We start from the raw sequence: 57,671 nt of genomic DNA, 5'->3' as shown, positions 1-57,671 counted from the left end.
CTGGCGTAGGTAGTGCAAGTATGATGGCTGCTGCTACAGCACCAATTGTTGCCGTTTATCCTGCTTATGAACAACAAATTATGGCTCTAGCTGGAGCTGCTAATTTGTTGACTACTGTATTAGGTGTATATTTTGGTTTATTTATTTCCTTGCCAATTATGGAAAAGTCTTACAACTTCTTTACTGGTCGTACACGGGAGCAAGATTTAGCAGAGGAGGTAGCGCATCATGAGTAGAAGTGAAAAATTAACACAATTTGTTATAGTTGTTTGTATTTCTGCCATCCTTACTGCTATTGGAAATATAATGGACGGTAAACATGTATTTAGTGATAGTTTGTTGGGCGTAGCAATTTTAGCAGGTATTGCTACAATTGGTGCCGTAATTTCTAGTTTACCTTATGCTAATAAATTTCCTATGGTATTCTGGGTGTCTTTAGTTGGGGTTCTAATCTCTTTACCTGGAATGCCAGGACAACCTTGGGTTATCGAAAAAACTAGTCATATTACATTCTTAGCTACTACGACACCGGTGCTTGCCTATGCAGGTTTATCATTAGGTAAAGACCTTGGTGCATTCCGCCGTTTATCTTGGCGTATTATTCCTGTTGCACTTGCTGTAACAGCAGGGACTTTCATATGTGCAACCGCATTAGCACAAATTGTACTTCATTTAGAAGGTTTAATTTAATATGATACATAGTTTACTGAACAATGTTTAGCATATTTCTGTGTGATTAAAGAATCGACCGTATTTCGATACGGTCGATTTTACAAAGGAGATTATATGAGTCGTATGACAAAAGAAGAATTAAAACAACGCGTATGTGATGCTATTATTGATGCACAACCGCGTTTGCGTGAAATAGCTGAATCCATTATGGATGAGCCAGAACTGGGATATAAAGAAGTAAAAACATCTAAAAAAGTACGTGATATGTTTGATGAACTTGGGATTCCTTATACTTCTAATCATGCACTAACAGGTGTCAAAGGTCGCTTAAAAGGTAGTGACAGTAAATATACGGTTGCCATGATTGGTGAACTAGATGCCATTCTTTGTCCTCGCCACCCTCGTGCTGATGATTTAACGGGTGCGGCTCATTGCTGTGGTCATAACATTCAAATTGCCAATATGTTTGCTGTTGCAATAGGTTTACAATCTATTATGCATGAATTGGCTGGAGATGTAGTTTTATTTGCTGTACCGGCAGAGGAAATGGTTGAGGTCGACTATCGTAATAAATTGCGTGAACAAGGCAAAATTAAATATTTAGGTGGTAAACAACAACTAATTTATGAAGGTGCTTTTGACGATATTGATATGGCTATGCAAATGCATGTGGAAACAGCAAGGTCTTCAGTAGGGGAAATGGGACTTGGCAGCACATCTAATGGCTTTGTTGCCAAGCTAATTGAATATCATGGTAAAGTAGCTCATGCAGCTGCAGCCCCTCATGAGGGAATCAATGCTCTTAATGCAGCTTTACTAGGTGTTATGGGGGTAAACTCTATTCGTGAAACTTTCAAAGAAAGCGATTGTTTTAGATTTCATCCTATCATTAATCAAGGCGGTACATTGGTAAACTGTGTACCTGATTATGTTCAAGTTGAAAGTTTTGTACGAGCTGCTAATATTGATGCCATTGTTGATTGTAATAATCGTGTAAATAGAGCTTTAAAAGCTGGTGGAGATGCTGTAGGTGCTACTTGTGTAATAAAAGATTTGCCAGGTTATTTACCAATGCGTAATGATGAGCATATGAATGAATTATTACGTAATAATTCTAATCAAATATTTGGTGAAGAAAATGTATACCAAGGAGAACATATGACAGCAAGTACTGACATGGGTGATGTGTCTCATTTGATGCCTGTTATCCATCCATGGGTTGGTTGTATTAATGGTGTACTACATAGTGCAGAATATGAAATCACTGTTCCTGAGGTGGCGTACATAAAAACGGCACAAGCTTTGGCTATAACTATTGTAGACTTACTATATGATGACGCAGCTGGTGCTAAAGATGTATTAGATAAATTTATACCAGTATTAAACAAACAAAGCTATATTGAATTCTTAGATCGTATTGCTAAGGGTAATAAAATATAACTATAGATTGACATTCATCCCCCTATATTGCTACAATATCGTATATAATATATGCGATGAAGCAGAGTAGTAAACCTCTCTAGCGAGTGAGGATGGTGTAAGCTCACATTTGGTTGAAGGCGCTGTAGAGCATTGGCAGGAACGCAGGCATCTGTTAGTAAAGGCCAACATAGAAAAAAGAGGGCGCAAGCCAAATAGGGTGGAACCGCGGGTATACTCGTCCCTGTAACGTTTTTCGTTACAGGGACTTTTTTGTTTGTAACGAAATGGTTGATTTTATGTCGGTTGTGTAAAGTGGAGGCAGCAATGACATTTCAAGAGATTATTTTAAATCTACAAAAATTCTGGAGCGATCAAGGTTGTATCGTTCAAAATCCATATGACATCGAAAAGGGCGCAGGTACAATGAACCCTGCTACATTCTTACATGCAATTGGTCCTGAACCATGGGCTGTATGTTATGTAGAGCCTTCTCGTCGTCCAGCAGACGGTCGTTATGGTGATAACCCTAACCGTTTGTTCCAACATCATCAATTCCAAGTTATCGTGAAACCATCTCCAGATAACATCCAAGAATTGTACTTACAATCTTTGGCTGCATTAGGCATTCACGCTGAAGATCATGATATCCGTTTCGTAGAGGATAACTGGGAGTCTCCAACATTGGGCGCTTGGGGCCTTGGTTGGGAAGTATGGCTCGACGGTATGGAAGTAACGCAGTTCACATATTTCCAACAAGTTGGTTCCATTGACTGTAAACCAGTTTCCGTAGAAATTACATACGGTTTAGAACGTTTAGCTATGTACATTCAAGGCGTAGAAAACGTATATGACCTTAAATGGAATGAACATGTTACATATGGTGACGTTTGGCATGCCAACGAAGTGGAACAATCCGTTTACAATTTTGAATTAGCTGATACAGATATGCTTTTCAAATTATTTGATATGTATGAAGCAGAAGCAAAACGCGTTTGCGAAGCGGGCTATGTATTACCAGCTTACGACTATGTATTGAAATGTTCCCACACATTTAACTTACTTGATTCCCGTGGTGCTATTTCTATCAGCGAACGTACAGCTTTCATCGGCCGCGTACGTGCATTAGCTCGTATTTGTGCACAACAATACCTTGCTAAACGCGAAGAATTAGGTTTCCCACTTTTGAAAGGAGATAAATAAGATGGCAAAAGATTTATTATTTGAAATCGGTGCAGAAGAAATTCCTGCCGGCTTTATGCCAAATATCTTAGGTCAATTGAAACAATTGGCTGAAACAAAATTAAATGATGCCCATCTTCCTTTTGAAAGCATCGAAACATATGGTACACCACGTCGTTTGGCTCTTATCGTGAAAGGTCTTGCTGACGCATCTGCTGAAATTAACGAACGTCATAAAGGTCCTTCTGCATCCATCGCATACGATGCTGACGGTAATGCTACAAAAGCGGCTATCGGTTTTGCTCGTGGTAAAGGTCTTGATGTAACTGATCTCGTTGTAGAAGACGGCTATATCTACGCTGAAACTAAAACTGCAGGCGTACCTGCAAAAGATATCGTAAGTGAAATGTTGCCTCAATTGATTACAGGCCTTAACTTCCCTAAATCCATGCATTGGGGCGATTTGGATGCTAAGTTTGTACGTCCAGTACGTTGGCTTGTAGCATTACTTGATGATGAAGTAATTCCTGTAGAATTTGCTACTGTTAAATCTGGTAATGTAACACGTGGTCATCGCTTCTTAGGTGCTGATGAAATCACTATCAAAAATGCAGCATCCTATGTAGACACATTAAAAGAAAACTTTGTTATGGTTGATCAAGACGCACGTCGTGAATTGATCTCCAAACAATTACATGATATGGCAGCTTCTAAAAATGCATCTATCGTTTGGGATGATGATTTGTTAGAAGAAATTAACTATCTTGTTGAATGGCCTACAGCATTGTGTGGCGGCTTTGAAGAGTCCTACTTGGCACTTCCTGATGCAGCTATCATTACACCAATGAAAGACCATCAACGCTACTTCCCATTGGTTGACCAAGACGGCAAATTATTGCCAATGTTCTTAACAGTGCGCAATGGCTCCGATCATTCCATCGAAGTAGTTCAAGCTGGTAACGAACGTGTATTGCGCGCACGTCTTGATGATGCTAAATTCTTCTTCAACGAAGACCGCAAGAAACCTCTTATCGACCGTCAAGATGGTTTGACTAAAATCGTATTCCAAGAAGGTCTTGGTAACTTAGCAGATAAAACTGAACGTTTACTTAAATTAGGCCGTGTATTTGGTGAAGAATGTGGCTTGCACGAAGATGCAACTGTTGTATTGGAACGCGCTACAGAGCTTGCTAAAACTGACCTTACAACTGGTATGGTTACAGAGTTCACTGAATTACAAGGTGTAATGGGTAAAGAGTACGCTTTACTTGATGGTGAATCTCCTGAAGTAGCAGAAGCTATTTTCGAACAATATTTACCACGCTTTGCAGGCGATGTATTGCCTCAAACAGAAGCAGGTAAAGTATTGTCCATCATCGATAAAGTAGATAACATTGTTGCTACTTTCAGCCGTGGCTTAATCCCTACAGGCTCTCAAGATCCATATGCATTGCGCCGCCAAACAATTGGTATTTTGAACATCTTGCTTGGTAGCGAATGGAATATCAGCTTGCGTCCAATCTTCAAAGCATCTATGGAGTTATTGAATGTAGCTGCTGATAAACAAGAGGAATTGATTAACCAAGTTGAAGAGTTCTTCACACTTCGTTTGAAAAATATCTTCCTTGATCGCGAAGTTCCTCATCATGTGATCGACTTGTTGCTATCTAACAACGAATTGTCCGTTGCTGATGCTGAAGGTCTTGTGAACGCATTACTTGTAAACCGCATCGATGAAAATGTTGAGCTTGTTCAAGCCTATACTCGTATGTACAATCTTGTAAAAGATGTAGAATATACAGGTGTTAATAGCGACTTGTTGAAAGAAGATGCTGAAAAAGCATTGTTCGAAGCCGCTTCTAAAGCATCTGAAGCAAGTATCGATGCATGGGATAAAAATGATTATGATGCTGTTGTGGCGGTACCTGCTACATTGGTTCCTACTATCAATACATTCTTTGAAGATGTAATGGTTATGGATAAAGACGAAGCTATTAAAGCTAACCGTTTACAACTGGTTCGCTTAGCGTACAGTGTAATGGCTATTATCGGCGATATTAGTGCATTAAAATAACATATAATTTTATATAGTTAGACAATTAAATGTCTCTAAATTCGATATAATTATATGAACATAGTGAAAGGCAGCTTAGGCTGCCTTTTACTATATGCAGGATTTCTACTGTGTATGTCGAATATATAATAGTATACAAGGTTGTAAGGAGATGCCATTATGATTACAAATGTTGAATTATTCAATGCCCTCCGTAATGTGACGGCTAAGCGTGAAGGTTCACGTTATCGAATTCTCATGGAACTATATACTATTGGTAAAGGAACAAGTCAACGCGTATTAGTTGATACTTTACATATCAGACCGGCTACCGTATCAGAGCAACTTGATGTACTCATACAATTAGGGTTTGTAGAAAAAAACATAGATACTATGGATAAACGTACAACTGTTGTGACATTAACTGATACAGGTAGAGCAGAGGCTCAAGGTTTAGTTGAGCATAGAGAAAAACAGTTAGCCCATCGTTTTAGGCACCTATCTACGGAAGATAGACAAGACCTGTATGATTTATTATGTCGCATAGATTAATGCTATATTGTCCTGCATATACCTACAGTAAATTAAGTATATAAATCTATACAAGATATAGTGTACAACCTCTTGCATTGTACATTGACTTGTGATAATATATTACTGTTAATTTGAGACAGTCCGCTGCCTATAAGGTGTAGGTATTGAATGTCTGCAAACAGGAGGAAACAATGAACATTATTAACGTACTTGAACAAGAACAACTTCGTACAGACATCCCTACATTCCGCGCTGGTGACACAGTTCGTGTACACGTAAAAGTTGTGGAAGGTACTCGCGAACGTATCCAAGTGTTCGAAGGTTTGGTAATTAAACGTCAAAACGGTGGCGTACGTGAAACTTTCACAGTTCGTCGTATTGCATCCGGTGTAGGTGTAGAACGTACATTCCCACTTCACAGCCCACGCTTAGCTAAAATCGAAGTTATGCGCCGTGGTGTTGTTCGTCGTGCTAAATTGTACTACTTACGTAACCTTACTGGTAAAGCTGCTCGTATTCGCGAAAAACGCTAATGTTCTTAAAAGGCTGCCGTTGGCAGCCTTTTATTTTTGCTAAAATATAGATATAAAATATATACATATGAAAGATATATAGAAAGGAGACATTATGGCAGATTCACCTATCGTACATTGGTTCCCAGGGCATATGGCGAAAGCCACGCGCATGATTACGGAGTATATTAAAAAGGTTGATGTAGTTATTGAGCTATTAGATGCGCGTATTCCACGTTCTAGTGCGAACCCTGTAATCATTGATCTTATTGGTCAAAAACCACACATTGTGCTGTTAAATAAGGTCGATTTAGCAGATCCTAAAGCCACAAAGGAATGGACTGAATTCTTTACTAAAAAAGGCATTACTGTTCTTGCTATCGATTCTAAATCTGGTAAGGGCAATAAAAAGCTTTTATCCACAGTAGAACGCCTCAGTAAACCAATTATTGACCGTTGGGTAGCCAAAGGCATTCGCAGTCGTTCTGTACGTACTATTATTTTAGGGATTCCTAATGTGGGTAAATCTACATTGATTAACTCCTTAGCAGGCTCTGCAGCAACGCGTACAGCTAACAAGGCTGGTCATACACGTGGCCAACAATGGGTTAAGATCGGTAAAAATCTTGAATTGCTTGATACACCAGGCGTATTATGGCCTAAATTAGAGGACCAACGCGCAGCGGCTCGCCTTGCTATGACTGGTGCTATTTCTGATGATGTATATGACTTAGAGCACGTAATTAAGCAATTGTTAAACCATCTATTGACGAATACACCTAATATCTTGATTGAACGCTACAAATTAAAAGAAGAAGAGATGGCCGATGTGGATACAATTCTTGTAAGCATTGGTCGTCGTCGAGGCTGCCTTGTAAGCGGTGGTGTTGTTGACCTTGATAAGGCGCGCCGCATTATTTTGCAAGACTATCGCAATACAAAGCTTGGTACAATTACACTAGATCAAGTTGATGAAGAACCGTATTATCCAGAAGATGGTGAGGAAACATGTCATGGATAAGGATATCTTCGCTAAGTTAAAGGTAGCTGATATTAAGGCCCTTTTTGAAACGGAACAAGCTTTGGAAATTTTGCCATTAGCACAAGAGGATACTCGTAGTTCCGTTCAAAAGTTAGCAGCCTCTTATATTAAACGTCAAGAAAAAGAGCTAAAAGAACAACAACGCTTGATGGGTATGTACGACTATGAAGGCATGTTCTATGATGAAGGGCTATATCATGTGGCTGGCGTCGATGAGGTAGGGCGTGGTCCCATTGCAGGTCCTGTTACGGTGGCTGCCGTTATTTTACCGCCTATGACATTAATTCCAGGTCTAAATGACTCTAAAAAGCTAACTGAAGAGAAACGTGAAGCATTGTATGATATCATTATGCAAGAGGCTGTAGCGGTAAGTTGTATTTCCTATGGTCCAGAAAAAATTGATGAACTCAATATTTACGAAGCAACACGTCAAGCTATGTACGAAGCTATTCGTACTCTCGATGTACCAGCAGAGGCGGTTGTAGCAGATGCAATGAAGTTACCAGATTTAATGATTCCTGTAGAATCTATTGTTAAAGGGGATAGTAAAAGCGCTAATATTGCAGCTGCATCAATCATTGCCAAGGTTACACGAGATCGATATATGAAAAGTCTCGATGAAGAGTATCCTGGCTATGGATTTGGCATACATAAGGGATATTATACAGAACTCCACAGAGAGGCTGTTGAGCAGCAAGGTGTGACACCATTGCATAGAAAGAGTTTTGAACCGATTAAGTCAATTGTTGGATGGTATCGAGAAGAGAATTAAATATATAGATTACTCTATTGTGAAATAAAAGTGAAAAATCTATTAAAAAGAGGTTCCTATTGGTCACTTAGGTGACTATTAGGAACCTCTTTTCTATTTACATTAGGGTAGTTACCTTTTTATTCTGTATATATAAGTATTCGAAAGCATCTATATACACAAGGAGGTAACTATGAATACGATTAATTGTGAAGAAAATTGTAACCTATTAGATGCAAAGGCCCTTGGTAATTGGGGGGAAGACATTGCTCGTCATTATATTGAGAAACAAGGACTGAAAATCGTGACGACCAATTACAAAACTAAGGTAGGTGAAATTGACATCATTGCGAAAAATGGGTTGACCTATCACTTCATTGAGATTAAAGCCCGTCGTGGTGTTACACACGGTCTGCCTCGTGAGGCTGTTTCTAAACGAAAACAGAAGCATATCAAACAGGCTGCAATGTATTTTATACGCGATTTGCGTGCTCAAAACCGCAAATGGAAAGAATTGTCCTTTGATGTAGTTGAGGTATATGTCCATGAAGATCTTAAAGCAACTATACACTATATGCCTCAATGTTTTTTGTAGGAGGCTAAATTATGTATGCAAAGGTCTATGGTGCTACTATAGATGGATTAGATGGCGTCATTGTTACCGTTGAGGTAGATATATCGCAGGGCTTGCCCGTCTTTGATATAGTTGGTCTACCAAATCAAGCTGTAAAAGAATCTAGAGAACGGGTTAGGGCCGCTATTAAAAATAGTGGGTTTGAATTTCCTATGCGTCGTATTGTCGTCAATTTAGGCCCTGCAGAGGTACGAAAAAGTAGTTCTGGTCTTGATTTACCAATAGCTATAGGTGTATTGGCCGCATCAGGTCAAATTAAGATGAGAAAACGTAAATTAATGAGCTTATTGCAGTCAACTTTGTTTATCGGTGAACTGTCCTTGGATGGAGGGCTTAAAAAGACACAGGGTATTCTTAGTATGGCTATGAAGGCATTAGATGAAAAGCTAGTAACTGTATTTACAAGTTCTGAGAATATAGCCTTACTTCATTATATCGATACCATTGCATCCTATGGGGCTCGTACATTAGAAGATATTGTACAAGTTCTAATAAAGCCTGATAGTTATACGGTTGAAGATATAAGTACTAATAGAGAGGATAAAACGTATAGTAGTATCGATTATAAGGATGTACATGGCCAAGAGTTAGGTAAACGAGCCATGATTATTGTGGCTACAGGTTTGCACCACGTAATGATGACAGGACCTCCTGGGGCCGGGAAAACGATGCTGGCAGAACGATTACCGACTATATTGCCGGATATGAGTTGGGATGAACGGTTTGAAACAACACGTATTCATGATGTGGCTGGACTATTAGAGAAAAATACACTTATCAGTAGACGCCCCTTTAGAGGTCCGCATCATACGGCAACCTTGGCGAGCATAATAGGAGGCGGCAGTAATGCAAAGCCCGGAGAAATTACATTAGCCCATAATGGGGTGCTATTTATTGATGAAGCACCAGAGTTTCCACGATTTATCTTAGATGCTCTAAGACAACCTTTAGAGTCGCATACGATTACGGTAAATCGATTGCAAAATAGCTATGAATATCCTGCTAAATTTATATGTGTATTAGCCGCTAATCCATGCCCTTGTGGGTATTACGGAGATCCTCATAAAGAATGTGTTTGTTCTTCCACAGAACTTATGAAATACCAAAATAAAATTTCTGGGCCTATACTAGACCGCATTGATTTATATATTTCTGTTGAACGGCCTAGTTTTAATGATATGCTTTTGACCAATGAGGATTCTTTAAGTAGCTCTGATATGAAAGACTTGGTTGAGCGGGGACGAAATATACAGTTAGAACGATTTAAAGATTGTACATTTAAAACAAATGGCTCTATGCCACATCGCGCCATCCGTGAACTTTGTAATATTCAGGATGATTGTTGGAATCTACTTAGTGATGTGTATGAAAGATTTCATTTTACAGGGCGTAGCTTTGATAGATTACTCAAGGTGAGTCGAACCATTGCAGATATGGATGGTTCATTATATGTAGAAAAGAAACATATTTCAGAAGCGATGTTATATCGGCATACACCATTTCATGTGTCGAGAATAGGAGATCATGATGGAACAACAGTATGAAAGTAATTTCTATATTGCTGCAATGCAGAGTATTACTGCACTAGGTGCGGCTAATATACGTGATTTGGTCAATAATTTCGGCGGTCCCTATGAGGCTTGGTGTGCTTTACGAGATCGTAAGAATTTAAAATGTATATTAGGCATACCCTCTACTAAGTATAAGCAGATAGAAAAAGAGGCTACCAATGAACGACTACAAACTATTTATAAGGCTCTTAAAAACTGGCGTATAGAATATATTACATATCTAGATGTATTATTTCCAGGACACTTACAGGAGATATATAATCCACCTGCAGTCATATTTGTGCGTGGAAATACATCTCTGTTAGATGACGAAACTATGAAAATTGCCATGGTAGGAGCCCGTAAGTGCTCAGATTACGGCCGAAATGTAGCCTTGCGGATAGGAAAAGAATTAGCTGCTTACAATGTGGCAATAGTTAGTGGTGGTGCAAGAGGTATAGATAGCCATAGTCATGAAGGTGCCTTGGCAGCTAATGGTCAAGTGATAGTAGTTATGGGATGTGGTTTAGATATAGTGTATCCTCCAGAAAATAAACGATTGTTTGATACGGTACTTAAACATAATGGCCTTTTATTATCGGAATATCCTCCTGGTACACCACCATCTAGCGTACATTTCCCTGCAAGAAATCGCATCATAAGCGGACTTTCACAAATCATCATCGTAGTAGAAGCAAAGGCAAGTAGCGGTTCACTTATAACAGCAGATATGGCGGCCAATGAAGGACGTGAGATTTATGTCGTGCCAGGTAGTATTTTGAGTAATGTAGCCGAAGGGAATCACTGGCTCATGCGTCAAGGCGCTAATGTTTTGACCAAAGCACAAGATATCATAGATGATTATGAGCTAAAACCGCGTGCAGTTGATACGCAAGGGTCCGATGTGTTAAGCTTTAAGTTAGAATGGGAGGTTGTTTTGAGTAAAATTCCTACAGATCAATGTATTAGTGTAGGGGATTTGATTAAAGAAACACATATTCCATTGCAACGATTACAAAGCATTTTATTAGACCTTGAAATGAAACATATGATAGAAAAGGTTCATTCTAAGGGCTATATTAACCTTATCGGGAGTGATATACTTGTCCATTAAACGATCTATCGTTATTGGGGAACCTAAAGAACCAAAACAAGAAACAAAAAAGAAAAAGGCTACGGTTAAGAAAAAGGTAGCCAAAGAAGCGTTAACCCCTGTTGGGATTGTACGCGATAAATCTATCGTGGCCACATCGATGCCACCAGAGCAAAGACAACCACGGGTATATAATCCTGATGGCAAAGTACTTGTCATCGTGGAATCACCAGCTAAATCTAAAACAATAGAAAAATTTCTAGGTCCTAATTACATTGTAAAAGCTAGTATGGGCCATCTTCGTGATTTGCCAAAATCTCAAATGGGCATCGATATTGATCATGATTTTACGCCAAGATATAGTAATCTTGTAGCGCGTAAAAAGGTTATCGATGATTTAGTCGCCCATGCTGATGAAAGTAGTGCTGTATTGCTCGCAACTGACCCGGACCGCGAAGGGGAAGCGATTTCTTGGCATTTAGCATATATTCTTAATGTAGATACTACGTCCAATTGTCGTATTACATTTAATGAGATTACTAAAACTGCTGTAGCGGAGGCCTTACAACATCCACGTACAGTAGATATGAACATGGTTGACGCACAACAAGCTCGTCGTGTGTTAGACCGTATTGTAGGTTACAAATTAAGTCCCTTATTATGGAAAAAGGTTTGTAAAGGCCTGAGTGCCGGACGTGTTCAATCCGTAGCTGTGCGTCTCATCTGTGAACGTGAACGTGAAATAGATGCCTTTGTACCACAAGAATATTGGTCTATTGAAGGTCGATTTAAAACGAAAGGCAATGAAGAATTTTCCGCTGAATTAACACATGTAAAAGGGGATAAGCTCGATATTACTTGTGAAGCAGATGCATTGGCTATAAAAAAGGCAATTGCAGATCAAGAGTCTACGGTTACCACCGTTAAGAAAAGTAAACGAAGCCGTAAAGCAGCACCGCCTTTCACAACGTCCACCTTGCAACAAGATGGTGTTCGAAAACTCAATTTTGGTGCAAAACGGACGATGATGATTGCTCAACATTTATACGAAGGTTTGGAAATTGGTTCTTATGGCCATGTAGGTCTTATTACTTATATGCGTACAGACTCTACGCGTATCTCTAAAGATATGCAGGAACAAGCAAGAGACTATATTAAAAGAACCTATGGTGATGATTATTGCCCTGCTAAACCGAATGTATATGGTAAAAAGGATTCTGCTCAAGATGCTCATGAAGCCATTCGTCCAACATCTCTGGAATTGACACCTAAGATGGTAGAACCCTTTGTAAGTCGTGATGAATTAAAGCTCTATACACTGATTTGGAATCGTTTTATGGCTAGCCAAATGGCACCACAACAAAATGAGTCCACTACCATTGAACTAGATATTGATGATACTTACACCTTTAAGGCAATTGGTTCTCGTGTGTTATTCCCTGGATTTAGTGCAGTCTATGAAGATAGTAAGAAAGAAGATACGCCACAATTACCAACGTTGAAGAAATCTGATGTGGTGGAAACTGTGCTCATTGATCCAGAGCAACATTTTACGCAACCACCTGCTAGATATTCTGAGGCAAGTCTAATCAAGACATTAGAAGAATTAGGTATTGGTCGCCCTAGTACATATGCGCCAATTCTAGATACCATTGTTAGTCGCAACTATGTTGAAATGAATAATAAACAATTCATTCCTACAGAATTAGGGTTTGTAGTTGTCGATTTCTTGGTAAACTATTTTGAAAAAATCATCAATACTGGTTTTACAGCAGAGCTAGAAGAAGAACTTGATGCCATTGCCAATGGTAAAGATACATATGTGAAGGTACTATCTAATTTCTATGATATCTTTAAACAAGAGTTAGATGATGCTAGCGATGTAGACAAAATTCAAATCGCATCCATGGAAAGTGATGAAACCTGTGAATTATGCGGTCATCCGATGGTCTATAAATTCGGTCGCTATGGAAAATTCTTAGCATGTTCTAACTTCCCAGAATGCAAGAACACTAAACCGATTACGGTTGGTACCGGTGTTGCTTGTCCTAAATGCGGTGAAGGGGAAATCGTAGAACGGAAATCTAAGCGCGGTCGTATCTTTTATGGTTGTAATCGTTATCCACAATGCGATTTTACATTATGGGATAAGCCAACCCATGAGTTCTGCGACACCTGTGGTAGCATTATCGTCGAAAAAACCTATAAAAATGGATCAACGAAAAAATTCTGCTCTAATGAAACTTGTCCGACTAGACCGCCTAAAAAAACGAGAAAGAAAAAGACCGATGATGCAGTAAAGAAAGAAGAGGATACAAAGAGTGAGTGAAAATAGAGTTACTGTTATAGGGGCTGGATTAGCTGGTTCTGAAGCAGCGTGGCAACTTGCCAATCGTGGTGTTGCTGTCGATTTATATGAAATGCGTCCTGTAAAGAGTTCTCCGGCCCATCAAACGGATCAATTTGCTGAACTAGTTTGTAGCAATTCCTTGCGCGCTGGTAATATAGAGAATGCTGTTGGTCTACTAAAGGAAGAAATGCGTCGATTAGGCTCGTTAATTATGGAATGTGCAGATGCAACAGCTGTACCAGCTGGTGGTGCCTTAGCAGTTGACCGTCATCTATTTAGTACTATGGTAACTGAAAAGATTAAGAGTCATCCTAATATTACTGTCCATTATGAAGAGGTGACTACGATTCCTACGGAGGGAACAGTCATCTTTGCATCTGGACCACTAACTTCAGAGGCTCTTGGTGATGCAATTAGAGAGTTAACAGGTAATACAGGCTTTTACTTCTATGATGCAGCAGCTCCGATTGTAACGGCAGAATCTCTTAATTATGATAAGGTATTTGCAGCGTCTCGCTATGATAAAGGTGATGCAGATTATCTTAACTGCCCTATGAGTGAAGTGGAATATAAGCAATTTTGGCACGAATTGACCCATGCTGAGGCGGTAGAGCCGAAGGATTTTGAAAAAGAAATCTATTTTGAAGGTTGTATGCCTGTGGAAATTATGGCCTCTCGCGGAGAAGATACATTGCGTTATGGTCCACTAAAGCCAGTAGGCCTTGTAGATAAACGGACTAATGAAGAGTCTTACGCAGTTGTCCAATTGCGTAAGGAAAATAAAGAGGGCACCATGTTCAACCTCGTGGGTTTCCAAACCCATTTAAAATGGGGCGAGCAAAAACGCGTATTCGGTCTAATTCCTGGCCTTGAAAATGCTGAATTTATTCGGTATGGTGTGATGCATCGTAATACGTATATCAATTCCCCTGAGTTGTTAAATCATGCATTTCAATTGAAGTCAGATACTCGTTTATTCTTTGCAGGTCAGATGACTGGCGTAGAAGGGTATCTTGAATCAGCCGCATCAGGTCTCATGGTAGGCTTACAGGTAACACGATATCTTAAGGAAAAAGAATTTATTAACTTCCCTAAGACTACAGCTATTGGTTCACTAAGCCACTATATTTCTGGTTATGAAGGTTCAAATTTCCAACCAATGAATGTCAACTTTGGTATCATGGAATCTTGGCCACAACGGATTCGTAAGAAAAAAGAGAAGAATGCTCTTATTGCTAATCGTGCCTTAGAAGAGCTTGAAGTATTAAAGGTTCAAGAACAATTATAATCGCTTGTTTTTGATTTTAGGTTATACACTTTTGATGAATATATAACTATATACATATAAAAAATCCTTCATTCATGGAAAACCGTGAATGAAGGATTTTATTATTTTCGTTTTTTTTGTTTTGTTGGTGATTCGATAGCTGCTTCATTAGCCTCAGTTAAGGCTTGTTGTTTTTTGTCGAGATAGCCAAAGTAGATAAATACGCACATACCTACAATCATAACGATGAGGCTAGTCATTTGTGCAGATTTTAATCCCATCGTAAGATTGACATAGTCACCGCGTAAGAATTCTAAGAAGAAACGTGCTGCGGAATATAAAATAGCGTATAGAACGAATACTTGTCCCTTAGCATGTTTAAAAGAGCTAAACAGTAATAAGGCTACAAAGATAAGAATATCGATTTGACCCTCCCAAATTTCTGCAGGCCATAATGGTTGATTACCATAGGTGCGGTACGCAAGGGTACTTTCAGGATAGAGAATCCCAAAATTACCGCCTGTAGGATGACCAAAGGCGTCGCCATTAAATAGATTGGCCATACGCCCTACCGATTGGGCTAAGATAAGGGCAGGTGCAAATACATCGGCAAAGGCCCAAGCATCGATATTGTGTTTTTTTACAAACCAAAAACCGGCCAGTGTACCGAATACAACACCGCCTTGAATGGCCATACCACCTTGCCATACATAAGGTATCTCTAGGAGATGATTAGAATAGTAATGCCAGTCAAAGAAAAATACATCCCATAAACGGGCTCCAATAAGTCCTGCAATGGCAACGGTAATAGAAAAATCGATGATATGTTCATGCCAACCGCGACCATCCTTTTTGAGTAGAAAATACGCAACAGAAGCACCGCTAATAATTGCCAGTGCAAGCATAACACCATAGGCTCTAATCGGAAAATCCCCTATAAAAAATAAATATTGATGCATAATAACTCCTTTATGTTTTATGAATTATGCTTTCAAAGAGCACAAATTTATATTACTCAATATATGTATGATATAATATAGAAATTGTTATGTAAACAGGAGCAATTAAGTATATATAATAGGAGATATCCATGCTACGTAAATTTGCTATGGTTACTACCTTGGCGGCAGCAGTATTATCTAGTATTTCAGGTAATACGGTGAAAGCAGAGGTGCTAGTACCATTACAACAATATTTGAATACGACGAATCGAAATTATGAGGCGAATCAATATAAGACGTCTTATACAATCTACGTACCACAATTAGAACTCAATGGTACGACCATTACAATGAATCCTAAAGCAGTTGGGGAGCCTGTAAAATTACCCATTACAAAACGAAATGGTATGGAGTACGTCGATTTAGAGGGAACAACACCACTGATAGGTGTAACCTATACTAAAAATGATGGTCAACTACAAGTTTCTCCGGCACCAGAAACCATGCAGGTATTACAGAATAAACCTGTTCAAGGGCCATTGTCTTGGGCTTTTGACCCATGGCCTAATCAAGGGGCACCATATGCAGAAAAACTAAATGCTAGTGGAGATAATATTATTTCTCCTAGTTGGTTTAAATTGCATAGTTTAGGATTGGAATCGAGTCCTAATATTGATATTGATTATGTGAAAGTTTATAAAACTAATGGTTATCACGTGTGGCCTCTCATTACCAATCGTTTTGATCCAGGCTTTACGAGCGGTATTTTAGCAGATGAAGCATTGTGGAAAAAATATGCTCAAAATTTAATTCATTATGCCTATATTTATGGTTTTAGTGGTTATAATTTTGATTTTGAAAATGTAGACTATGCTGATAGAGATAGATTGACGAAGTTCGTAGCTTATTTAGCAGATGAATTACACAAGTATAATATTCAATCTTCCGTTGATGTAACTGGGTATTCCAATAGTCCTAATTGGTCTCTTGTATATGATCGTAAGTCCTTTGCAGATAGTGTAGATTACGTTGTATTGATGGCCTACGATGAAACTTGGACTAAAAGTACTATTGCAGGACCTGTAGCGAGTTATCCTTGGGTACGCGATCATGCTGAGAAGATGTTGCAAGAGGTACCAAGTCAAAAGCTTGTTCTTGGCATTCCATTCTACACTAGAATTTGGCATGAATCAGGCGGTGTGGCACGGGGTGAAACATTGGCCATTAAAAATGAACCGACTTATTTTAGTAACTATGCATCTAATATTATTTGGAATGATACATTAAAGTCCTATTATGCAGCTATTCCAACAACTAGTGGTACCGATAAGATTTGGTTTGAAGATAATAAATCCTTAGGATATAAATTAAACCTAGTAAAAGAATTACAATTGGCCGGCTTTGCTGCATGGCGTAAAGGCTTTGAAGATGATAATACGATTACAATGATTCAAGGCATTGATTTAGGTAAAGGTACACCTAATACAGCACCAGTTGCTGAAGCTCCTAAGCCTGTTGTTGAAAAACCATTAACAAAGGCTGAACGTAAGGCTCTTGAAAAAGCAGCTAAAGAAAAGGCGAAAGCAGAGGCAAAGGCAGCGAAGGAAAAGGCTAAGGCAGAGACTAAGGCTGCTAAAGAAAAGGCGAAAGCCGAAGCTAAAGCATCTAAAGAACGTACAAAAGCGAATGCTAAGACTGTGAATGAAAAGCAAAAGGTTGATAATGATATAGCGTCTATCGTTCCCGCTGTTCAAGTAGTAAAAAAGTAGATAAATTGACGGTTTATAGTACTAAGTAGTACAATAATACTATTGATTAGGAATCACATACAGATTTGAGGAGGCACCTACATGAACGAAAAATATGTAGCCCAAGATATTGAAACTAAGTGGCAAAAGTACTGGGATGAAAACCATACTTTTAAAACTGAATACGATGAAAGCAAAGAGAAATATTATACCTTAGAAATGTTCCCATACCCATCTGGCAATTTGCATATGGGCCATGTGCGCAACTATTCCATCGGCGACGTAGTAGCACGTTTTAAGAAAATGAATGGTTTTAACGTATTGCATCCAATGGGCTGGGATTCCTTTGGTATGCCTGCAGAAAATGCAGCTATTAAACATGGTATTGCACCTAAAACATGGACTCTTGATAATATTGAGAACATGAAAAAGCAACAAAAAGCATTGGGCCTTTCCTATGATTGGGACCGTGAAGTTGCAACATGTAAAGAAGATTACTATAAATGGACACAATGGTTCTTCGAACAATTCTATAAAAAAGGTTTAGCTTATAAAAAAGAAGCCAAAGTAAACTGGTGTGAAACTTGCCACACTGTATTAGCTAACGAACAAGTTATTGATGGTCTTTGCTGGCGTTGTGATAATCCTGTAGAGAAAAAGGATTTATCCCAATGGTTCCTCCGCATCACTGAATATGCAGATCGCTTATTGGATGATCTCGATACCCTTGATGGCTGGCCTCAACGCGTTAAATTGATGCAAAAAAACTGGATTGGTCGCTCTGAAGGTACAGAATTCTCCTTTGATGTACCTTCTATTAATGAGCGCGTATCCGTTTATACTACACGGGTAGATACAATCTATGGAGTAAGCTATGTTGTATTGGCACCTGAACATCCTTATGTGGAACGCCTTATCGATAATGCGCCTAATAAAGCTGAACTTGAAGCTTTTATTACTCGTATGCGTAATATGAGTGATATTGACCGCACCTCTACTGAGGTTCCTAAGGAAGGCATGTTTACCGGTTCCTATGCGGTAAATCCTATGTCTGGTGAACAAGTGCCTATTTGGATTGCTAACTATGTTCTCGTAGATTATGGTACTGGTGCCGTTATGGGTTCTCCTGCTCATGACGAACGGGACTGGGAATTTGCTCATAAATACGATTTGCCTATTAAACCTGTTGTTTCTCACAATGGTGAAAGCTACAATTTCGATACATGGGAAGAATCTGACCACGAAGATGGCGTGTTGATTAATTCTGGCGAATTTGATGGTCAAACATCTGCAGAGGCTCGTAAAAATATTACAGCTGCACTTCACGAACGCGGTATCGGTGAAGGTAAAACTAATTTCCGTCTTCGCGATTGGCTTATCTCTCGCCAACGTTATTGGGGTGTGCCAATTCCTGTTGTATATTGCGATAAATGTGGTGAACAACTCGTACCAGAAGAAGAATTGCCTGTACGTCTTCCTGAAGATGTTCAATTCGAATCTGGTGCCGTTTCTCCATTGGCTACATCTGAAAGCTTTATGCATGCTACATGCCCTAAATGTGGTGGCCCTGCACATCGTGAAACAGATACTATGGATACATTTATCGATTCCTCTTGGTACTTCTTGCGTTACACTGACGCATTGAACGATAAAGCACCATTCGATTCCAAAATTGCTAACTACTGGATGAATGTTGACCAATACATCGGTGGTATTGAACATGCTATCTTGCACTTGTTATACTCTCGTTTCTTTGTGAAAGTTATCCATGATTTAGGCCTCATCGAAGCTAACGAACCATTCCGCGGCCTTTTGACTCAAGGTATGGTACTTAAAGAAGGCAGCAAGATGTCTAAATCTAAAGGCAATGTGGTTTCTCCAGAAGAAATCATCAATAAGTACGGTGCTGATACAGCTCGTCTATTCATCTTGTTCGCAGCACCAGTTGACCGCGATCTTGATTGGAGTGACCAAGGTGTTGAAGGTTCCTATCGTTTCTTAGGTCGCGTATGGCGTATTGTTGATGCGTATGACCAAGTAGCAAAAGAAAGTCATACGAGTGACCTTACAAAAGACGAAGTGGCATTACGCCGTGAATTACACCGTGTTATCAAAAAGGTTACAGAAGACTTAGACAATAGCTTTAACTTTAATACGGCTATTAGTGCTATCATGGAACTTGTAAATGCTATGTATGCACACAAGGATAAAGTTGAAGCTGTAAATGCAGATCTTGCTAATGAATTAACACATAATCTCGTGTTGTTATTAGCTCCATTCGTGCCACATATTACAGAAGAATTGTGGCATGAACTTGGCGAAACTGAATCTGTTCATACTATGAACTGGCCAACATATGAAGAATCTGCTCTTAAAGTAGACGAAGTAGAAGTGGTTCTTCAAGTTAATGGTAAGGTTCGCGATAAATTAACTGTTTCTGTGAATATTACGAAAGAAGAATTGGAAGCATTGGCTAAAGAATCTAGCCGTGTCCAAGAATTTACAGAAGATAAACAAATCGTTAAGGTTATCTACGTACCAGGTAAACTTGTGAATATCGTTGTAAAATAATATTTCTATATATGATTTGTTAATATAATGAAAGCCCCCAACTACATAGGTAGAAGGGGGCTTTATTGTCTAGAGAGGTTATTATGGCAAAACGTAGCGATTATATTTCTTGGGATGAATACTTTATGGGCGTTGCTATTTTGGCTGCGCAACGATCCAAAGATCCTAATACACAAGTGGGGGCCTGTATCGTCAGCAATGATAATAAAATCTTATCCATCGGTTATAATGGCATGCCCTTAAATTGTAGTGATGATGATTTCACATGGGAACGTGATACGGCAGATGATAATAAATATTTCTATACCGTTCATAGTGAATTAAATGCGATTTTAAACTATCGCGGTGGTTCTTTAGAAGGGTCTAAGATTTATGTAACACTATTCCCTTGTAATGAATGTGCAAAGGCTATCATCCAAAGTGGCATAAAGGCCGTTATTTATCGAGATGATTTGTACAAAGATACTAAAGAGGTTAAGGCTTCAAAACGTATGCTAAAGACGGCCGGTGTAGATATTATTGAATATCAATCGACGGGTCGCGTACTGGAAATAACACTGTAATATTGAATGGGATAGCACATCCTCCGCAAGCTCCACCGGCCAGGTCTGACTCCGGCCTTCGGCCTCCGCAGGGCCAAAGTCGCTTCGTAGGACATGCTATCCCATTTTATTTAAGCTGTTATACCAATAAGCGACCGTCAATCATGATATCTACTTGTTGGCCGTCTTTTGTAATGCCTTTAATATTCATGTTTTCGTGACCAATCATAAAGTCCACATGAGCGAGGGAGTGATTGAGACCACGTGCTTTGAGCTCTTCTTCCGATAAATCATCGCTATTTTTTAAACATGTTGGATAGGCTGCACCGATTGCTAAATGGCAGGATGCATTTTCGTCAAATAATGTTTCATAGTAAATTCTATTGGATTGGCTAATAGGGCTATAGTGGTCCACGAGGGCTACTTCACCAAGATATTGAGATCCTTCGTCAGTTTCGATGAGTTCTTTAAGAATATCTAACCCTTCTTCAGCTGTGTAATCAACAATTTTACCGTTTTCAAAGGTAAGGGAGAAGTTAGAAATAGGATTGCCTTGGTAGATAAGTGGTTTTGTACTGACTACTTTACCATTTACACCATTCCATTGAGGTGCACAGAACACCTCTTCTGTAGGTATATTGGCATTAAATTTGATACCCTCTTTGGAGAACTCTTCCCCACCTTGCCAAATATGGTCTTCTGGTAATTCGAGAAGTAAATCTGTACCATTTTCGCATGTGTATTGCAATGCTTTTAAATCAAGAGCATTTAATGCTTCACGACGATGGCGTAGCTTAGCCATGTGATGCGCATATGTTTCTTTTGCCTCTACATCATTGAGACGACATAACTTTAGTAATGTAAGCCAGAGTTGGTTGAGTTTTTCTTCATCTGAACCTTCATATCCAAGAAGTTCAGCCCAAAGCACTGTTGGTACAGCGGCTACACACCATGTTACGGATGAGTTCATGATGGCTGTATGGTAAAAGGATAGGACCTTGTTGAGATTGCGTGAGTTTAGGCTAATGCGCTCTGTAGGAATTCCTGCTAACGCTTTTGGATTGGCACTGATAAGAGATAAGAAGGCTGCCTTTTCCTCTACATATTGTTCGTAATAAACAGGAATCCATTTAGCAGGTGTTTCTAATACAGAAGAGTCAGCATGTAATAAGCGTTGTCGTGTAATTGGGGTATGGCGCCAATTGATGATAACCTCTTTGGCACCCAATTGATAGGCTTCTTCTGTAACGATGACAGCAAAATCTTTATTGTCTACATCAACAGATACGATGAGTGTTTGTTTTTCTTGTAAATTGACGCCTGATTGTAACAGTGTGCGGGCGTACTTGTGTAATAATACTTGATTCATTATATACTCCTTAACATTAGGTATAGGGCAATACTGTGAAAGTATGCCCTTATATTCGACATAGGTTTAAAAACTCCTGCTTATGTGACTAATAGAGTCACAAGTAGGAGTTATTTTTCTTATATGGAAACTCTTACAGTAGGAGGTGACTATATGAGACAAATGATTATGTCACATAAGTGGATTGTAATAATACTGTGTATTTTGGTAGGAATTTATTTCCTATGGCCTATTATAACAGAAGAAAGCACCATAATGCCAGATTCATCTGTATTAGCGGCAGATATGTCAAAAGAAAATACTGAAAAAGAGGTAGATTCTAATTTTGAGTTGAGTGACGGTAAAATAACGTCTAATACTGATGAAAAAGATATCATCGTATATGTAACAGGTGCCATTCAGTCACCTGGACTGTATAAGGTATCATCAGTTTCTACAGTTGGAGATGTTATAAAAGGGGCTGGTGGAGCACTGCCTTACGCAGATGTAGAAGCCATTAATTTAGCAGAAACTGTTCAAGGAGGGCAACATGTTCATATCAAATTTAACTTTCACGGAAATCCTGAAGCATTATTAAGAAATCAGAAAATAAATATCAATACGGCTAGTGTAAAGGAATTGGATGCGTTACCAGGAATTGGTCCTACCATGGCTAAGCGTATTGAAGAATATCGTCAAAGCAAGGGTGCTTTTACATCCATAGAGGATATTAAGCATGTAAAGGGTATCGGTGATGGATTATTTAAGAAGATACGGGACAGAATTACGGTCTAAATTGCCTATATATTTGACCTTGAATATGCTAATTACCTATTCCGAGATGGCTCATTGTATATTGAGTGGTATTATTCTTAGCAGTTTATATGCCTATAGTACGCACTATGTATTACTCGATACAAGTTGGTACTGCATTTTGGGAGCAATTGTATATTTACTATATACCTTTATAAAATCTATCATACGGTATAGATTATATACATCTTTGTCGTGTACATATATCCTAGTAACTATTTTAGTATCCTGTGGCTTAGGTATTGCAACTTATATACATGTTAATCGTGAAATTAATCATTATGTGGGGCATACAAAATTTTATATATCACAAGAAGGAGAGTATGCTTTACTCGTGGATTCTCCTGTAGAGACAACGGTAATTGAAGAAAAGAAATATAAAACCTTCAGTGCGATGTTGCTTGGATTAGAGCCACATAAGGATACGGCAAAAGGCCTTCATATTAAGGCGGATGGTCATATTAAGGTAACCATTGAAGAGAAATCCTCGCCTATTCATATGGGGGACACCATCATCGTCAATGGCACACCTAAGAAATTGTATTTAACAGAAGAACGGGGCACCATTGATAGAAGAAATAAGGCCATCCGCAACGGAGAAATGGCATCTATATTTGAGGGGACGTATAAGATAGTAGATATACATACGTTACAGCCGTATAAGTTGGCCTCTTATGTAGGATACTATCAACAGTATCTTCACATAATTGGACATATACGCAGTACTGTTGAAACGTTGATGCAGAGATACCTATCTGATAAGACTAAATGGCTTGGTGTTTCTTTAGTTCTAGGCGGCCATTATGGCGAATTGGGCGAAGATGTATTGCGGCAATTTGGATATACAGGTATTATTCATATTCTATCTATTTCGGGATCTCATATTGCGCTATTATTTTCAATTGTATATGGAATTTGTAGATTATGTACCATCAAAAAACGGTATGCCATGATTGGTGGTATTGTATTGTCAGTTTTCTATTGTATTCTAGTTGGACTTAGTGCGCCTGTGGTGCGTTCAACCATCATGGGAATATGGCTCGCTTTAGCGTATATAAAGGGGCGCATGTATACGGCAAAACAAGGTTTAGCAATTACAGCTATACTATTTTTACTGTATGACCCACTACTGTTATTAGATGTGAGCTTTCAACTATCCTTTGGAGCTACCTATGGGCTCTTATTATTTGGCATGCCATTATATCGATGGATTACAGTATTGCCACCGATTGTGAAAGCTCCACTAGTACTCTGCATCAGTGCACAGCTTTTATTGATACCGTTCCAGCTCTATTATTTTCACTATTTGAGTTTAACCAGTCTTTTTGCAGCTATTATTATTACACCTTTACTTGATATAGCCATTGTTATGTTATTTGGTTGTACCATAATATCCTTACTTATACCAATAGGTATGGTGTGGAACGTAATCGACTGGATATTAACTATCTGTTTATATGTAAATGCGCATCTCGCTAACAGTTCTATATGTCTATGGTGGATAGGTACCATTTCTGCCACATTAGGGGTGTTATACTATGGATGTGTGGGATTACTATATATTAACCTAGTCTCATTAAAGCTTAAATTTAGAACTTTCACAAAAGGAATTGTACTTATGGGAATTGGCATAATTGCTATAGCTTATAGTGGCATCTTATATAGGAATGAAACAATTTTGCATATTATACCTATGAAACAGTCAAATGCATTTCTTATTGTTAAGCCTTATGAAAAAATTGCTATGGTATATATTGATACGCCTGATGCTATTCCTATAAAAGCTAGTGAAATTCGCGTAAGAAATGGACTCCAAAGTTTTGGTATTCCATTAAAAAATGCTCATGTTCAACGATTTCAATCGACGGGCAAAAATACTGTTTTATACAAAAATGATATATCGTCTGTGATGGTCTATAATAGACAAAATGGTGAAAAAAAACTACAATTAAATGATATGAGGAACACTATTTTGATTACCTCTCAGTCGTATATGGTGAATCAAATTGTAGCATTACATTTGAATCATCCCGTGCTTGTTAGCATGCCTCGCGGAGCGATGCGAGACCTTGATCCCGATGCAGAACATGTTCATTTATGGGGCTATCAATATATTCCGGACTATCGATTATGAAAGGAGGACTGGCGATGAATCAAGTATATCTAATTTATGGTAATGAACCACAACTTATAGAAGAAGAGAAACAAAAGTTTTTCTTATCTCATAAAAATCTAGATGTGCGCGTGTTGCATGATGAAGCAGGTCCTTCTAAAATATCAGAACAATTGATGGAGGATTCATTATTTGGCGATGCTAAGGTATTTTGTCTCATCAATTTACCTATCTTGAAAAAAGCAGGCCAAAAAGAGAGTCAAGAATGGGATGCACTGGCCGATTTACTGATGAATTATACCGGTGATAATCCAGTACTTATTATCTATCACGATATGGTGGATAAACGATTAAAACAAAATAAAAAGATATTAGATTCTATTCCACATAAGGAGTGTAAACGGTTAGAGGGGGATGATTTATTAATGTGGATCCGTCATTATTGCACTTCTAATGGATTTACATTGACGCCTGACGGATATGATTATTTATCACAGCTATTACAGTTATGGCAAGATGTTCCTGTAGCATTTATGCGTACCGAGTTTGATAGATATTTTCTGTTATTAGGTAATCATAAGAAAATAGATAAATCCTTTTTAATGGAACATAGCAGTAATTATGGAGCTAAAAATATCTTTACCTTTAAAGAAGCTTTATTAAAACAAGATGTGAATACCTTATTAGAATTATTTCCGTTTATGTTTAGCTATAAAGAAATCGATCGTGCTATGGGCTATATCGAAGGACAGTTGCGGCTCCAATTATTGGTAAGCGAATGTCGTGCTGCAGGTATGACAGCTAAACAGGTAGAAAATTTTTGTAAAGAAAATGGGTCAACCTTAAAACCATATCCTATAAAATTAGCTTACGAAGCTAGTTCTCGTATATCTATTACAGCATTGAAAGTACTCTTAAAAGGATTATATGAGGTAATATTAGATAGTCGCACAAGCAAAGGGGATATGTGGCGTTTTAGGGATTTATGTTTGACCTATTGTGGGTATAAGGGATAAAAATGAAAGTACGTTATCGAGTAGTACCAAAACAGAATAGTAAACCTGCTTTCTATGTGAATTGTGATGATAAACAGGTAACCATACAAGCAGCAGATTCAGCATTTAAAACATTAGTATCATTACAAGAACGATTAGCTGCTTGGTATAAAGAAAAAAATATTTCCTTTGATACTATTCCTACCAATGCAACTACATCTTGCTGCTTTGCATGGAAGGTAGTTGACGATGATGAAGAATTTGCACCATACTACTATGCCGGTGGTTGTGGTGTAGGTGAATTTATTGAAGATATAGAAGCACGTCGTCAAAAATTAGAAGAAGAGAATATGCCAGAACGGGGAAAATCTTTTGCTGGCAACAATGATGACGAAATTGATTATGCAGATGAGTTTGTACCATTTATGGATGCGGTAGAATTGGACTATTTTAATCCAGACCCCACATCGTATGAGTCTGTAACTACAAGAAATCCATCTGTATCTAGTAGCTCATCATCTACATCTTCAGCTAATAGCGGACATCAACACAAAGGTGGTAAGAAATATCCACAACGCGCACCTAAGGATGCACCTACTGATGAGGGTATGATTTTAGGTCCACGCATTGAGGGTACGACTTCGAGCATTATGGGCACTGTAGAAACACCAAGTGTTATTTTTGAAGGTGTGTTCGTTGGCCTTGATAAACGCGATACTAGGACTGGTAAAAGTATCGTAAATGGTAGCATCGTAGATGATACGAACAGTATGAAGTTTATCAAATTTACGAATAGTCCAGAAGAAGGGGATGCCTTATTAAAGCAATTAAAGAAATTGCAAAAGGTTCGTGTTCAAGGTAGTGTCAACTTTGATGATCGATTTGATAAGGACTATATTTTATCTATACGTAGTATCGAAGCTATCGAAGAAGACAATACAAATGAACGGACAGAAGACAGACCAGATTCTCGTGTTGAGCTTCATCTCCATACTAAGATGAGTGATAAAGATGCACTCGTATCGATTAAGGATTTATTTAAAACTGTCAAAAAGTGGGGCCATCCTGCGGTTGCTATTACGGACCATGGTGTTGTACAAGCCTTTCCTGAAGCACAAGCACTTGGTAAAGAACTTGGTGTTAAGGTTATTTATGGCGTTGAAGGCTATCTCGTTGATGATGCGGATTTAGAAAAAGAATTATCCTTAGACGTTGTAAAACGAAAAGATGAGGCGCCTCGTTATCACATTATTTTGTTAGCTCAAAATATGGTGGGCTTACGTAATCTGTATAAAATGATTTCCATATCCCATTTGGAATACTATAAACGGAGACCTCGATTGCCTCGTTCTATCATTGAAGAGCATCGTGAAGGTATTCTTATAGGGTCTGCCTGTGAAGCAGGTGAATTGATGCAGGCTATTGTTAAGGGGGCTTCTAAAGAAGAGCTATTAACGATTGCATCATTCTATGATTACCTTGAAATTCAACCACATACCAACAATACATTCTTAATTCGCAAGGGTATCGTACCAGATGAACAAGCTCTGATCGATATGAATAAGACGGTTATTGAATTGGGCGAAGCCCTCAATAAACGTGTATGTGCTACCTGTGACGTTCATTATTTAACACCAGAGGAAAAGATATATCGTGAGATTATGTTGACAGCTTGTGGGTTCCCTGATGCGGATGAACAACCAGATTTACATTTGCGTACTACTGATGAAATGTTAGCTTCATTCCCATATTTGAGTGAAGAAAAGGCCTATGAGGTTGTTGTTGCGAATACACGTGCCATAAACGATAGTATTGAAGACATTAAACCAGTGCCAGATGGCACATATTCACCTAAAATCGAAGGGGCCGATGAAGCTTTCACAGAAATGTGTTATGTAAATGCGAAGAAGATTTATGGTGATCCATTGCCTCGTGTTGTACAAGAACGCCTAGATTATGAGCTCGACTGTATCATCAGCAATGGTTATGGCGTGCTTTACTATATCGCTCATAAGCTGGTAAAAAAATCGCTAGATGATGGCTATCTCGTAGGTTCTCGTGGTTCTGTAGGTTCGTCCTTTGCTGCTACCATGTCGGAGATTACAGAGGTTAATCCATTGCCACCGCATTATATTTGCCCTGAATGTAAGTGGTCGGAATTTTATGAAAATGGTGAATACGCCGGTGGATTCGATTTACCGCGTCGTGACTGTCCTAATTGCGGTCATCCATTACAAACGAATGGTCATGACATTCCGTTTGCTATCTTCCTTGGTTTCGAAGGCGATAAGGTTCCAGATATCGATTTGAATTTCTCTGGTGACTACCAAGCGAAGGCTCATAAGTACACAGAAGAATTGTTCGGTCGTGATAATGTATTTAAAGCCGGTACTATTGGTACCATTGCAGATAAGACTGCATTTGGGTATGTAAAGAAATATGCAGAGCTAAGAAATATTCAGGCTCGCAGTGGATTCCTTGAGCACCTCGCAAAAGGTTTTACAAATGTAAAAAATACGACAGGCCAACATCCAGGTGGCATTATGGTTTGTCCTCGTGATATGGATGTGCACCATTTTACACCGATTCAACATCCGGCCAACAAAAAAGAGAGTGGCGTATTGACCACTCACTTTGATTATCACTCTATTGAAGGGCGTATGACAAAACTCGATATTCTGGGCCATGATGATCCTACCATTATCCGTATGTTAGAGGATTTGACAGGTATCGATGCAAAAACAATTCCCTTTGATGATCCTAGAACGCTCAGTTTATTCTCATCAACTGAGGGTATTGGATTGACTCCTGAACAGTTACAAGGTGACCAAGTAGCCAGCCTTGCTGTACCGGAATGTGGTACGAAATTTGTACGGGGCATGTTAGAAGATTCTAGACCTCAAACATTCTCTGATTTAGTTCGTATTTCCGGTTTCTCCCACGGTACGAATGTATGGCTCGATAATGCACAGGAACTCATTAAAAATGGTACTTGTAAATTGAACGAAGCTATTTCTACTCGTGATGACGTAATGAACTTTTTGATTCATCGTGGCATGAATAAGAAAAACAGTTTCTTCGTCATGGAAAATGTTCGTAAAGGGAAGGGCATTGAAAAGAGAAATAAACAAGGCCAAGCGACTACGGAATTTGAAAAAGAAATGCGAGAAAATAATATTCCTGAATGGTTTATTGAGTCTTGTAAAAAGATATCCTATCTATTCCCACGTGCCCATGCCGTTGCTTATGTTATGATGGCCTTCCGTATTGCGTGGTTTAAGGTATATCATCCGTTGGCATTCTATGCAGCGTATTTCTCAATTCGTGCTAAAGCCTTTGATTTACGGATCATGACCGGTGATTTGAATACACAATTGAAAGAATTTAATCGAATTAAAGCTCTTGACCGTGGTGCCAGCCCTAAGGAAAAGGATTTGATGTCCGCCTTAGAGGTATCCATGGAAATGTATCAACGGGGTTATCGTTTTATAAACGTAGATATTCAACATTCCGGTGCTCGCCGATTTAGCATTAAGGACGGCGCATTGTTGCCGCCATTCTTGGCCATTGACTCCCTTGGTGAAACCGTTGCTGATGCGATTGTAGAAGAACGAGAAGCAAAACCATTTACATCGTTAAAAGACTTACAACGTCGTTGTAAGGTATCTGCTACCATCATTGAAACGATGAAAGAACTAAAATGCTGTGGAGATTTGCCAGAAGACGAACAAATGTCGCTGTTTGGCTAATAAATTTAAAAGGTGTCATCGTTTGATGACACCTTTTTTTTGAGAGTTTTGCAGTTTAATTATTTTGGCAGATTTTAGTATAAGGATTTATATTTCATCCAGTTAGTTTTAGCCATTTCTTTTAGTTCTGTACCACGGCCATCAAGGATGGCGTTGATCAGGTATTTACTAAATCCTTTTGCTTGTTGGTATGCAATTTTTGGAGGCATAGCAAGTTCTTGTTTATCTACACGAACATTGATAATAACAGGACCTTCATTATAGTTTAGAGCTTCCTTGATTTTTTCATCTACTTCGCTAGAGTTTGTAATGCTAATACCTTTGATGCCAGCTGCCTCAGCAAGTTTACCAAAATCAGGATTTACGAAGTCTGTAGCATAATCAAGGTAACCAGAAGCTTTCATTTCCATGGCGATAAAGCTAAGTTCTTCATTGTTAAATACGAATACTTTCACAGGAAGATTTAATTGTTTTAATGACAACATTTCACCCATCATCATTGTAAAACCGCCGTCTCCAGAAAGGGAGATAACTTGGCGATTTGGACATGCATTTTGAGCGCCTATTGCATGCATCATTGCATTGGCCATGGAACCGTGGTTGTAGGAGCCAATGATACGACGTTTACCATTCGTTTTGATATGGCGTGCTGTCCAGATAACAGGGGTGCCCACATCGAATGTAAAGATGGCATCATCAGCAGCCAATTTATTAAGGCGATTTACGAAATATTGAGGGTGAATTGCTACGCCATCAGGTTCAGCAGCGGCATAGCTGTCCAAATCATTGCGGAATTTAGTGTATGTTTTACGAACGGTATCGATGAATTCTGTATCATCTCGTTGTGTAAGGTGAGGGAGTAGTTCGTGTAATGTATCTTTTACAGAACCGATGATACCTTGTGTTAGTGGAACGCGTGCCCCAAGAGCGGATGGATTAATATCTACTTGAATTACCTTAGCATTTTCAGGATAGAATGGACGATAAGGGAAATCGGTACCTAGCATGATTAGTGTATCGCATTGCTCAATAGCACGGTAACCGGATGTATAACCAAGCAAACCTGTCATGCCCACATCATAAGGATTATCCCACTCAACCCATTCTTTGCCTCTGAAAGCATGTACAACAGGGGCTTGTAATTTAGTAGCAAGTTCAACCACTTCGTCATGAGCACCGGCACAACCAGCACCACAGAAAAGTGTAATGCGTTTGCCATTGTTTATATGTTGGACCATTTCAAGAATATCCTCTGATTGAGGAATTACGCGTGGCAATTTAGGCGCATGCCATGTAGGTAATTCATCAATTTCTGTTTCCATAACGGCCACATCACCAGGTAGAACGATTACGGCTACATCGCGATTGCCAACTGCGGCATTCATGGCGCGGAATAGGATTTCAGGCATTTGCTTTGGATTAGAAACGAGTTCACAGAAACAAGAGCACTCTTTAAATAAATTTTCTGGATGTGTTTCTTGGAAATAGTTGAGACCGACTTCAGATAGTGGAATATGAGAGGCAATAGCGAGCACTGGTACACGATTACGATGACAATCAAATAGACCATTGATCAAATGGAGATTACCAGGGCCAGAACTACCAGCACATACGGTTAATTTACCTGTTAATAGAGCCTCTGCACCAGCAGCGAATGCTGCAGATTCTTCGTGGCGCACGTGTTCAAATTGAATTTTCCCATTACGACGTAAACTATCGTTTACCGAGTTTAAACTATCCCCAGTAATACCATATATTCTTTCAATACCTGCGTTAGCTAATACCTCTATGAGTACATCTGATATACGTTTTTTTGCCATATTATCACCTCTATATGATAATCAATGTTATTAAAAAATTATAATTCATTGTATACTATAAATAGTAGTATCTTATGATTGCATATTATGTGACTTTTATCACAATATATTGTATACATCACAAAATTAATTCAATTTCTAAATGTGCTATATAATTGAGATGTATATTAATAAGTTTTCTCATATACAAATGTATAATCTTGCGAAAGTATCATAAAAGTGGTACTATAAACATATAAATTAATATGATAAGTCTTTGGGGATGGGTGAAATTCCTTACCGGCGGTTATAGTCCGCGAGCTATATGGCATGAATCGGTGCAATTCCGATACCGACAGTAGAGTCTGGATGAGAAAAGACAATAGCACATATATTTTGTATGTGTATATATGATGACCCAAGGACTATGTATGTAGTCCTTTTTTTATTGAGGTATTATGATGAACGACGAATTATATATGAAGCGTGCCATTTCTCTAGCGAAAATGGCAACTGGACATACATCGCCAAATCCTTTGGTTGGTGCCGTCGTAGTTAAAAATAATACAATAGTGGGCGAAGGGTATCACCATAAGGCTGGTGAGGCCCATGCGGAAGTGCATGCTTTAGATGTTGCGGGAGACAATGCTAGGGGAGCTACCTTATATGTAACCCTTGAGCCCTGTGCTCATTATGGAAAGACTCCGCCATGTGCTAAGCGTGTCGTAGAATCTGGTATTGCTCGCGTTGTGATTGGTAGTACCGATCCAAATCCACTAGTGGCTGGTAAGGGCATTCAAATTCTTACTGAGGCAGGTATAGAGGTAACTACAGATGTATGTGTGGATGAATGTATTCAGTTGAATGAACATTTCTTTACATTTATTCAAACACATAAACCGTTTGTAACCATAAAAAGTGCTATGTCCCTAGATGGTAAAATTGCTACTTTCACAGGTCAATCTCAATGGATTACGAATGAAAGTTCCCGTAAGGACGGACATATATTGCGAGCGTCTCATGATGCGATGCTTGTTGGTATTGGTACCATCTTGGATGATGATCCATTGCTTAATTGTAGGCTCACTAGAGATGAATTATATGAAGCCCTTATCAACAGACACGATGTCTCGATAGATAATACATTAGAGGTGCATCAGCCAGATATTATTATTCTGGATAGTCAGGGGCGTACGCCAACGGATGCAAAGGTATTTACGATACCAAATCGTAAGGTTATCATTTATGTAGCGAAAGGTTGTCCAGAGCAGCGTAGAATTGCTTTGGCTAATGTTGGAGCGATTGTAGAGGAACTCCCAACAAAATCGGTGCGTCAAGGACGTACCACCGATGTAGCTATAGATATTAAGAAGATAGATATTCAAGCGTGTTTGGAACATCTTGGGGAACAAGAATACACATCAGTGCTTGTTGAAGGTGGTTCCACTATTATCAGTTCCTTTGTTGAATCGTTGGCCTTTGATAAAATTGTTACCTATATAGGCAATCTTGTCATAGGAGGCGCGAATAGTACAGCTGCTGTAGGTGGTACCGGTTTTGCTACATTACATGAGGCGCCTACACTCGAATTTGCTAGTTCGCGAATACTAGATAATAATATTCGTATAGAATCCTATCGTTTAGGAAGGGAGGGCTCCTATGTTTACAGGCATCGTTGAAGAAGTTGGCAAAATTCTAAGCGTTAAAAAGGGTGCCCAATCCTTATTATTGACGATCGGTGGCAATACAATTTTTGACGATTTAAAAATTGGCGATTCTGTAGCGGTTAATGGCGTTTGTTTAACTGCTACAACGATTGGAAATTATCAATTTACAGCCGATGTTATGCCTGAATCCATTAGTATGACTACTTTCACAAATTTAAAGGTGAATCAGCCAGTTAATCTAGAACGTGCTATGGCTGCTAATGGCAGATTTGGCGGACATATTGTAGCTGGTCATGTGGATGGTACAGGCCGCATCGTCAATATGAAACGAACAGATAATGCCATTGTTTTCACTATTTCTGCTCCAAAATCGATTATGGATTACGTTATTTATAAGGGATCCATTACAATCGATGGTATTAGCTTAACGATTATGGAGAGAACGGAATCGACCTTTTCTGTATCTATTATTCCGCATACATTGAGTGAAACAGTGCTAGGCCATGCGTCGATTGGCACAGAGGTAAATTTAGAAACAGATATTACAGGCCGTTATATTCGTCATTTTATGACATTAGATGCGCCTACACATACAAGTAAGTCCCAAAAATCCATGGAATCTCTATTAGTAGAGAATGGATTTATGTAAAAGGAGGAGTTGTCTCCATGAATTATACATTAAACACCATTGAAGAAGTTCTTCAAGATATGAAAATTGGCAAACCTGTTATCATTGTTGATGATGAAAGTCGCGAAAACGAAGGTGATTTAATCATTGCTGCAGAATTTGCTAATCAAGAAAACATTAATTTCTTTGTTAAATATGCTCGTGGTATCGTATGTACACCGATGAAACGTGAGGATTTAGAGCGTCTTGGCATCCCTGTAATGGTTACTAAGAATACGGATAACCATGAAACAGCCTTTACTGTTACCGTTGACCATGTAGATACCACAACAGGTGTATCCCCAGCAGAACGAGCTTACACAATTCAACAATTATTGGATCCAAATGCAAAACCTGTAGATTTCCGCCGCCCTGGTCACGTATTCCCATTAGTATATAAAGAAGGTGGCGTTCTTGTGCGCCAAGGTCATACAGAGGCATCCGTAGATCTCTGTCGTCTTGCAGGTCTGAAAGAGGCTGCTGTTATTTGTGAAATTACTAAAGATGATGGCGACATGGCACGTTTACCGGATTTGGTAGAATTCGCCAAGGAACATGATTTAAAAATCGCTTCTGTTGCGGAACTTATTGAATATCGTAAACAGCATGAAGATATGGTTGAATTAGGGGCTTGTTCTAAATTGCCTACTAAATTTGGTGACTTTAATATTTTCGTATTTAAAAATGACTTAGATTATAAAGAACATTTAGCTATTGTTAAAGGCGATGTACAAGATTGTGATGATGTACTTGTACGTATCCACTCTGAATGTTTAACTGGTGATGTGTTTGGATCTAAACGCTGCGATTGTGGTGAACAATTAGATCATGCATTGCGGGCCATCGAAAAAGAAGGAAAAGGCGTTGTAGTCTATATGCGTCAAGAAGGTCGTGGTATTGGCTTAACCAATAAAATTAAAGCCTATGCATTACAAGAACAAGGTCTTGATACCGTAGAAGCTAATGAACAACTAGGTTTCCCTGCAGATATGCGCGAATATTCATTAGCAGCTCAAATTATTCGATTCTTAGGCATCAAGAGTATTCGTTTATTAACGAATAATCCTGAAAAACGTCACGGTTTAGAGCATTGGGGTGTTGATGTACACAATCGTGTACCCCTCATTATTGCGGCTAATAAATTTAATGCAGGTTATTTAAAAACAAAAGAAGAAAAAATGGGTCATATGTTAGAAGACTAAATTTTCTTTCCTGATTTAATATATACACAGTAAACTTTCATAGGAGGCTATAACATGATGGTTCAAGAAGGTAATTTGGTTGGTACTGGTAAGAAATTTGCTATTATTGGTTCTCGTTTTAATGAGTTCATTACATCTAAATTGATTGGTGGCGCAGAAGATTGTTTGTTGCGTCATGATGTTAAACAAGAGGATATCACAGTAATTTGGGTTCCTGGTGCATATGAAATTCCTTTAATTGCTAAAAAAGTAGCTTTATCAGGTCGTTATGATGCAGTAATCTGCGTAGGTGCAGTTATTCGCGGTGCCACTACACATTATGATTATGTTTGTAATGAAGTAGCTAAAGGTATTGCTCATGTTTCTTTAGAAACAGGTATTCCCGTTATGTTTGGTGTAGTAACAACTGAAAATATTGAACAAGCTATTGAACGTGCTGGCACTAAAGCGGGTAATAAAGGTTACGATTGTGCTATGGGTGCAATCGAAATGGTTAACCTTATTGATCAAATCTAACAGTTGCATAATAAACACTCAGTATCTTATGGTACTGAGTGTTTTTATTACATCGAAAATATGTTCTTTTGATATAACAAATAGCTAGACGAACATATATTCTCTATAATTGAAAAATGTAAATATATCATGATATACTATATACCAGTATTGAAAGTATGATTTTAATTAAATAAGTATAAATAAGGAATGATAGCATGGATTATATAAAACGTTTTACTACCCGAGAAGGTGTACGTATGTCTATTGCTGTTACAACAGATACAGTTGAAACAGCGCGTGTACGTCATGATTTATGGCCTGTAGCAACAGCTGCATTAGGTCGTGCTATGACAGGTGCTATATTACTAGCAGGTGATTTTAAAAACCATGAAAATGTAAGTCTTCGTATTAAAGGTGATGGTCCACTAGGTGTTGTACATGTAGATGCATTTTCCGATAATACAGTTCGTGGCTATGTAGATGAGCCACATGTGGATGTACCTTTAAAGCATGCTGGCAAACTTGATGTGGGCGCTGCCGTTGGTCATAATGGTGAAGTACAAGTTACGCGTTTTACCCAATTGGCACAAGATTATACATCTACAAGTCCAATTCAAAGTGGTGAAGTAGCAGAGGATTTAGCGTATTATCTCTACACATCTGAACAGGTGCCATCTACTATTAGTTTAGGTGTTCTTGTATATCCTGATTATCATACTGTTGTAGCTGGTGGATTTATCGTACAAGCATTACCAGATGCTACCGATGAAGCCTTAGCTATGGTGGAAACGAACATCAATGAGTTGGGTCCTGTTACAGAATATTTAAAGGCTTATCCAGATGGTAAGGGCCTAGTAGAAAAGGTGTTAGATGGCCTTACCGTTAATGAAGTGTATAATGAGCCTATATCTTTCAAATGTCGATGTAGCCGTGATCGCTTTGCAGGTGTGCTTATGACATTACGTGAAGACGATAAAAAAGCACTTCTTGAGGATGAAACGACAGAGCTCGTATGTCATTATTGCAATGAGAAATATCATTTTTCAAGAGAAGAATTAGAAGATATGTTTGCGCCTAAAGGTTTAATTCAATAAGATTTATCTAAATATTTATGATTGATAGATAAAATGACTATAATTAGTTAATTATCTATAAAATATACAGGTTATAGGCTTTTTCCTATAGCCTGTTTTCTTATTATATGAGAAAATATATTAATAGAGTATTTTTAATAGGAGGCAACTATGAGTGCAATCGGTGTTATTGGTGGAACTGGTGTATATGATCCGTCCATCTTTGAAAACATTCATGAAGAATCTTTGATGACTCCTTATGGAGAAATTGATTATGTACAAGGTACATATAAAGGTAAAACTGTAATTTTCGTGGCTCGTCATGGTAAAGACCATACGATTCCTCCACATAAAATTAATTATCGTGCCAATATTTGGGGATTAAAAAAACTAGGTGTTAAATTTATTATTTCTACAACTGCTGTAGGATCTTTAAATAAGAAATTCGAGCCTAGTCATTTTGTATTGACCGACCAATTTCTTGATTTTACAAAAAATCGCATTACTACATTCTATGAAGGTGGCGATCGTCCAGTAGCACATTTGGACGTAACAAATCCATATTGTCCTGAACTTCGAGAAATCATCGAAACTGTTGGTAAAGAACATAATTTATCCATTCATAATGGTGGTACTTATGTATGTACGGAAGGCCCTCGTTTTGAAACACCTGCAGAAATTAAGATGTTCCATATGCTCGGTGGGGATACTGTGGGGATGACGAATGTACCGGAGGTTAATCTTGCCAACGAAGCAGAGATGGCGTATACCACAATTTCAATGATTACTAATTACGCTGCTGGCATTTCTGAAAACGCTCTTACTCATGGTGAAGTGGTAGAAATGATGGGAGAAATGGCATCTCAATTGAAAGCTCTCATTTTAGGAACCATAGAAGCTATTGATATAGCTGCTGACTATGCAGCACATCATCGTATGGCTGAGTATGGTGGGTTTAAATTGTAAGAGATTCTATCAATTTTGATATGACAATATTGAGGGAGGTCTCATGAAAAATATTGAATGGTGTAATGATGCACTCGTTTTATTAGATCAAACAAAACTGCCCACACAGGTTGAATATATTCATTGCACCGATTGGCGACAAGTTGCAGAGGCTATCAAGATGCTTCGCGTACGTGGGGCGCCTGCCATCGGTGTAGCTGCTGGTTATGGTCTCATTTTAGCTGCTAATGAAGCGAATAGGTTAGAAGCTCCTTTTTCTGAACAAATTTCAGCTTTCTATGAGTGGAGTGAAGAGTTAAAAGAAACTCGTCCAACAGCTATTAATTTGGCCTGGGCTGTTAATCGCGTTATGGCTATTGTCAAAGCCGGTCAATTTGACGCTATGAATGAAGTGGTGGACCGCATCACAAAAGAGGCTATCGCTATTCATAAAGAGGATGTAGAACTCAATACACGAATGGCAATTAATGGAGCAACGTTGTTTGTAGGTAAGAAACATTTACGCATTTTAACACATTGTAATGCTGGTGCATTGGCAACAGGTGGATTAGGTACTGCACTAGGTGTGATTCGTAAATTACATGAACAAGGCCAATTGGAAATGGTTTACGCCGATGAAACACGTCCATTATTGCAAGGTGCTCGTTTGACAGCCTTTGAACTTCATGAGGATGGAATTCCTGTTACCTTAGAAACGGACAATATGGCCGCTTATGCGATGCAACAAGGCTTAATCGATGCCATTATTGTCGGTGCGGACCGCATCACAACACAGGGTGATGTAGCTAATAAAATTGGTACCTATGGATTAGCAGTGCTTGCAAAATTCCATAATATTCCATTTTATGTAGCTGCGCCTTACAGTACATTTGATTTTACTCTTAAACATGGTAAGGATATACCTATTGAAATGCGTACTGATGATGAAGTATTAGCTTTCCAAGGCGTGCCATCTGCACCTACAGGCATTCATGTATTAAATCCTGCTTTTGATATAACACCTCATGATTTGGTTACGGCCATCATTACGGAGGAGGGTGTATTGACACCTGATTATCAAGAGTCCATTGCTCGTTTACAATCTGTTGTTGAAGCTAAATAGCTTTCATAATGGATTTATATAGAACTTAATGATTTTGAAAGAAAGTTCTTTCATCAACATGTATATAATCTATTAATTTATAAATGAAGGAGTACGTATGCAATCCTTAATTAAAGATATTAATCTAGCTGCGGAAGGTCGCAAAAAAATTGACTGGGTTTCTAATTTTATGCCTACATTGAATGGCCTAGGTGACCGTTTTGAAAAAGAACAAACTTTCAAAGGTCAAACCATCGTTGTATCTGTTCACTTAGAAGCAAAAACAGCCTATCTAGCAACTGTATTACAACGAGGCGGTGCTGATGTTATTGTTACAGGTTCTAATCCGCTTTCCACACAAGATGATGTGGCGGCTGGCTTAGTAGATATGGGTATTACTGTATATGCATGGTATGATTGTACAGATGAAGAATACTTTATGTTCCTCCATAAAGCATTAGATCATAAACCTCATATCATCATTGATGATGGTGGGGACCTTGTAAACTTACTACACACTACACGACAAGATGCTAAAGAACGTTTATTAGGTGGTAGCGAAGAAACCACAACAGGTGTACATCGACTTTATGCATTAGAACATGCAAATCAATTGACATTCCCTATGATTGCTGTTAATGATTCCAACTGTAAATACTTATTTGATAATCGCTATGGCACTGGTCAATCTGTATGGGATGGCATCATGCGTACTACTAACCTTACTGTCACAGGTAAAAATGTCGTAGTTGCTGGTTATGGTTGGTGTGGTAAAGGCGTTGCTATGCGTGCAAAAGGCCTTGGTGCACATGTATATGTAACAGAGGTGGATCCTATTAAAGCTATCGAAGCTGTATTTGATGGTTTCAAAGTATTACCAATGGTAGAGGCTGCTAAAATTGGTGATATCTTCTGTACAGTAACAGGTTGTAAAGATGTTATCGTGAAAGAACATTACGAAGTAATGAAAGATAAAGCTGTCCTTTGTAATGCAGGTCATTTCGATTGTGAAGTTAACGTACAGGATTTAGAAAACTTAGCAGTAAGCCATGAGCGTGTGCGTCAAAATATTGAAGGTTATACAATGGCTGATGGCCGTAAATTGTATGTATTGGCTGAAGGACGCCTTGTAAACTTAGCAGCAGGCGATGGTCATCCTGCTGAAATTATGGACTTGTCCTTTGCTATGCAAGCATTGGCTGCAGAACATATTTTACATAATGGTAAAAATATGGAGCCAAAGGTATTCGTATTACCTCAAGAATTAGATGCAGAGATTGCAAAGCTTAAATTAAACTCCATGGGGTATGATCTTGATGCGTTAACACAAGATCAAATCGATTACTTAACTAAGGTAAACTAATATAATCTTGAATACTAAGTGTTTTAGCCGAGTCCAGTAGGATTCGGTTATATCTATGCAAGGAGGCATAATGTCTGATTTATTAATTACCAATGTAGATGTTCTTACTGATAAAGGAACATTAACAAATCATGCTATTGAAATTGAAAATGGGTACATTACGTCCATTCTAACTGCAGAAGAAGTAAAAACTGTACAAGCTAAGGAAACGCTAGATGGAAAAGGTCAACTAGCCGCCCCTGGTCTTGTAAATACACACACTCATATTGCGATGGGCTTGTTCCGTAATTATGCAGATGATTTAGAGCTTATGGACTGGCTGGAAACTGCAATTTGGCCGACAGAGGCTAAACTAAATGATGACCTTATTAAATGGGGCACACAGCTAGGCATTGCCGAAATGCTACGTTCTGGTACGACTACATTTAGTGATATGTATTTCTTTATGGATACAACTGCTGGCGTAGTGAAAGAAACTGGTATTCGTGCCGTATTATCTCGTGGCCTTGCCGGTGTATCTCCTACAGCTGATCAAGCTCTTGTGGAAAATGCAGATTTGTTCCGTACTTATAATGGATTTGATAACGATCGTATCAAAGTTCTTTTAGGACCACACGCACCTTATACATGTCCAGATGCATATATGGAAAAGGTGATTGCTTTATCTCATGAACTAAATTGCGGTATTCATATGCACTTATCCGAAACAAAAGGAGAAGTGGAGAATGTTATTAAAGCAACAGGTAAAACACCAATTGCTCATATGCATGATTTAGGTTTGTTCTGGAATACTACCTTGGCTGCACACTGTGTGCATGTTACAGAAGAAGATATGGCAATTATGGCTGAAAATCATGTAGCCGTAGCTCATAATCCACAATCTAATTTAAAGTTAGCCAGTGGTATTGCGCCTGTTCCTGAAATGATAGCTAAAGGCATCACCGTAGGTCTAGGTACTGATGGTTCCGCATCAAACAATAATGCAGATATGCTTGAAGAAGTACGTTTGGCTGCTACACTACACAAGGCTCGACTATACAATCCTAAGGCGATTCCTGCACAAGCTGCATGGGATATGGGTACTGTAGAAGGCGCAAAAGCGCTTGGATATAAGGACTTAGGTAAAATTGCGGTAGGCCAAAGAGCAGATATCGTATTATATGATGTATCTGGTATGCATTGGATGCCTCGTTATAACGATATAGCTGCACTTGTATATTCAGCTAATAGTTCTGATGCGAATACAGTGATTGTAGCCGGCAAGGTTCTTATGAAAAATAAAGAATTATTGACTATTGATGAAGAAAAATTGCGTAGTGAAATCGGTAAGGCTCAAGCGTATTTCAGTAATTAATATATTAGTAATAACTATATCTGCAATTGATTAGCTTTTGTTGTGCGACAAATCCTAAAACAAAGTTTATAACAACCTATAACTTTGATGATTCTATTATCAAGGATAATAAGAAATAAAAGAAAACCCACTCGTGCTTTTGAGATATTTCTTTTCTTAACAACTAGTTAAGGGGAATACATCATTATTATCGAGTGGGTTTATTTTATAATGTTTTACTATAAATACTATTTTATTACTTTCACCAAGAACATAGGTACAGGAATATAAAATTCATCTTCTTCGCTGTAAATACGAGGACCTACTGTAGGATCAATTGATACAGAGCTAGCACCTAATTTAGTGAGTAATTCTTTATCCCATTGAGGGCGTGTAAAGGATGAAATTTTAAGCATATGATAAATAGTATGGCATCGTTCTTTTAAATCATCGCTTACATATTCATGAGCATGGTGAACAGATTTAGGCAACTCATGGTGATTGCGAGCGTGTTCCGCATCATAGTTGAGGATTAATCCGCCTGGACGGATGACGCGTAACCATTCAGCATAGGCCTTATCTGGATGAGGTAAATTCCAGGTTACATTGCGTGCTACAACGATATCAAAGGTATTAGCATCAAAGCTGAGATTTTCTGCATCCATAACGGAGAATGTAGCCTCACAATTAAGGGCGTCTGCCAGTTGATTTGCTTCATCAATCATATTAGGCGTAATATCGATACCATGTACAGTATGGCCAAGTTGAGAGAGAATAGTACTAAAGAAGCCCGCACCACATCCGATGTCTAAAATTCTTAAAGAGCGATCAGAATCAAAGATATGACTCGTTAATTCATCTCTCCATAATTTAAGTTTAGTGCTCTTTAATTCTTTAGCTCGTAAGGCTCCAAAATCGTGAGCCCGATCTGACCAATAGGATGTAATAAATGTTTTCTCATCCTCTTTAGGATGAATGATATGATTAAATGTATCGTTCATAGTAACTCCTTATATTTTACTGTACTTATAGTATCATACCTATAGTGGTATTCCTGTGAAATGTTTAACAAATTGGCAGTTTTAGATATAATATAATGGAATTATACAAAGAAAAGGATTTATCATGATTTTACAAACTGGACAACGTACAGACATACCTGCCTTTTATGGTCAATGGCTAATTAATCGTATAAATGAAGGTTTTGTAGATGTACGTAACCCTTATAATCCCAATCTAATTACACGGTATATGATTAATCATAATACTGTTGATGGGATAGCCTTTTGTACGAAGAATCCTCTGCCATTTATACAATATTTACCTCAAATTGCAGAGTATCGTCAATATTGGCATATGACGATCACACCTTATGGTACGGACATTGAACCTTATGTGCCTGCTTATGAGCGCATTATAGAAGGGTTCAAATTTATTAGTAATAATCTTAATCCTCAATCTGTGGTATGGCGTTACGATCCAATCATTGTTAATCACAACTATTCTGTAGATTTTCATTATGAAAGCTTTTATAAATTGGCAAAATCCTTATCCAGATATACAGATACAGTTGTAGCAAGTTATCTAGATATATACGATAAGGTATTACGAAACTTTCCTGAAGGAAAACGACCACCTAAGGATGTACAAATACGTTTGATGAAGAACTTGGTGGATATTGCGAATCAGTTTGGGATGAACTTAAAAACATGTGGTGAAGGCGATACTTTTAAATCTATTGGTGCTGATACGAGCGGTTGCCTAACCATAGATTGCTATGAACGGGCGTGGAATATAAAGTTAAAGGTGCCTAAGAAAAGACCGGCGCGACCTGAATGCAATTGTTATTTACATGGCGATATAGGGGCGTATGATACATGCAGTCATTTTTGCCGTTATTGTTATGCTAATACAAATCAGCATGCTGTACGCATCAACAGAAATAACCATGATCCTCAATCCTCATTATTGATTGGACATATAAATCCTAATGATACTATAAAAATTAGCAGCGCATCTAAATATAATATTCCCATCCAAAATAGCCTTTTTGACCCATAATTTCAGGGGTAAAAATATTATTGTAGTTTTTTCATTGAATTTGCTTGTCAATGAAGCTATTTTGGAATGTATATAGATAGAAGGATATATTTTTATTATTTAAAGGAGGTGTCTTATGATTACCTATAAAAAAGAATCTACCTTAGAATCTAATTTACCCGTTTTAGCCATATGCTATGATTTTGATAAGACCTTGTCACCGGATGATATGCAGGCACAGGGTTTTATTCAGTCTCTCAATGTAGATGTTAATGAGTTCTGGCGAGAATCCAATAAGCTTGCCAAAAATCATGATATGGATAATAACCTAGCCTATATGTACATGATGGCCACAAAATCTTATGGTAAACAATTTCTTACGAAAGAGGTATTAGCCGATTATGGTAGCAAGGTATCCTTATATAATGGCGTAAGTACATGGTTTGAACGTATTCGTCAGTACGGGTTAAAGCAGGGCGTACAAATTGAACATTACATCATATCTTCTGGTTTAAAAGAGATGATTGAAGGCACTGAAATGGCAAAAAATGGGGCTTTCAAAAAAATCTATGCCAGCGCATTTATGTTTGACGATAAAGGCGTAGCCGTATGGCCAGCACAAGCTATAAATTATACAAATAAGACACAGTTTTTGTTCCGCATACAAAAGGGTGTATTAGATATAAATGATGCCGGTGTAAATGATTACAGACGACCTGAAGAACAAAGGGTACCATTCCGTAATATGATTTATATTGGAGATAGTGATACAGATATTCCTTGCATGAGCCTAGTGAATATAAATGGTGGTCATTCTATTGGTGTATATGATCCAGATAGCAAAAATAAGGAAAAGGTGTATAAGATGATGCAACACCATCGCATTCGTTATTATGCATCGGCGGATTATACTGATGGATCTGATTTGGATACGGTAGTTAAACAAATCATTCAAAAAACGGCGGCATATGAAGCACTAGAACAACAATATGTGCGTAATAAACACGAAGCGGAAGCTTATAGATAGGAGTACTTAATGAATACCAGTCATATAACAAAGGAATGGATAGATACATTTAATCGTTTAGGCAGCGATGGCAAATTAAAGGCAACTGTTGATTACGATGCTATATTCAATTTAGATGAATTATTTGGTAAAAAACTATATACTTTGCCCATGGGACATGTTGTATTTCCTACGGGGCATATCGTAGTATGTGATCCATTAACTCACTTAGCTGCAGTAGATAATAAGAGCTATATTAGAACTGTCGAGCCAGGCACATATCCAATAGAAACAAAAGTGGCTGAACTTGATACAGATTATTATAGATATGTCCTAACAAGAGTGGTTTTTAAAGATACAAAACCTGTTCAATATGAATTGGCTCTTAAAGGGCATGAAGATCTTAGTGAATTAGATGATGGTGAAAGCTATATTGGTTTTCCTGTCGATGCTGGATTGGCAACCATAGTTGATAAAGTAACGGTAGATGCTTATAAAGAATTTGACCGCCAGTGGTATGAAAATAATCCAGATGGTAATATCTATGACGATTTTTTTGATGAATTATTTAAACTAAATGCGTTAGCAAATCCCAAATTCCAACGATCTGGTGGGGACTGGATTAATTTTAATATACCTGATACTAATCTATATGTACCTATAGTACAATCTGGTTTTGGCGATGGATTATATCCTGTATATTGGGCCTTTGATGAAGAGGGCGATATATGTCAAATTATAATAGAATTCATCAGCTGCAGTGATGAGCCTGAGAAGTAGAAAATTCTAAACAGTATCATACAATAACTAAATAGAGATATAAATAAGGCGCTTAGCAATGCTAGGCGCCTTTAATAATATAATCCTATGTGTAATTATTAGATTCCGAATATCCAATTAATAATAACTCGTAAAATGCTAAGACCTAGAATAACCTCAACCAAAAAGCGGAGGGAATGTTCCATACCATTTCCGAGATTTTTTAAACTGCCAATTTTAGCTTTACTTACAATATCACACCAGCACATATAATTGACCTCCCTTGAGAGTTAATATGAATAATTTAGATAACTTATATGATTATTTTACAACTTAATTCGATATATTTCAATATATATATTGAAAACTATGGTAAAATAATAATAATTATTATTATTGTGTTGTACGAAAGGAGAGATTCATGAAGAGAATTTTTCTTGCCTTAGCAATACTTCTTGCATTGGGCAATACGGTTGATGCAAAAAACTATATTACTTTAGAATCACCAGCAGGAAATACCATTGTTGATGAAACGGGACAATGGATTTTAGGTCCTTATAAAGATTTACATGTAAATTACATTGGTGATTTTGGAAAGAGATATGCATACGCTTCATTTTATGATAATAATCAAAAGCGCTATATAAATTTAAATTCGATGGTCTATTTACCAGCAGGATATGATTATGAGTTTTCTTATGAGTATGCACGGGCTTTGACAAAGGATGGGTTTAAGCTAGTCAAGTCTGATGGTACATATGCTATAAATGACGTTGTTAGTGCCTATTATTATTGTTCGGATAATTTAATATATGGTAAAAAGGGTGAGTTTTGGTATCTTTACAATATAAGTACAGGTTCATTAGTTATAGATAATCCTATTACAAGCACATGGGAAAATGTAAATAAATATTATAATGGATCTGGACAGGTTGTACTGCTAAAAATAGAGACAGCAGATGGATATATTAAATATGTAACCAATGATGGTATAGAAATAGACGAAGATACTGCGACTCATACTATAAATAAATATAATTATGAACTCATGGATGGTGCTGGTACTGGATATGGACATGGTTATAATGGAATTAAATATAGTCGAGAACCATCTACTCAATTCATACCATTTTCCATTGTTGATAAAAAAGGGAAAACTTTATATGGTATTAGATTATCGAATGATAATGTATTAATTGCTCCTAAATACAATTATATAGAACCTTTAGGAGATGATTTTAAGTATTTTATTGCAGTGGATAAACATAATAAATATGGTATTATAAATGTTATAGACCAAGTAGTCATACCATTTAAATATGATTCCTGTAAAAGATTAAGTGATCGTAGCTTTGTGTTAAAAACAGCAGAAAAAGCGTATATTTTCAATGCAGAAAATGGAATGTTAGTTAATATGGCTTATGATACGATTGATACATCGAAACCAATTTATATGATTGATAAATTTACTATAGCCACAATAGAAAATAAAAAATATGTAATTGATTCTAATGATGGTCATATAATATTAACATTGCCAGAAACAATTGATGATATCACGGCGTATTACGATAATTTATATGTAGTTAAATCTGGTGATACATATGGTCTTATGAATAGGTATGGTAACATTTTAGTTAATCCTGAGTTTGATAAAGTTACCATTGATGAGCCGATATTTAATAATTATATGAAATACTTATCAGAACATGATGATTGATATATTATAAAAGAGTAAATTAGCTTATAGAAATATAGGCTAGTTTTTCTTTTTTATATAATTACTTCCGATAACGATAATTTATCGGAAGTAATTCGAGGCATAAAAATTGGGCCTAAGCTAGGCCCAATCAATATTTTCAAGGTTATTAGTTTTTACGTTTAAATGTATATGGTTCGTATTCTACTTCGTTTTTACGACCAGTCCACCAAGACCATAAGGCTTTTGCGATTTTCCATGCAATGCAACCTACGATAATACCTAATACTAATCCAGTTAATACATCTGTTGGATAATGTACAAATAAGTATACTCGTGCAAATGCTACTACACATGCACCAATCAACGCTATAACGCCCCAGAATCTCTTTGTTGGACATATATTACTTAATCCTAAGTATAATGCTGTTGCAGCCGCAAATGATCCAAAACTATGCCCTGATGGAAATGAATATGTCGTTGCTGCTGGCGGCGGTGCTACCAATGGTACTTCAGGGAAATCTACAAATGGTCTTAAACGTGCTACATGAGGTTTTAACCCTTGGTCGCCTATGATGAATACTAAGACTAAGGAAATGAACATTCCAAGGCCAATAACGCGATATTTCTTTTGAATCATTAATATAATAGAAATTAAGATCCATAAAGCACCTGCACTTGTTATTTTTGATAACCAGTACATGATTGGTGTTAAATAAGAACTAATAAAATGTTGTTGTATATAAAATATGACTGTATGGTCAAATTGTAAAATTGTATCCATAGTGAACCTCAACTTATAATTTTAATTGATAATTATTGAGAATGAAATGTGTAATTTTAGCGTTTTCAGGTATAAACACCTTACTACAAGTTAAAATAATAGCCTAATCTATGCATTCGGTCAATAGATTAGGCTATATTTAATAGAATGTTAATATTTATCTTTTTGTTTTACTCTTTGGTAAGTCTTTTTTTGCAGGTTCTGGTGCTGCAGATTTCTTAGTAATAATCGTATCTACTGGATCATATGTAGACTCAAATACATCTGTTGTAGTGACCCAATTACCATATGTTATTGTACGATATGTATTAATTATAAATCCAATATGACCTTCTTCTGTACTATCCTCTTTGGCAGAAGGATCTATTTTGGTAATCGTTTGATTTGGAATATCTGTACGGTCGCCAACACTGATGGAAACAGATTTCGGTACGTCTTCTGGTACACCAATGATATATATTGTTAGTTGTCCGTTATTCATAACACTTAATACATAGATATTATGAGCATATGGATTTTTAAATTGAAAGTCCAAATATCCGTATGCAACGGTTGCATCACGTCCTGCAGGAATATAGCTAACAGGTTCAAAATGAGGTGTCCGCTCAATGATATTCATACCAGATAGTAATGCAGTATTAAATAATGTAGAGCTAACTTGGCAAATACCGCCACCAATACCCAGTACTAATTTTCCATCAATAATAACCGGTGCATCATCATAGCCAGCTTCTGCCGTACGTTCACCGACAACATCATTAAAGGAAAAGACCTCACCAGGTTTGACTAATGTACCGCTAATTTTGGTTGATGCTAGCTCAATATTATGAGTTCTATTGGTGTTAGACGCATCAAAATTTGTAGTATAACTACCTAGAACAGCTGTTAATGGTTTTACATCATCGTTTGTAACACGAACTGTATCTTTAGATGTAAATTCTATAGAAATATTGTTAAAATTATTTTCTTCTAGGTGAGCTTTTAATTGTTTAATTGTCTCATCAATATCAACGCGTTTTCCTTCTTTTGAAGGTGTCATCTTGACTTGGCCATTTTCAACCGTTAATAACGCATCATGACCTGATACATCGATTTGTTTTGCTAATTCTGTAAAATATGTTTTTGCTGTTACTTCATCAAGTTTATATACAGGGTTTATATGTACTTTATAGATAAAAGCAGTAATCCTATGCATGATGAGCATTTTTAAATCATCTTCATAACCATAGGTAAAAATATTAGATTCCGTACTAGCTGTATCAAGCGTAATTCCTAAATCTTTTACTTTTACTTGTCGCGTACCTTGATTTGGTATTGTTATCGTAATTGTTTTATTATTACTAGCCTCTGTATGAATTAAGGAGCTAACAGCATCTCTAGAATATCCTGAGATATCTTGATCCTCATAATATAGGCCATATGTAATTGTGCCATCCGTAGGAATTAAGCTGCAACCACTAGTAAATAGACAAGAACCGATTAATACACTACATAATAATTGTTTTAAGTTCATCATTATATCTTTCAAATAAAATTCGAGAAATTTGGTTCAAAATCATCTAATTATAGCATAATTCCATGTTTCTATGTGATACAATAATAGCATAGTGTTAGTAAAAGGAATATATATGTCACAGTCTAAAGAAGAAAAAAAACATTTTTATCTGCGTCATAACGATGCATTGATGAATAGTACAAAACTATCTATGAAGGCTAAGCAAAGTATTTTACTTTCAAAGGCAGAAAATACAGTAAATGCCTACGAATCAGATTGGGATGATTTTGTAGATTGGTGTAATTATCAAAAGGTATCTTATTTTCCTGCTACGCCAGAAACTATTGTCAATTACATTAATGATTTAGCAGATTATGCAAAAGCAAATACTATTGCACGTCGAATTAGTGCTATTTCAGAGAATTATAATGCTTCAGGTTCTCGAGAAAATCCTTGTATGTCTCCGTTAGTAAAACAAGCTTTGCGAGGCATACGTCGATTAAAAGGCACCTTTCAACAAGGTAAAACCCCTATTCTGCTTGATGATATAGAAGATATTTTAGAGTGTATGGATACCATTGATATACCAAAGATACAAAAACTTCGTGATAAGGCTATTTTACTTGTCGGTTTTATGGGGGCTTTTCGGCGAAGTGAAATTGCTGCTTTAACCGTTGAAAATTTAAAGTTCTCTTCGCAAGGCCTTGAAATATTTATAGCTTCCTCTAAGGCTGATCAAGAGGGTCAAGGCGCTATAGTTGCTATTCCAAGTTTACAAGGATCTCCACTAGATGCGGTTCGAGCTTTAAAAAAATGGCTTACCACCAGTGGTATCACATCTGGACCGGTTTTTAGAGGTTTTACTAAATCAATGTCATTACGCAAAACTGCAATTTCCGATAAATCTATTGCAGAAATTGTAAAAAAATATACCTCTCTTATAGGTTTAGATCCATCCATGTATGGAGCCCATAGTTTACGGCATGGCTTTGCTACAACAGCAGCTTCCTATGGTGTTGAGGAGCGTAATATAATGCGTCAAACACGACATCATAGTGTTAATATGGTGAGGCGTTATATTAATGAAGCCAATAAATTTGTAGATAATCCTATTTCTACTATTTTTGAAAAACGGTTTAGATAGATTTATAAAATGGAAAAAGCTAGTATTGATTATTCCTTCATAGGATATAATCAATACTAGCCTTTTTCATATATATTTAATTTTGAGCCATATAGTCCATAGCTCGTGTAGGACTATCAGATTTATATACTGGAACTTTAAGTTTTGTTCCAGGTGTCAATGCGCCGGAATTTGAAATATTATTTAATTCTTTAACTTCAAATACGACTTCACGAATATCTACACTAGATCCAGCTGAACGAGCAGCAATGTCCCATAAAGTATCACCTTCTTGAACTGTTACCTCTTGAATTGTATGAGATTCCATCGCTGGTGTTGTTTGTTGATAACCAATTACCATTGCAAAACAGATGCTTAACATAATCATAATTTGTTTCATAATACATTACCTCTTTTATACATCGAACATAAAATTCAGAACGTTTGTTTGTTTATAATGAAATAATAGCACACAAACAGATGTTCGGTCAAGTGTTTTAGAACAAATGTTTGCAAAAGTATTAAAATACCTATATAATAAGCTTATAAAGCAAATAATTATAGTATATACTTTTATATATCCTTTTTTTGGTACATTATTGGAGGTTCTTGTGAGACGCCCAGCTACTGATATTAATACGAAACAACGTCGTATATTAGAGTTTATTCGTGATTCATTACATAATGAATACCGTTGCCCTACTGTTCGTGAAATTTGTGCTTATGTAGGTCTTAGCTCTACATCTACTGTACAATCCCACTTAAATACATTAGAAAAGTTTGGGTATATTAAACGTGATCCGAATAAAAACCGTGCTATTACGATTTTAGATGATAATAAGCCTACTATTTCTGTATCTAAGAACAATAATGAAACAACTAGCTCTGATAATTTTGAATTTCTTGGTGCTGGTTTAAAACAAGTTCCCCTCATCGGTACCGTACAAGCAGGTACTCCTATTACCGCTGTTGAGAACTTGGAGGCTACATTGACTTTACCGGTTCAGCTTACAGGTGATTCAGATTGTTTTATGCTCCGTGTACAAGGCGAATCCATGATGAATATTGGTATGTATGAAGGTGATATGCTTATAGTACGTCATCAAAATACGGCTAATAATGGTGATATTGTGGTGGCTCGTATCGACGATGAAGCTACTGTTAAGCGTTTTTATAAGGAAAATGGACATATTCGTTTACAACCTGAAAATGATGATTTTGATCCAATTATTGTAGATGATTGTCATATTGAAGGCCTTGTGATTGGTCTTGTAAGAGATAGAATATAACAAAAAGACGGCAACGTAAGTTGCCGTCTTTTTGTTATACCGATATTTTTATCTTCGTAAACTAGCAAATATAGCACCTGATATATTGTGCCATACACTGAATATAGCTCCTACAAGAGTTGCTAGTGGATTTAGTGCAAAGTTAGTGGCTGCCAATGTTACAGCTAATCCACTATTTTGCATTCCCACCTCTATCGCTAATGCAGTAGTTTTATCGTATTTTAATTTAAGCACTTTACCTACGCTTAAACCTAAAAGTAAGCCTAGAATATTATGAATACCAACTACAATAAGAGTTAGTAAACCAGAAACTAATAGCTTGTCCCTATTAACTGCAATAATGGCTGCTATTAATAATATAATAGCAATCATTGAAAATATAGGACTTATACTGGTTAGTGTATTGATGTGTGATTTAAAAACATATTGAATGACACCACCTAATAAGATTGGTACAATGATTACTTTCACCATTGTTATCATCATTGGAAGCAATGCTATATCTACCCAGGCACCACCAATATATAAGATTAATAATGGTGTTACGATAGGGGCTATTAATGTCGACATAATTGTCATCCCTACTGATAGAGGTACATCCCCCTTAGCAATGTATGTAATAACATTACTAGCTGTGCCACCAGGACAACAGCCGACTAATATAACACCGATGGCAATATCAGGAGGTAAAGTAAATACATGACAAATACCCCATGCTAATAAAGGCATAATCGTATATTGTGCCAGTACGCCGATACAAATATCTTTTGGGTATTTAAGAATGTTACATAGGCTTTCAAACTTAATTGTAAGCCCCATACCAAACATAGCAATGCCTAGTAAAAATGGTGTATAAGCTATGGCCCATGTGAAGTAATCAGGCATCATATAAGCTAGACACGAAAAACCGATGATTAGGACCATTAAGTACTTGGAGATTATATGCGTTAGTGTTTGGAAATAATTCATAACTTCCCTCCCTATTTTGTATCGAACGAGAAGTTATCAATAAGTCGTGTAGATCCAATGTATACAGCCATAGCGACCAATACTGGAGATGTAATCTCATGAACAGGTTGCATTGTATTAGCATCGACAACTGAGATATAATCTATTTTTGCTAATGGTTCTGTATCAACAATATTTGTCATAGTATTAATAATAGTATCTGCAGAAATCCCGCATTTAATAGCTTGTTTTCCCTCTTGAATAGCTTTATACAATATTGTGGCAGCTTTTCGTTCTTCACTAGATAAATATGTATTACGAGAAGATTTTGCTAGACCATCTGATTCACGAACGATAGGCACTCCAATTATATTTACTGGGAAGTTTAAATCGAAAACCATTTTACGTATAATGGCTAATTGTTGTGCATCCTTTTCACCAAAATACGCATTATTAGGTTGAATAATATTAAAGAATTTTGCTACAACAGTACAAACACCTTTAAAGTGAATTGGTCTACGAACGCCACACAATGTATCAGATAAATCAATAATATTTACAAAGGCTTTTCTATTGCAATACATCTCATCTGGGCTAGGCGTAAATATGAGGTCAACCCCATGTGATTCACATAGTGTTTTATCTCGATTTAAATCTCTTGGATAGGAGCTTAGATCTTCGTTTTCTCCAAACTGAGTAGGATTAACAAATATAGATACAACAACCTTGTCATTATTTTTTCTTGCTTCATCAATTAATGCAGCATGACCATCATGTAAGTATCCCATAGTAGGCACAAATCCAATTGAATACCCTTGTTTTCTCCAAGTGTTTATTGTATTTCGTACTTTTTCTATTGTAGTTATAATTTCCATAAGAATTCCTCCGTTACTTGTAAATTGTAAATACAAAGATAGTCCTATACAGTCTACTGTAATTCGATCTAAAACAGTTAGTTTTGATCAACTAATAAACCATGTTTTTCATAGTTTTTTATATGACTTATCTTATTATTATTATCTACAAATACAACGAGAGGCTTATGGGTATCTACCTCATTTTCATTAAGCTGAGCATAGCACATGATAATAATCTTATCTTTTACCTGTACATGTCTTGCTGCAGCACCGTTTAAACAGATTACACCACTACCAGATTCTCCAGCAATTGTATATGTGGAAAAACGTGCACCATTATTAATGTTTACAATTTGAACTTGTTCATATTCACGTATTCCAGATGCATTCAAAAGATCAGTATCAATTGTAATGCTCCCTACATAATCAAGTTCTGCTTGAGTCACAGTAGCTCTGTGAATTTTACCTTTTAACATTGTTAGTTCCATGTTAAACTCCTTGTGTATTAAATGTAACCGCCTAATGGTCGATTCGAACTTTCACAATTTATATGTTTATCATGAATTAACAGTAGACTAGAGTATAGTTAAAAATACTATCTCCATGTGAGATTATATCATAATAAAATCTGACACACAAAAATATATTTATAGTCATCAAAGATAATATTTATAATATGCTTATTATAAAGTAAAACCAGTAGCCACAAATGTAGTTACTGGTTTTCTATACTCTTATCTCTTATTTTAGATATTCAGTTAATGCTTTATCTATGCATGCTGCCTCTTCTGGAGATGGTTCACACATTGGAAGATTGAATGCACCAGATGGTAATCCAAGCTTACGAACAGCATATTTTATAGGGATGGGATTGGTTGTAACGAACATGGCTTTGATAATATCGCCTAATTTTTGATGTAAGCGTAACGCTTCTTTTGTATTACCGTCTTCATAGGCTGCAATCATAGCGTTCATATCTTTGCCAGCCACATGTCCAACAACAGATACAACACCACAACCACCAACGGCTAGCATTGGTAATGTAAGTCCATCATCACCGCTATATACCATGAAATCATCATCAGGCATTAAACGTTTGATTTCAGAAGCTATTAGTACATTACCACTAGCTTCTTTTATAGCACATATATGAGGATATTCTTTGTGAAGTCGCGCTACTGTAGCTGGTAATATACCAGTACCGACACGACCTGGAACATTGTATATCATGATTGGTAAAGTAGTTGCTTCTGCAATAGCTTTAAAATGCAAATATTGTCCTTGTTGATTTGGTTTATTATAATAAGGTACCACTACTAGGAATCCATTAATACCAGGAATTTCTGATACTTCTTTTACAAAATCAACAGATGCTTTTGTATCATTAGAGCCTACATTGGCAATAATAGTTCCTTTATGACTACATTCTTTTGCTACCGCTTTAAAAAGTGCTGCTTTTTCTTCACGGGATATAGTAGGATTTTCACCTGTTGTTCCACAAACGACTAAACCATTAGACCCATTTTCTAAAAGATGATGTGCTATGGTTAATGTATTATCAATATTGACGGATCCATCTTCATTAAATGATGTAATCATTGCCGTTAATACACGACCAAAGGTTTTCATAGTAATCTCCCCCTTGATGGATATTAAAATGCTTGTTTCTCTACTAAGTATTCTGCAATTTGTAATGCATTTAATGCAGCACCTTTGCGGATTTGGTCCCCTACAATCCAGAAATTCATACCTTTATCATTGTATAAATCTTTACGAATACGACCGATTTCACACTCGTTTTGATTAGATGTATACAATGGCATTGGATATTCTTGCTCAGCAGGATTATCTTTTACTTGTAACCCTGGGAACGCTGCACAGGCTTTACGGAAATCCTCTACAGATACTGGTGCTTCTGTTTCTACTAATACGGATTCAGAATGAGAACGATATACAGGAACACGAACGGTTGTTGGTACTACTTGTATAGTATCATCGTGAAGGATTTTCTGTGTTTCGTAAACCATCTTCATCTCTTCTTTAGTATAATCGTTTTCCAAGAATACATCAATTTGAGGTAATAAATTGAAAGCTACTGGATAGTGTTTTGGCGCAGAACCAGTAGGCAACAAATTAGCTGTCATTTCTTTACCTTCAGTAAATTCTTGTACTTGTCTTTCTAGCTCTTCAATACCTTCTTTACCGGCACCAGATACTGCTTGGTATGTAGATACGACAATGCGTTTAATGGGAGACAAATCATGAAGTGGTTTTAAGCCTAAACACATGATGATTGTAGAGCAGTTTGGGTTAGCAATGATACCCTTATGCGTTAATATATCATCTGGGTTAACCTCTGGTACAACAAGAGGAACCTCTGGATCCATACGGAATGCACTAGAATTATCGATAACGATAGCACCGCGTTTTGCCGCTTCAGGACCTAATGTTTTAGAAATAGACCCACCTGCGAATAATGCAATATCAATATTGTCAAAAGATTCTGGTTTAGCTTCTTCTACAATATAAGTTTTGCCATTTACAGTCAGTTCTACGCCTGCAGAACGGGAAGATGCTAATAATTTTAAATTTTCATAAGGGAAATTACGCTCTTCAATAAGTGTAATAAATTCTGCCCCTACTGCACCAGTGGCACCAAGGATTGCTACATTAGGTTTTTTCATCTCTCGTCTCCTCAAATAATCTATTTAATGAAAATTATAAATAATGTTCTAAGCCATATGTTAAGCCTGGTTTAGAGGTAATTTTCTTACATGCTAGTACAACGCCAGGCATAAAGGATAAACGGCTTAAGCTATCGTGTCGAATAGTCAATGTTTCATCATGACCACCAAATAATACCTCTTGATGAGCTACGTAACCTGGTAATCGTACACTATGAATAGTAATATCGTCTACCTTTGCACCGCGTGCACCAGGTAAGCTTTCACGTGTCAAGTCTTCAGAACTTGTCACATTAGCAGCTTGTTTAGCATCATTAATGAGTTTTGCAGTCAAAATAGATGTTCCTGATGGTGCATCATATTTATGATTGTGATGTAACTCGATGATTTCCACATCTGGGAAATATGGTGCCAAATCAGCGGCCACTTTCATCATCATTACAGCGCCTAAAGAAAAGTTTGGTGCTACTAGACAGTTGGCTTGATTCTTTAGACCAATTTCATGTAATTCATTACGTTGTTCTTCTGTCAAACCTGTGGTGCCAATCACTAGATGAACTCCAGCAGAAAGGATTTTTTTTGCATTTTCAAAAATAACTGCAGGGTTTGTAAAATCTACAATAACATCAGGCTTATTATTTCCGAGTACATCGTCTACGGATGGAGCCATTGTAATTTGTAGTGGCTCTATACCTGCTACAGTACCAATGTCTTGTCCGTCCTTAGTTGGATCGATTCCCCCTACTAATGTTAATTCAGAATCTGCATGTACTGCTTTTACGACTTCGCGACCCATTTTGCCGCCTGCACCGTTTACCATTACTCGAATCATATTTACCTCCAAAAAAGCCAGTGGAAAGCTATCCACTGGCTTAATATATACGATTCATCGTTAATTAAACAAGATCTATGATAGCACTCCACCAATATCAATATTGATGACAGTTGTCTACCTATTAAATAGACAACCAGCATGATGACTTGGCAATCACCCCACTTCGGCAAGCACACCTTTTATCATGACTCATTGTTTGCCGACTCCTCATGATGACTCTTTATACCCGCACCTCTACCTTATTATTGAGTTATTATAATAAGTATAAGTAATTATGCGTATTTAGTCAATGGAAATGGTCAATAAGTTCTTTTGCAGCTGCCAGAGCCGTGTTAGACATTCCTTTTCCAGACATCATGGAAGCTATTTGTGATAGACGTTCTTCATCATTTAATTGTGATAATGTAGATATTGTTCGCCCTTCATGTTCCTGTTTAGTAAGATGATAATGTTGTTTTGCTATGCTTGCAGTTTGAGGTAAATGTGTTATACAGAATACCTGATTTGTTTTAGATAAAGTCAATATTTTTTCTGCAACTTTTAATGCAATATCACCACTAATACCGACATCAATTTCATCGAATACAAGGGTCTTATGATTATCTGTACGGAATACAGATTTAA

The 57,671-nt window shown here is 37.4% G+C and carries 50 protein-coding genes and 2 riboswitches (2 of these 52 cut by a window edge); of the genes, 36 read left to right on the top strand and 14 right to left on the bottom strand.

What is annotated here, in order from left to right:
- The 14 genes from VTHSUH11_RS07855 to trmFO form a co-directional block, all read left to right on the top strand.
- Positions 1 to 236, top strand: partial view of a DUF3100 domain-containing protein gene (locus VTHSUH11_RS07855; protein ID WP_059362680.1) — the 3' end only. It extends 568 nt beyond the left edge of the window; only the last 236 of its 804 coding nucleotides appear in the window; its start codon lies beyond the left edge, outside the window; the stop codon is at positions 234 to 236.
- Positions 229 to 690: a hypothetical protein gene (locus VTHSUH11_RS07850; protein ID WP_059362677.1), complete on the top strand. Its 462-nt coding sequence runs from the start codon at positions 229 to 231 to the stop codon at positions 688 to 690. Before VTHSUH11_RS07855 ends, VTHSUH11_RS07850 begins: the two co-directional genes overlap by 8 nt.
- A 96-nt stretch (positions 691 to 786) precedes the next feature.
- A complete protein-coding gene (locus VTHSUH11_RS07845; protein WP_105093255.1) occupies positions 787 to 2,112 on the top strand; it encodes an amidohydrolase in 1,326 nt (441 codons plus the stop codon).
- 306 nt (positions 2,113 to 2,418) lie between these two features.
- Positions 2,419 to 3,294 carry a glycine--tRNA ligase subunit alpha gene (gene glyQ / locus VTHSUH11_RS07840; RefSeq protein ID WP_105093254.1) on the top strand — a complete coding sequence of 292 codons (876 nt, stop codon included), beginning with the start codon at positions 2,419 to 2,421 and terminating at the stop codon, positions 3,292 to 3,294.
- Position 3,295: 1 nt separating this feature from the next.
- Positions 3,296 to 5,347, top strand: coding sequence for a glycine--tRNA ligase subunit beta (glyS, locus tag VTHSUH11_RS07835; protein WP_105093253.1), 2,052 nt, complete (start codon positions 3,296 to 3,298; stop codon positions 5,345 to 5,347).
- A 159-nt stretch (positions 5,348 to 5,506) separates the two neighbouring features.
- Complete coding sequence (locus VTHSUH11_RS07830) at positions 5,507 to 5,878, top strand: MarR family winged helix-turn-helix transcriptional regulator (protein ID WP_105093252.1); 372 nt, start codon at positions 5,507 to 5,509, stop codon at positions 5,876 to 5,878.
- Positions 5,879 to 6,051: 173 nt separating this feature from the next.
- Positions 6,052 to 6,393, top strand: coding sequence for a 50S ribosomal protein L19 (gene rplS / locus VTHSUH11_RS07825; protein WP_004695921.1), 342 nt, complete (start codon positions 6,052 to 6,054; stop codon positions 6,391 to 6,393).
- 94 nt (positions 6,394 to 6,487) lie between these two features.
- A complete protein-coding gene (gene ylqF, locus VTHSUH11_RS07820; RefSeq protein WP_105093251.1) occupies positions 6,488 to 7,393 on the top strand; it encodes a ribosome biogenesis GTPase YlqF in 906 nt (301 codons plus the stop codon).
- Positions 7,386 to 8,186, top strand: coding sequence for a ribonuclease HII (locus VTHSUH11_RS07815; protein WP_105093250.1), 801 nt, complete (start codon positions 7,386 to 7,388; stop codon positions 8,184 to 8,186). Before ylqF ends, VTHSUH11_RS07815 begins: the two co-directional genes overlap by 8 nt.
- 172 nt (positions 8,187 to 8,358) lie before the next feature.
- The gene (locus tag VTHSUH11_RS07810; protein ID WP_059362653.1) at positions 8,359 to 8,760 is read left to right on the top strand and encodes a YraN family protein; all 402 of its coding nucleotides are present in this window, start codon (positions 8,359 to 8,361) and stop codon (positions 8,758 to 8,760) included.
- Between the two features lie 11 nt (positions 8,761 to 8,771).
- Complete coding sequence (locus tag VTHSUH11_RS07805; protein ID WP_105093249.1) at positions 8,772 to 10,343, top strand: YifB family Mg chelatase-like AAA ATPase; 1,572 nt, start codon at positions 8,772 to 8,774, stop codon at positions 10,341 to 10,343.
- Positions 10,327 to 11,463, top strand: a complete 1,137-nt coding sequence (dprA, locus tag VTHSUH11_RS07800; protein ID WP_105093248.1) for a DNA-processing protein DprA — start codon at positions 10,327 to 10,329, stop codon at positions 11,461 to 11,463. Before VTHSUH11_RS07805 ends, dprA begins: the two co-directional genes overlap by 17 nt.
- Positions 11,453 to 13,771, top strand: a complete 2,319-nt coding sequence (gene topA / locus VTHSUH11_RS07795; protein ID WP_105093247.1) for a type I DNA topoisomerase — start codon at positions 11,453 to 11,455, stop codon at positions 13,769 to 13,771. Before dprA ends, topA begins: the two co-directional genes overlap by 11 nt.
- Complete coding sequence (gene trmFO, locus VTHSUH11_RS07790; protein WP_105093246.1) at positions 13,764 to 15,080, top strand: methylenetetrahydrofolate--tRNA-(uracil(54)-C(5))-methyltransferase (FADH(2)-oxidizing) TrmFO; 1,317 nt, start codon at positions 13,764 to 13,766, stop codon at positions 15,078 to 15,080. Before topA ends, trmFO begins: the two co-directional genes overlap by 8 nt.
- 101 nt (positions 15,081 to 15,181) lie before the next feature.
- On the opposite strand, the gene lgt is transcribed toward trmFO, so the two are convergent.
- On the bottom strand, positions 15,182 to 16,018 hold the full coding sequence (gene lgt, locus VTHSUH11_RS07785) for a prolipoprotein diacylglyceryl transferase (protein WP_105093245.1): 837 nt from the start codon (positions 16,016 to 16,018) through the stop codon (positions 15,182 to 15,184).
- A gap of 131 nt (positions 16,019 to 16,149) precedes the next feature.
- On the opposite strand from lgt, the gene VTHSUH11_RS07780 reads away from it, so the two are divergent.
- The 3 genes from VTHSUH11_RS07780 to VTHSUH11_RS07770 all read left to right on the top strand — a co-directional run bounded on the left by VTHSUH11_RS07780 (position 16,150) and on the right by VTHSUH11_RS07770 (position 20,882).
- The gene (locus VTHSUH11_RS07780; protein ID WP_105093244.1) at positions 16,150 to 17,769 is read left to right on the top strand and encodes a glycosyl hydrolase family 18 protein; all 1,620 of its coding nucleotides are present in this window, start codon (positions 16,150 to 16,152) and stop codon (positions 17,767 to 17,769) included.
- An 81-nt stretch (positions 17,770 to 17,850) separates the two neighbouring features.
- Positions 17,851 to 20,319: a leucine--tRNA ligase gene (gene leuS, locus VTHSUH11_RS07775; protein ID WP_105093243.1), complete on the top strand. Its 2,469-nt coding sequence runs from the start codon at positions 17,851 to 17,853 to the stop codon at positions 20,317 to 20,319.
- Between the two features lie 83 nt (positions 20,320 to 20,402).
- A complete protein-coding gene (locus VTHSUH11_RS07770) occupies positions 20,403 to 20,882 on the top strand; it encodes a deoxycytidylate deaminase (RefSeq protein WP_005377547.1) in 480 nt (159 codons plus the stop codon).
- A gap of 118 nt (positions 20,883 to 21,000) precedes the next feature.
- On the opposite strand, the gene VTHSUH11_RS07765 is transcribed toward VTHSUH11_RS07770, so the two are convergent.
- On the bottom strand, positions 21,001 to 22,230 hold the full coding sequence (locus VTHSUH11_RS07765) for an aminopeptidase (protein ID WP_105093242.1): 1,230 nt from the start codon (positions 22,228 to 22,230) through the stop codon (positions 21,001 to 21,003).
- 153 nt (positions 22,231 to 22,383) lie between these two features.
- Between VTHSUH11_RS07765 and VTHSUH11_RS07760 the strand changes: the two genes are divergently transcribed.
- The 4 genes from VTHSUH11_RS07760 to VTHSUH11_RS07745 all read left to right on the top strand — a co-directional run bounded on the left by VTHSUH11_RS07760 (position 22,384) and on the right by VTHSUH11_RS07745 (position 29,879).
- On the top strand, positions 22,384 to 23,004 hold the full coding sequence (locus tag VTHSUH11_RS07760; RefSeq protein ID WP_105093241.1) for a ComEA family DNA-binding protein: 621 nt from the start codon (positions 22,384 to 22,386) through the stop codon (positions 23,002 to 23,004).
- Positions 23,005 to 23,356: 352 nt separating this feature from the next.
- A complete protein-coding gene (locus tag VTHSUH11_RS07755; RefSeq protein ID WP_244900002.1) occupies positions 23,357 to 25,156 on the top strand; it encodes a ComEC/Rec2 family competence protein in 1,800 nt (599 codons plus the stop codon).
- 14 nt (positions 25,157 to 25,170) lie between these two features.
- Positions 25,171 to 26,151, top strand: a complete 981-nt coding sequence (gene holA / locus VTHSUH11_RS07750; protein ID WP_105093239.1) for a DNA polymerase III subunit delta — start codon at positions 25,171 to 25,173, stop codon at positions 26,149 to 26,151.
- A 2-nt stretch (positions 26,152 to 26,153) separates the two neighbouring features.
- Positions 26,154 to 29,879, top strand: a complete 3,726-nt coding sequence (locus VTHSUH11_RS07745; protein WP_105093238.1) for a PolC-type DNA polymerase III — start codon at positions 26,154 to 26,156, stop codon at positions 29,877 to 29,879.
- 74 nt (positions 29,880 to 29,953) lie between these two features.
- On the opposite strand, the gene poxB is transcribed toward VTHSUH11_RS07745, so the two are convergent.
- Positions 29,954 to 31,699 carry a ubiquinone-dependent pyruvate dehydrogenase gene (gene poxB / locus VTHSUH11_RS07740; RefSeq protein WP_105093237.1) on the bottom strand — a complete coding sequence of 582 codons (1,746 nt, stop codon included), beginning with the start codon at positions 31,697 to 31,699 and terminating at the stop codon, positions 29,954 to 29,956.
- Between the two features lie 248 nt (positions 31,700 to 31,947).
- Positions 31,948 to 32,063, top strand: a riboswitch (FMN riboswitch).
- Between the two features lie 73 nt (positions 32,064 to 32,136).
- Here poxB and ribD point away from each other — a divergent pair.
- The 9 genes from ribD (at position 32,137) to VTHSUH11_RS07695 (ending at position 41,549) form a co-directional block, all read left to right on the top strand.
- Complete coding sequence (gene ribD / locus VTHSUH11_RS07735) at positions 32,137 to 33,357, top strand: bifunctional diaminohydroxyphosphoribosylaminopyrimidine deaminase/5-amino-6-(5-phosphoribosylamino)uracil reductase RibD (protein WP_105093236.1); 1,221 nt, start codon at positions 32,137 to 32,139, stop codon at positions 33,355 to 33,357.
- A complete protein-coding gene (locus tag VTHSUH11_RS07730; RefSeq protein ID WP_105093235.1) occupies positions 33,338 to 33,994 on the top strand; it encodes a riboflavin synthase in 657 nt (218 codons plus the stop codon). Before ribD ends, VTHSUH11_RS07730 begins: the two co-directional genes overlap by 20 nt.
- 17 nt (positions 33,995 to 34,011) lie before the next feature.
- Complete coding sequence (locus tag VTHSUH11_RS07725; protein ID WP_105093234.1) at positions 34,012 to 35,214, top strand: bifunctional 3,4-dihydroxy-2-butanone-4-phosphate synthase/GTP cyclohydrolase II; 1,203 nt, start codon at positions 34,012 to 34,014, stop codon at positions 35,212 to 35,214.
- 54 nt (positions 35,215 to 35,268) lie between these two features.
- Positions 35,269 to 35,730, top strand: a complete 462-nt coding sequence (ribH, locus tag VTHSUH11_RS07720) for a 6,7-dimethyl-8-ribityllumazine synthase (protein ID WP_105093233.1) — start codon at positions 35,269 to 35,271, stop codon at positions 35,728 to 35,730.
- 197 nt (positions 35,731 to 35,927) lie between these two features.
- Positions 35,928 to 36,806 (top strand): Hsp33 family molecular chaperone HslO, encoded by an 879-nt coding sequence (gene hslO / locus VTHSUH11_RS07715; RefSeq protein WP_105093232.1) that lies wholly within the window; start codon positions 35,928 to 35,930, stop codon positions 36,804 to 36,806.
- 150 nt (positions 36,807 to 36,956) lie between these two features.
- Positions 36,957 to 37,751: an S-methyl-5'-thioadenosine phosphorylase gene (gene mtnP / locus VTHSUH11_RS07710; protein ID WP_105093231.1), complete on the top strand. Its 795-nt coding sequence runs from the start codon at positions 36,957 to 36,959 to the stop codon at positions 37,749 to 37,751.
- Positions 37,752 to 37,794: 43 nt separating this feature from the next.
- The gene (gene mtnA / locus VTHSUH11_RS07705; RefSeq protein ID WP_105093230.1) at positions 37,795 to 38,853 is read left to right on the top strand and encodes an S-methyl-5-thioribose-1-phosphate isomerase; all 1,059 of its coding nucleotides are present in this window, start codon (positions 37,795 to 37,797) and stop codon (positions 38,851 to 38,853) included.
- 97 nt (positions 38,854 to 38,950) lie between these two features.
- Positions 38,951 to 40,195 carry an adenosylhomocysteinase gene (locus VTHSUH11_RS07700; RefSeq protein WP_105093229.1) on the top strand — a complete coding sequence of 415 codons (1,245 nt, stop codon included), beginning with the start codon at positions 38,951 to 38,953 and terminating at the stop codon, positions 40,193 to 40,195.
- Positions 40,196 to 40,265: 70 nt separating this feature from the next.
- Positions 40,266 to 41,549 carry an amidohydrolase gene (locus VTHSUH11_RS07695; protein WP_105093228.1) on the top strand — a complete coding sequence of 428 codons (1,284 nt, stop codon included), beginning with the start codon at positions 40,266 to 40,268 and terminating at the stop codon, positions 41,547 to 41,549.
- A 227-nt stretch (positions 41,550 to 41,776) separates the two neighbouring features.
- On the opposite strand, the gene VTHSUH11_RS07690 is transcribed toward VTHSUH11_RS07695, so the two are convergent.
- Positions 41,777 to 42,529 carry a class I SAM-dependent methyltransferase gene (locus VTHSUH11_RS07690; protein WP_105093227.1) on the bottom strand — a complete coding sequence of 251 codons (753 nt, stop codon included), beginning with the start codon at positions 42,527 to 42,529 and terminating at the stop codon, positions 41,777 to 41,779.
- Positions 42,530 to 42,653: 124 nt separating this feature from the next.
- Between VTHSUH11_RS07690 and VTHSUH11_RS07685 the strand changes: the two genes are divergently transcribed.
- From VTHSUH11_RS07685 to VTHSUH11_RS07670, 4 genes are all read left to right on the top strand, one after another.
- Positions 42,654 to 43,589, top strand: a complete 936-nt coding sequence (locus VTHSUH11_RS07685) for a DUF1848 domain-containing protein (protein ID WP_105093226.1) — start codon at positions 42,654 to 42,656, stop codon at positions 43,587 to 43,589.
- Between the two features lie 115 nt (positions 43,590 to 43,704).
- A complete protein-coding gene (locus VTHSUH11_RS07680; protein ID WP_105093225.1) occupies positions 43,705 to 44,595 on the top strand; it encodes an HAD family hydrolase in 891 nt (296 codons plus the stop codon).
- A 9-nt stretch (positions 44,596 to 44,604) separates the two neighbouring features.
- Complete coding sequence (locus VTHSUH11_RS07675; RefSeq protein ID WP_105093224.1) at positions 44,605 to 45,354, top strand: DUF4241 domain-containing protein; 750 nt, start codon at positions 44,605 to 44,607, stop codon at positions 45,352 to 45,354.
- Between the two features lie 400 nt (positions 45,355 to 45,754).
- Positions 45,755 to 47,053 carry a WG repeat-containing protein gene (locus VTHSUH11_RS07670; RefSeq protein ID WP_105093223.1) on the top strand — a complete coding sequence of 433 codons (1,299 nt, stop codon included), beginning with the start codon at positions 45,755 to 45,757 and terminating at the stop codon, positions 47,051 to 47,053.
- Positions 47,054 to 47,201: 148 nt separating this feature from the next.
- Here the strand turns inward: VTHSUH11_RS07670 and VTHSUH11_RS07665 are convergent, their stop codons facing one another.
- Both VTHSUH11_RS07665 and VTHSUH11_RS07660 read right to left on the bottom strand, forming a co-directional pair.
- Positions 47,202 to 47,816 (bottom strand): phosphatase PAP2 family protein, encoded by a 615-nt coding sequence (locus VTHSUH11_RS07665; protein ID WP_005377496.1) that lies wholly within the window; start codon positions 47,814 to 47,816, stop codon positions 47,202 to 47,204.
- A 157-nt stretch (positions 47,817 to 47,973) separates the two neighbouring features.
- Positions 47,974 to 49,332: a VanW family protein gene (locus VTHSUH11_RS07660; protein WP_105093222.1), complete on the bottom strand. Its 1,359-nt coding sequence runs from the start codon at positions 49,330 to 49,332 to the stop codon at positions 47,974 to 47,976.
- Positions 49,333 to 49,444: 112 nt separating this feature from the next.
- On the opposite strand from VTHSUH11_RS07660, the gene VTHSUH11_RS07655 reads away from it, so the two are divergent.
- Positions 49,445 to 50,455, top strand: coding sequence for a site-specific integrase (locus tag VTHSUH11_RS07655; RefSeq protein WP_105093221.1), 1,011 nt, complete (start codon positions 49,445 to 49,447; stop codon positions 50,453 to 50,455).
- A gap of 76 nt (positions 50,456 to 50,531) precedes the next feature.
- Here VTHSUH11_RS07655 and VTHSUH11_RS07650 read toward each other — a convergent pair whose 3' ends face one another.
- A complete protein-coding gene (locus tag VTHSUH11_RS07650; RefSeq protein ID WP_181143918.1) occupies positions 50,532 to 50,834 on the bottom strand; it encodes a LysM peptidoglycan-binding domain-containing protein in 303 nt (100 codons plus the stop codon).
- 211 nt (positions 50,835 to 51,045) lie between these two features.
- Here VTHSUH11_RS07650 and lexA point away from each other — a divergent pair, with 211 nt between their 5' ends.
- Positions 51,046 to 51,723 (top strand): transcriptional repressor LexA, encoded by a 678-nt coding sequence (gene lexA / locus VTHSUH11_RS07645; RefSeq protein ID WP_072073194.1) that lies wholly within the window; start codon positions 51,046 to 51,048, stop codon positions 51,721 to 51,723.
- Positions 51,724 to 51,771: 48 nt separating this feature from the next.
- Here the strand turns inward: lexA and VTHSUH11_RS07640 are convergent, their stop codons facing one another.
- From VTHSUH11_RS07640 to recN, 7 genes are all read right to left on the bottom strand, one after another.
- Positions 51,772 to 52,692 carry a bile acid:sodium symporter family protein gene (locus VTHSUH11_RS07640; RefSeq protein WP_105093220.1) on the bottom strand — a complete coding sequence of 307 codons (921 nt, stop codon included), beginning with the start codon at positions 52,690 to 52,692 and terminating at the stop codon, positions 51,772 to 51,774.
- Positions 52,693 to 52,703: 11 nt separating this feature from the next.
- Positions 52,704 to 53,546 (bottom strand): pantoate--beta-alanine ligase, encoded by an 843-nt coding sequence (gene panC, locus VTHSUH11_RS07635; protein ID WP_105093219.1) that lies wholly within the window; start codon positions 53,544 to 53,546, stop codon positions 52,704 to 52,706.
- Positions 53,547 to 53,623: 77 nt separating this feature from the next.
- Entirely contained in the window at positions 53,624 to 54,016 is a 393-nt protein-coding gene (gene panD / locus VTHSUH11_RS07630) for an aspartate 1-decarboxylase (RefSeq protein ID WP_105093218.1), read from the bottom strand.
- Positions 54,017 to 54,269: 253 nt separating this feature from the next.
- Positions 54,270 to 55,157, bottom strand: a complete 888-nt coding sequence (gene dapA, locus VTHSUH11_RS07625; RefSeq protein ID WP_105093217.1) for a 4-hydroxy-tetrahydrodipicolinate synthase — start codon at positions 55,155 to 55,157, stop codon at positions 54,270 to 54,272.
- Between the two features lie 23 nt (positions 55,158 to 55,180).
- Positions 55,181 to 56,212 carry an aspartate-semialdehyde dehydrogenase gene (locus tag VTHSUH11_RS07620; RefSeq protein ID WP_105093216.1) on the bottom strand — a complete coding sequence of 344 codons (1,032 nt, stop codon included), beginning with the start codon at positions 56,210 to 56,212 and terminating at the stop codon, positions 55,181 to 55,183.
- Between the two features lie 34 nt (positions 56,213 to 56,246).
- Positions 56,247 to 57,044, bottom strand: coding sequence for a 4-hydroxy-tetrahydrodipicolinate reductase (dapB, locus tag VTHSUH11_RS07615; protein WP_105093215.1), 798 nt, complete (start codon positions 57,042 to 57,044; stop codon positions 56,247 to 56,249).
- A 73-nt stretch (positions 57,045 to 57,117) separates the two neighbouring features.
- Positions 57,118 to 57,292, bottom strand: a riboswitch (Lysine riboswitch).
- 41 nt (positions 57,293 to 57,333) lie between these two features.
- On the bottom strand, positions 57,334 to 57,671 hold the final stretch of the coding sequence (gene recN, locus VTHSUH11_RS07610) for a DNA repair protein RecN (protein ID WP_105093214.1). It continues 1,327 nt past the right edge of the window; the window shows 338 of its 1,665 coding nt (coding positions 1,328-1,665); its start codon lies beyond the right edge, outside the window — the gene reads right to left on this strand; it ends in the stop codon at positions 57,334 to 57,336.

The organism is Veillonella tobetsuensis, from assembly GCF_002959935.1.
Classification (GTDB): Bacteria; Bacillota; Negativicutes; order Veillonellales; family Veillonellaceae; genus Veillonella; species Veillonella tobetsuensis.
The sequence above is the reverse complement of the archived record's forward strand: the minus strand, read 5'-3'. Positions and strand labels throughout refer to the sequence as shown.

Excerpts from the sequence above, each read along its gene's own strand:
- VTHSUH11_RS07850 (WP_059362677.1), top strand. The coding sequence starts at position 229 with ATGAGTAGAAGTGAAAAATTAACACAATTTGTTATAGTTGTTTGTATT.
- VTHSUH11_RS07845 (WP_105093255.1), top strand. The coding sequence starts at position 787 with ATGAGTCGTATGACAAAAGAAGAATTAAAACAACGCGTATGTGATGCT.
- glyQ (WP_105093254.1), top strand. The coding sequence starts at position 2,419 with ATGACATTTCAAGAGATTATTTTAAATCTACAAAAATTCTGGAGCGAT.
- glyS (WP_105093253.1), top strand. The coding sequence starts at position 3,296 with ATGGCAAAAGATTTATTATTTGAAATCGGTGCAGAAGAAATTCCTGCC.
- VTHSUH11_RS07830 (WP_105093252.1), top strand. The coding sequence starts at position 5,507 with ATGATTACAAATGTTGAATTATTCAATGCCCTCCGTAATGTGACGGCT.
- rplS (WP_004695921.1), top strand. The coding sequence starts at position 6,052 with ATGAACATTATTAACGTACTTGAACAAGAACAACTTCGTACAGACATC.
- ylqF (WP_105093251.1), top strand. The coding sequence starts at position 6,488 with ATGGCAGATTCACCTATCGTACATTGGTTCCCAGGGCATATGGCGAAA.
- VTHSUH11_RS07815 (WP_105093250.1), top strand. The coding sequence starts at position 7,386 with ATGGATAAGGATATCTTCGCTAAGTTAAAGGTAGCTGATATTAAGGCC.
- VTHSUH11_RS07810 (WP_059362653.1), top strand. The coding sequence starts at position 8,359 with ATGAATACGATTAATTGTGAAGAAAATTGTAACCTATTAGATGCAAAG.
- VTHSUH11_RS07805 (WP_105093249.1), top strand. The coding sequence starts at position 8,772 with ATGTATGCAAAGGTCTATGGTGCTACTATAGATGGATTAGATGGCGTC.
- dprA (WP_105093248.1), top strand. The coding sequence starts at position 10,327 with ATGGAACAACAGTATGAAAGTAATTTCTATATTGCTGCAATGCAGAGT.
- lgt (WP_105093245.1), bottom strand. The coding sequence starts at position 16,018 with ATGCATCAATATTTATTTTTTATAGGGGATTTTCCGATTAGAGCCTAT.
- VTHSUH11_RS07780 (WP_105093244.1), top strand. The coding sequence starts at position 16,150 with ATGCTACGTAAATTTGCTATGGTTACTACCTTGGCGGCAGCAGTATTA.
- leuS (WP_105093243.1), top strand. The coding sequence starts at position 17,851 with ATGAACGAAAAATATGTAGCCCAAGATATTGAAACTAAGTGGCAAAAG.
- VTHSUH11_RS07770 (WP_005377547.1), top strand. The coding sequence starts at position 20,403 with ATGGCAAAACGTAGCGATTATATTTCTTGGGATGAATACTTTATGGGC.
- VTHSUH11_RS07765 (WP_105093242.1), bottom strand. The coding sequence starts at position 22,230 with ATGAATCAAGTATTATTACACAAGTACGCCCGCACACTGTTACAATCA.
- VTHSUH11_RS07760 (WP_105093241.1), top strand. The coding sequence starts at position 22,384 with ATGAGACAAATGATTATGTCACATAAGTGGATTGTAATAATACTGTGT.
- holA (WP_105093239.1), top strand. The coding sequence starts at position 25,171 with ATGAATCAAGTATATCTAATTTATGGTAATGAACCACAACTTATAGAA.
- VTHSUH11_RS07745 (WP_105093238.1), top strand. The coding sequence starts at position 26,154 with ATGAAAGTACGTTATCGAGTAGTACCAAAACAGAATAGTAAACCTGCT.
- poxB (WP_105093237.1), bottom strand. The coding sequence starts at position 31,699 with ATGGCAAAAAAACGTATATCAGATGTACTCATAGAGGTATTAGCTAAC.
- ribD (WP_105093236.1), top strand. The coding sequence starts at position 32,137 with ATGATGAACGACGAATTATATATGAAGCGTGCCATTTCTCTAGCGAAA.
- VTHSUH11_RS07730 (WP_105093235.1), top strand. The coding sequence starts at position 33,338 with ATGTTTACAGGCATCGTTGAAGAAGTTGGCAAAATTCTAAGCGTTAAA.
- VTHSUH11_RS07725 (WP_105093234.1), top strand. The coding sequence starts at position 34,012 with ATGAATTATACATTAAACACCATTGAAGAAGTTCTTCAAGATATGAAA.
- ribH (WP_105093233.1), top strand. The coding sequence starts at position 35,269 with ATGATGGTTCAAGAAGGTAATTTGGTTGGTACTGGTAAGAAATTTGCT.
- hslO (WP_105093232.1), top strand. The coding sequence starts at position 35,928 with ATGGATTATATAAAACGTTTTACTACCCGAGAAGGTGTACGTATGTCT.
- mtnP (WP_105093231.1), top strand. The coding sequence starts at position 36,957 with ATGAGTGCAATCGGTGTTATTGGTGGAACTGGTGTATATGATCCGTCC.
- mtnA (WP_105093230.1), top strand. The coding sequence starts at position 37,795 with ATGAAAAATATTGAATGGTGTAATGATGCACTCGTTTTATTAGATCAA.
- VTHSUH11_RS07700 (WP_105093229.1), top strand. The coding sequence starts at position 38,951 with ATGCAATCCTTAATTAAAGATATTAATCTAGCTGCGGAAGGTCGCAAA.
- VTHSUH11_RS07695 (WP_105093228.1), top strand. The coding sequence starts at position 40,266 with ATGTCTGATTTATTAATTACCAATGTAGATGTTCTTACTGATAAAGGA.
- VTHSUH11_RS07690 (WP_105093227.1), bottom strand. The coding sequence starts at position 42,529 with ATGAACGATACATTTAATCATATCATTCATCCTAAAGAGGATGAGAAA.
- VTHSUH11_RS07685 (WP_105093226.1), top strand. The coding sequence starts at position 42,654 with ATGATTTTACAAACTGGACAACGTACAGACATACCTGCCTTTTATGGT.
- VTHSUH11_RS07680 (WP_105093225.1), top strand. The coding sequence starts at position 43,705 with ATGATTACCTATAAAAAAGAATCTACCTTAGAATCTAATTTACCCGTT.
- VTHSUH11_RS07675 (WP_105093224.1), top strand. The coding sequence starts at position 44,605 with ATGAATACCAGTCATATAACAAAGGAATGGATAGATACATTTAATCGT.
- VTHSUH11_RS07670 (WP_105093223.1), top strand. The coding sequence starts at position 45,755 with ATGAAGAGAATTTTTCTTGCCTTAGCAATACTTCTTGCATTGGGCAAT.
- VTHSUH11_RS07665 (WP_005377496.1), bottom strand. The coding sequence starts at position 47,816 with ATGGATACAATTTTACAATTTGACCATACAGTCATATTTTATATACAA.
- VTHSUH11_RS07660 (WP_105093222.1), bottom strand. The coding sequence starts at position 49,332 with ATGATGAACTTAAAACAATTATTATGTAGTGTATTAATCGGTTCTTGT.
- VTHSUH11_RS07655 (WP_105093221.1), top strand. The coding sequence starts at position 49,445 with ATGTCACAGTCTAAAGAAGAAAAAAAACATTTTTATCTGCGTCATAAC.
- VTHSUH11_RS07650 (WP_181143918.1), bottom strand. The coding sequence starts at position 50,834 with ATGAAACAAATTATGATTATGTTAAGCATCTGTTTTGCAATGGTAATT.
- VTHSUH11_RS07640 (WP_105093220.1), bottom strand. The coding sequence starts at position 52,692 with ATGAATTATTTCCAAACACTAACGCATATAATCTCCAAGTACTTAATG.
- panC (WP_105093219.1), bottom strand. The coding sequence starts at position 53,546 with ATGGAAATTATAACTACAATAGAAAAAGTACGAAATACAATAAACACT.
- panD (WP_105093218.1), bottom strand. The coding sequence starts at position 54,016 with ATGGAACTAACAATGTTAAAAGGTAAAATTCACAGAGCTACTGTGACT.
- dapA (WP_105093217.1), bottom strand. The coding sequence starts at position 55,157 with ATGAAAACCTTTGGTCGTGTATTAACGGCAATGATTACATCATTTAAT.
- VTHSUH11_RS07620 (WP_105093216.1), bottom strand. The coding sequence starts at position 56,212 with ATGAAAAAACCTAATGTAGCAATCCTTGGTGCCACTGGTGCAGTAGGG.
- dapB (WP_105093215.1), bottom strand. The coding sequence starts at position 57,044 with ATGATTCGAGTAATGGTAAACGGTGCAGGCGGCAAAATGGGTCGCGAA.